Origin of the sequence: uncultured Pseudophaeobacter sp. (assembly GCA_905479575.1) — a bacterium.
Classification (GTDB): domain Bacteria; phylum Pseudomonadota; class Alphaproteobacteria; order Rhodobacterales; family Rhodobacteraceae; genus Pseudophaeobacter.
On the sequence record CAJQNB010000068.1, the window covers coordinates 1 to 55,916 of the forward strand.

Genomic DNA, 55,916 nt, shown 5'->3' on the forward strand with positions numbered 1-55,916 from the left:
AACCGCCCGGCGGCGGCGGCGGCGCCAAAAGCGCCTGCGGTGGCGGTCTGGTGAAAGCCGACCTGATAATGCCCACGCCCAAGCCACAGGCCGGTGCGGATCGACAGTTCCATCCCGATCAGGGCCGCGATCTTCATTGCATTGCGCCCGGCCCCGACCTGTTCGGCGACGGCCAACGCGGCGGGAATGACAGCGACCGACGGGTGCCCGATATGGGCAAAATGGGTGTCGTCATAGTCCAGCGCGTGGGAGATGGTGCCATTGGCCAGCGCTGCCATCCGCGCGGGCACCTGGGAGCTGCCAAACAGGGTGGCCTGCGGCGCGCCTGCTTCGGACAGGGCCTGATCGCGCAGCAGCCGCGACACTGGTTCCTCGGTTCCGGCAATGCCACAGGCCAGCCAGTCCAGCGCCGAGAGCCGCGCCATCTGGCGGGCCAACCCGGTGGGCTGTAGGTCTGAAGTGGCAAACTCAGCCAGCTGGCCAGTCAAGGTCGTATTCATCGCTTAGGCTTCCTGTGTTCAGGGCAGCCTAGCCATATAGCTCAGCCGCGCGGCGCTCAAATGCCTTCACAATACGCTGCATCGCTTCGTTGAAGACAACCCCGATGATGCCCTGCAACACCGCATTTTTGAACTCAAAATCAACAAAGAAGGTCACATCACAGGTGCCATCCTCGCGCGCAGCAAAGCTCCAGTTTGATTTCATGTAGCGAAAGGGGCCGTCCAGATACTCGGTATCGATCTTCATATCATCGGCAAACAGCGTCACCCGGCTACCAAAACGTTCGCGGAACACCTTGAAAGAGATCACCAGATCCGCCTCCATCACCTCGGCCGGGCCTTGTTGCTTGCGGCTGCGAATGCGGGCGGCGGCGCACCAGGGCAGGAACTTTGGATATTGTGCCACATCCGCTACAAGCCCGTACATCTGCTGTGCGGTATAGGGCATCTGGCGGTTTTCTGAGTGAACTGGCATGGGCGACATCAATTTTCTTGCTATGATCGTGTCGCGTCATGTCCTATGAACGCGCGGAAATTTCAAGGGGTCAGCCATGCCACAGCGTCCATATGTCATCGATGTGATGATTTCAGCCAAAACCATTGCAGCCCGCATCGAGGAGCTGTGTGACGAAATCACCCAGGAATTTGGCGACACGGACAAGCTGGTTGTTGTTGGCCTGCTGCGCGGCAGCTTTGTGTTTATTGCCGATCTAGTGCGCGAGTTGGACCTGCCGATTGAGGTCGATTTTCTCGAGGCGTCTTCCTATGGGGACGGCATGGAGAGCAGTCGGGAAGTGCGCATTCTCAAAGACTTGCGCGGCGCTATTGAAGGGCGCGACGTGCTGGTGGTGGAAGATATCGTTGATACCGGCCACACCCTGAACCATGTCACGCATCTGCTGGCGAGCCGCAAACCGGCACGGCTGAAATCCATTGCCCTGCTGGACAAGCCGTCGCGCCGCGAGGTGGATTTCCGCTCGGATTGGATTGGCTTTGAAATTCCCGATGAATTTGTTGTGGGCTATGGCATCGACTTTGCACAGCGCAATCGAAACCTGCCCTATATCGGCAAGGTGCGTTTCACCGACGAGAGCTGACTTTCACAGGCGCCACACTGAAAAAGGGACAGAGCCATGACAGAACTCTGTGGAGGCTGCTTGTGTGGCGACGTCCGGATTACCGCCACAGGCCAGCCTTACCGGGTGGGTCTTTGTCACTGTATGGACTGCCGCAAACACCACGGGGCGCTGTTTCACGCCTCCGCCATCTTCCCACAAGATGCAGTGACCATCACCGGCACACCCCACAGCTATGCGGGGCGTTTCTTTTGCCCAAAATGTGGCTCTTCGGTATTTTCCCGCAGCGAGGATGAGATCGAAGTTCACCTCGGGATCCTGGACCAGCCAAACCAGCTTTCCCCGACATATGAGCTGTGGTGCATCCGCCGCGAATCCTGGCTGCCTGATTTTTCAAACAGCAAGCAATACCCGCAAGACAGGGAAAGTGACCACCGGAGCGAAAACAGCTGCGAGGGGGAGAAGTGACAGGCATCACATCTTTGCAGCGCTCCGCCAGATGTGATGCCTGTCGCCTGGAAAGTCGTGACTAGGCCAGCCCGAGTTTGGCGTTGCGGGCGGCGCGCAGGCGGGCAAAATCATCGCCCGCGTGATAAGAAGAGCGTGTCAGCGGCGTCGCCGATACCATATGGAATCCCTTGCCATAGGCGGCTTTCTCGTAGGATTTGAACTCATCCGGCGTTACAAAACGATCCACTGCGTGGTGTTTTGGTGTTGGCTGCAGGTACTGGCCAATGGTGAGAAAATCAATATCGGCGGCCCGCATGTCGTCCATCACCTGACGCACAGCTTGTTCATCCTCGCCCAGACCAACCATGATGCCCGATTTGGTGAACATCGACGGATCCAGCTCTTTCACCCGCTGCAACAGGCGCAGAGAGTGGAAATAGCGCGCGCCGGGGCGCACCTCGGGGTAGAGGCCAGGCACTGTTTCCAGGTTGTGGTTGAACACATCGGGACGCGCCTCGATGATCTGTTCAATCACCGCCATGTCACATTTGATGAAATCAGGCGTCAGGATCTCGATGGTGGTCGAGGGGCTGCGGTGGCGCACGGCGCGGATGGTCTGGGCAAAATGCTCTGCCCCGCCATCGGTGATATCGTCGCGATCCACCGAGGTGATGACCACGTGGTTCAAACCCAGTTTCTGCACCGCATGGGCCACGCGGCCCGGCTCAAACGCGTCCAGATCTTCGGGGGGTTTGCCGGTGGCAATATTGCAGAAGGTACAGGCACGGGTGCAGACCTCGCCCATGATCATCATGGTGGCGTGACCCTGGCTCCAGCACTCGCCGACATTCGGACAACCGGCCTCTTCGCAGACCGTAACCAGCCCGTTATCGCGCATGATCTTATGGGTTTCCGCATAGCCCTTGCCGCCGGGGGCTTTGACCCGGATCCAGCTGGGTTTCTTTGGCTGGGCATTATCCGGGCGATTTGCCTTTTCGGGATGCCGTTGCTCGGGAATTTTGAGATCACGCATGGTGGGTCCGCTTCTGGCCTGTGTTCCTAGGTGACTTAGCACGTTCATTCCTTGGCGTCACCGCGACAATGAAATATCGGCAATGCAAGTGATGCATAGCACCACCGTCTAGCGTTGTTTGCCTAACATTATTTGGTTCAAAAACCCTTTCACAATTTTGCGACCCTGGCGCTGCAAAAGCGGCAAAAATTTAGACATTTGTGCCTATTTTCAACGCAGTCGGTCGCCTTTGCATGACTGTTTTGCGACAGTAGCCAGAGATGGTTGCACTGAATTTAGAACTATTATAAACGCCTGCCAAACTGGTTCATCATCAACGGAGTTGTAATATGAAAGCTGGCGTAAAACTGCCCGACGTGACATTCAAAACCCGCGTACGCGACGAAGCTGTAGGCGGTCCCAACCCGTTCCGCTGGGAAGACAAAACCACCGCGGATTACTTTGCAGGCAAGCGGGTTGTGCTGTTCTCCCTGCCCGGCGCCTTTACGCCCACATGCTCCACCTACCAGCTGCCCGGCTTTGAAAAAGGTTTTGCCGATTTTCAGGCCGAAGGCATCGATGCCATCTACTGCATGTCGGTCAACGACAGCTTTGTGATGAACAAATGGGCCGAATCGCAAAACCTGGAAAACGTCAATGTCATCCCTGATGGCTCTGGTGAGTTCACCCGCAAAATGGGCATGCTCGTCGCCAAGGACAACCTGGGCTTTGGCGCACGTTCCTGGCGCTATGCGGCCATCGTCAACGATGGCGTTGTCGAAGCCTGGTTCGAAGAGCCTGGCCTGTGCGACAACCACGGCGAAGACCCCTATGGCGTCTCCTCCCCAGAAAACCTGATGAAGCACCTGCAGGCGGCAAAAGAAACTGCGGCGGCCTAAGCCACCCGGTTCTGCAAAACCTGTTTAAGGCTCGGGCTCGCCAGTGGCGGGCCCGTAGTCTTTTTGCGCTTGCTGCAAAATGGCCTGACCCGTCTGCCGCGCCACTTGGGCCAGATCCTGAAACCATACTGATTCTGCGGTACTGGCGCGGCGGATCAAGCCAATCCTGCGCTTTGGTTGCGGCGCGCCAAAGCGTTGAACACACAGCCCCTGTGCCGCGTTACATTCTGCAGCCAATGCAAGTTCGGGCATCAAGGTCAGGCCAAAACCAGCGGCAACCAGGCGGGACAGAGTCGCCAGCGACCCTGCCCCCATGTTGATCCCCGAGGCAGAGCGGGCAACGCCACAAACCTCCAGCGTCTGATCCGTCAGGCAATGGCCATCCTCAAGCAGCATCAACTGGTTGGCCTTCAGATCCGAGGGTTCAACCCTTGGGTGCCCGGCATTGACCTGCGCCAGACGATTGGCCGAGCCTGCCAGCAAAAAGTGATCTTCGAACAGCTCTTCCTCTACCAGTCCCGCGCCACCACTGGGCAAGGCCATAATGGCCACATCCAATGCGCCATTATGCAAAGCCTCCAACAGGCGCTCAGTTCTGGCCTCACGCACCTGAATATTCAGGTGTAGATCATGGGCCCGCAGATCAGCCAGAAACCCGGGGAGCAAATAGGGCGCTATGGTAGGAATCACCCCCAAGGACAGGCTGCGACGCCCGCTGCTTTGATCCTGTGCCAGACGTTCCAGCCGACCAGCAGACAGCAGGATTTCTTCACTTTGCGCCAGCACCTCGCGCCCCAAAGGCGTCAGCACCACATCCCGCGCTCGACGTTCGACCAGAATTCCCCCCATCAGGTCTTCCAAGGCTTTGATCTGTACAGACAAAGCAGGCTGAGACACATGGCAGGCCTGAGCGGCGCGGCCAAAATTGCGATGCTCACACAGCGCCTTGAAATAACCAATTTGTCGAAGGGTAAATCTCATAGGAGCACCCTATCAAATACGCCACTCGCGACAATAACTGATTATCGCAGCAAGTAGCAAATACCTGCCAAATTTGCACCTTCCGCATTGCCGCGCACGGTTCGCCCAGCTGCGCCGTAACGGCCGAAGGCCCGCCCGTTCAGCCAATCAGCTGATTGCCATGGGTGTCACCGAGGCGCTCGTCCGTTTCATCGTAGAAGGCTTTTAACTGGGCCAGGGCAATCCGCAGGACGATTTTTCCAGACCGTGCCGACCATCCCAGATGGCGCTCGGCCGCTTCCAGCCCCTCCAGGTGACAACAGCACCGCAGCGCAATATCATTCAGACCGGACCCCATGGCCGCCATGGCTGCTGCGGCCCGCTTTTTGGCAGCCTTAGAGGCAGCGCTCCGCTTTGGCGGCTTGGATCTCCCACATCCCTCTGACGCGGCAAAATAGGCCCTGCTCTGCGCCAGATGATCGCCGACCTGGGCCAATTCAAAATCCTCCCGCAGGCGTTTTCCCGCATCGACCAGCTCACGCGGCAAAAACGGTTCGCCGCTTTTGTCCTGCAACCGCGCCAGCATATCCAGCGGCGTTTCCCCCAGCCCATAGCGCGTGCGACGTTCTTTGGGTCTGTCGCCCCGTCCCGGCAGAAACCTGTGCTGGGTTTCGCTGAACCCCTGCTCCAGATTGGCCCGCGCCCGGTTCTCGCGGTCTGCCATCAAGCGACTGTACACCGTACGCCCCATTGGGGTGATATGATAGCGGCGCAGGCGGCCAGGCCGGGTGCAACTGATCCACCCCAAAAGCGCCATGTTCCCCGCCAGCCCCTGCTCCACCGCAAGCTTGCTCATGGCACTGTCACCTTCGCGCACGACAACGGCCTTTTCCATGCCGTCCGCCACAGCCAAAATCGCGCCACTTTGACAGAGCCTTGCCAAGACTTCCAAAGCGGCGGTTCTGAGCGTCGCGGAATCAGCAAAATGTTGGAATTTTGGCGCCGCCAGCCGATCAAAATGAGCCGCCGCCAATTCACCCAATGCGCAGTCAATCAAAGGATCATCGCGGCGATTCTCGACCCGGCGTATCTGACGCAACACGGTCGAGGGATGGCATTTCAGCTCCCTGGCCAACTGACGGATCGAACAGCCGCCTTCGGTGTGGTCCAGATATCTCTGCACCTCAGGGGGGACCCATTCTGGGAGTGATTGTGCTGACTGTCTTTGCATGAATACTGATCTCCGGTCGTCAGTCAGGCAAATAGTCCACATTCCGCCCCCAAGGTTCCCCACAGAGACAGAGAGTTTACCCGATTGATTTTGAACAGAACTTCGAGTTATCCATCATTGTTTCCAAAAACTCATCAATCAACAAACAATAGACCGCGCGGTAAACCTCTCCCTGCGGCAACACCCGCATTGGTTGTGTTACGATTCCGATCACTCGCACAGCAAAAGGGACATCAAAATGCAGGACCTTCTGAGCCGCCTAAAAACTCTTCATCGCCCCAGGCTTCTGGTTAGAACCGCCCGTATTGGCGCCAGCAGCTATAGCCGGGAGCGGGATTTGCGCCGAATTCTTGGCACTGAAAAACCTGCAAGACCCGCAGCCGCGCTCATGCGCTTATTGGACCTTGAACATGAGGTGAATCAACAGCGCCTGAGTGGGGATGCAGGCTATGCCATCACCCGCCATGTGGAGGTGCTGATCGCCATGCTGGGGGAATCCGCCTATCTTTCCCCGCCGAACTCTCAGGACAGGCCCGACGAAGCGACCGCCCAAAACACTCCCCCAGTGCCAAACGAAAACAGGCAGCGGCCATTATAGCCCCTGCCTGAAACATTTTCGCCTTATGCGGGAAAAAATTGCCCCGCCTGGGCACCATCAAATCTACATGAAAGCATCCGGCGACTCTGCTTTTTTCTCAGCAACAAAGGCCTCCAATGCCTCCCTGATTGCCGGATCCAGCGCCGGAGCCTGATAGTTTGACAGAAGATAATCCACCCGGCTTGTGGCCAGGGAATAGGTATCGCGCGCGCCCTCTTCTTCCCAGGTTTCAAAGGGTTTGTAGTCCAGCAGATCAGACTTCCAGAAAGCGGTTTTGAAGTTCGCCTGGGTATGCGCACAGCCCAGGTAGTGGCCGCCGGGGCCAACTTCGCGGATCGCATCCATCGCCTGATCGTCTTCGGAAACTGGCACACCTTTGGCGAGCCCATGCAAAGTGCCCAGTTGATCGGCATCCATGACAAACTTTTCAAAGTCAGCCACCAGCCCACCTTCGAGCCAGCCACAAGAGTGCAGCATGAAGTTCACCCCTGACAACAGCCCCATGTTGAGCGAGTTTGCGGTCTCATAGGCGGCCTGCGCGTCGGGCAGTTTGGAGCCGCAGAAGGACCCGGCAGAGCGGAACGGCAGGTTCAAACGGCGTGCCAGCTGACCGGCGCCATAGGTGACAAGCGAGGCCTCGGGCGTGCCAAAGGTTGGCGCACCAGAGTTCATGTCGATCGAGGAAACAAAGGCGCCAAAGATCGCCGGGGCACCGGGACGGACCAGCTGGCTATAGGCAACACCGGCCATGACTTCGGCCAGAACCTGCGTCAGGGTGCCTGCCACAGAAACCGGTGCCATGGCACCGCCGACGATAAAGGGAGAGATGATGCAGGCCTGGTTATTGGCGGCATAGACCTCCAGCGAGCCCATCATTACATCGTCAAATGTCATCGGCGAGTTGATATTGGTCAGCGAGGTCATCACGGTGTTGTTCTGTACGAACTCCTTGCCAAACAGAATCCCGCACATATCAACCGAATCCTGCGCCCGGCTTGGCTCGGTCACCGAGCCCATAAAGGGCTTGTCGGACAGGGTCATATGGGCCAGCAGCATGTCCAGGTGACGTTTGTTCACCGGGATATCCGTGGGCTCACAAACGGTCCCGCCCGAATGGTGCAACCACTTGGACATGTAGGCGAGTTTCACGAACTTGTTGAAGTCTTCCATGGTCGCATAACGACGGCCACCTTTGGCATCGCGCACAAATGGGGGGCCATAAACCGGTGCCAAAACCATGTTGTTGCCGCCGATGACCACAGATTTTTCCGGGTTACGGGCGTGCTGTGTGAACTCGGCAGGGGCTGTGGCGCAGAGTTTGCGGGCCAGGCCACGGGGGATGCGCACCCGTTCGCCCTGAACGTCAGCACCAGCATCGCGCCAACGCTGCAGCGCTGCCGGATTGTCCACAAAGTTTACGCCAACCTCTTCGAGGATGATATCCGCATTGGCTTCAATGGTCTCCAGCGCCTCTTGGGTCAGAACCTCGAAGTTGGGGATATTGCGCTGAATGTACTTTGCGGTTTCAATCTTGATGCTAGTACGTTCTGCGCGGCGGGCGGCGCCGCCGCCACCTCTGCTCCGACGACGTGGTGCTTCTTCAGCCATGGTCAGCCCTCTTGAAGGAATTTCATTGAAAGACATTTAGCCCGCCACGTGCCGCCACCGCCGAAGGATAACGGCCTATCCGGTTGGAAAGCGACATCTAACGAGCATTTTTCACCTTAACCCCGCCGACTTCCCCCATCGACGTGCGTGACGATGCCCCAGGGGATGCCACAGGGGCAGGCAAGATTGGCAAAGTTTTTCACTTCCCAGCCGCTCGTGGCATAACTGTGCTCTTGCCAGACAGAGACGCAGGGCCTATGAGCCAAACATGAGCCAGACATCCCATGACCGCCTTCTTATCATAGACTTTGGCAGCCAGGTTACGCAGCTTATTGCGCGCCGCCTGCGTGAGCTGAATGTCTATTGCGAAATTCACCCCTACCAGAACGTCACAATGGATTTTGTGCGCCAATTGGCGCCCAAGGCCGTGATCTTTTCCGGTGGCCCAGACAGCGTGACCCGCGAGGGTAGCCCCCGCGTGCCGCAAGAGATCTTTGAAATCGGTGTGCCGATTCTCGGGATCTGCTATGGCCAGCAAGTGATGATGCATCAGCTCGGAGGCATGGTCGAAAGCGGCCATGGCACCGCCGAGTTTGGCCGCGCCTATGTAAAGCCCACCATTGCCTCGCCGGCGCTGCTGGAAGGCTGGTTTCAGGACGACGCAGACCGCGAGCAGGTCTGGATGTCCCATGGTGACCATGTAAGCAAACTAGCGCCAGGGTTTGAGGTCTACGGCACCTCGCCCAATGCGCCCTTTGCCATCACCGCGGATATCAGCCGCAATTTCTACGCGGTGCAGTTCCACCCCGAAGTGCACCACACCCCCAATGGCGCCAAGCTTTATGAAAACTTTGTGCGACTCGCGGGCTTTAGCGGCGACTGGACCATGGGCCTGTACCGCGAGCAGGCAATTGCCGCGATCCGCGAACAGGTTGGCGACAAAAAGGTGATCTGCGGTCTGTCCGGCGGCGTTGACAGCTCGGTTACCGCCGTTTTGCTGCACGAAGCCATTGGCGATCAGCTTACTTGCGTCTTTGTTGACCACGGGCTGTTGCGCAAGGGGGAGGCCGATGAGGTCGTCTCCATGTTCCGCGACAACTACAACATGCAGTTCATCCACGCAGACGAGCAGGACCTGTTCCTGGGCGAGCTGGAAGGCCAATCTGACCCCGAAACCAAGCGCAAGATCATCGGCAAGCTGTTTATTGATGTGTTCCAGAAACACGCCAATACCATTGAGGGCGCCGAGTTCCTGGCACAGGGGACGCTTTACCCTGATGTCATTGAATCCGTTAGCTTCTCTGGTGGTCCTTCGGTCACCATCAAAAGCCACCACAACGTTGGCGGGCTGCCGGAAAAGATGGGCCTGAAACTGGTTGAGCCGCTGCGCGAATTGTTCAAGGATGAAGTTCGCGCATTGGGCCGTGAACTGGGTCTGCCTGCCAGCTTTATTGGCCGCCACCCCTTCCCCGGACCCGGTCTTGCCATCCGTTGCCCCGGTGAGATCACCCGCGAAAAGCTGGAAATCCTGCGCGAAGCCGATGCCGTCTATATCGACCAAATCCGCAAACATGGTCTCTATGATGAGATCTGGCAGGCCTTTGTCGCCATTCTGCCAGTGCGCACCGTAGGGGTGATGGGCGATGGGCGGACCTATGATTTTGCCTGTGCCCTGCGCGCGGTCACATCCGTTGATGGCATGACGGCGGATTATTATCCGTTCAGCCATGAATTCCTCGGCGAGACCTCCACCCGGATCATCAACGAGGTAAAGGGCATCAACCGCTGTACCTATGACATCACCTCGAAACCTCCGGGCACCATCGAGTGGGAATAAGCCCCCCTTCGCGATGACAAGTGATCCGCCCCGGCCCCCGTGCCGGGGCTTTCTTTTGCACTCTCTCGTTTCGCCGCCCATTGACGCGACCGGCAATACGGGGTCCTGTGAGGCCGAGCGCGAAATCCAAAGGAATCCACCAATGACTGCTGAAATCAAAATACTGCCAGCGGCGTTGTGGATGTTGGGTGCTATCGGCTCCTTTTCGGCCATGGCCATTGCAGGGCGCGAAGCGGGTCAGACGCTCGATACCTTTGAAATCATGAGCTATCGCAGCTTGGTTGGGGTGATCATCGTAGCAGTTTTGATCACGGTGAAAGGCAACTGGGGCAGCGTCAAGACAGACCGCCTGAGCAGCCATCTGGTGCGAAACCTGGCCCATTTCACCGGTCAGAACCTGTGGTTCTTTGCGGTCACGCTGATCCCCCTGGCCCAGGTTTTTGCGCTGGAATTCACCTCGCCGCTTTGGGTCGTGGTGCTCTCCCCGCTGCTGCTGGGGGAGCGGTTGACGCTGATCCGCGGGCTTTCGGTTATGCTCGGGTTCATGGGCATCCTGATTGTTGCCCGCCCCTCTCCTGAAACGCTCAACGCTGGGGTGGTTGCCGCCGCAAGCTGTGCAATCTTTTTTGCACTGACGGTTATTTTCACCAAACGCCTGACCCGCAATGAAGGCATTGCATCGATCCTGTTTTGGCTCACCTCCATGCAGTTGGTCATGGGGCTGATCATGGCAGGATGGGATGGGGACATCACCCTGCCCAGCCTCGAAATCCTGCCCTTGGTCCTGCTCATCGGGATGGCTGGTCTGGCGGCCCATTTCTGCTTTACCAATGCGCTGTCGATCGCGCCTGCAACGGTGGTGGTGCCCTTTGACTTTGCCCGCCTGCCAGTGATCGCTGTGCTGGCCATGGTGATCTACGGCGAGGCCGTGGTGGTTTGGACATTTGTCGGCGCCGGCCTGATTTTTGTGGCCAATTACCTCAACATCCTTGAAGCGGCGGGGCGGATCCGCCTCCCCAAACCCCGTCCCTCCTGAGGGCTGCGGCGTCACAGCAGAATTGACCAAGCCGCCAGAGCCGACTAGCAAGGCCGGACGACAATAGGAAAGACGGGTCAATGCTATATAAGAGTGCACAAGACTGGCGCGCCGCGCCGCAAAAACGCATTTTGTTCTTTGGGATGTCCGGGCTTGGCAAGACCTATATCAGCAATATCCTGCGCAATGCAGGCAGCTGGTTTCACTACTCGATAGATTACCGTATCGGCACCCGCTACATGGGCGAATTTATCGCCGACAATGCCAAGTCCGAAGCGATGAAAAACCCATTTCTGCGGGACCTGCTGCTGTCAGACTCGATCTACATTGGCTCCAATATCACCTTTGAGAACCTGAACCCGGTTTCCTCCTATCTGGGCAAACCCGGCGACCCTGCCAAGGGCGGCTTGGCTATGGCTGAATATCGGCGCCGTCAGGATCAGTTCCGCAAGGCCGAAATCAACGCCCTGCTGGACACCCAGTATTTTGCCGACCGCGCGACCCGGCTGTATGGCTACCCCAATTTCATCTGCGACACCGGCGGGTCGATCTGCGAATGGGTAGATGCGGATGATCCCAAGGATCCTGTGCTGACTGCGCTTTCCCAACAGTGCCTTTTGGTCTGGATCAAAGGCGATGACGCCCATACCGAAGAGCTGATCCGCCGTTTTGACCGCGCCCCAAAACCGATGTCCTATCAACCGGAGTTCCTGCAACGGACCTGGGAAGACTATCTCAACCAAATGGGCCTATCAGAAGGGGATGTCGATCCTGACGCCTTTATTCGCTGGACCTACGCCCAGGCCTTGGCCCATCGCCAGCCGCGCTATGCGGCGATGGCAAAAAACTGGGGCGTTACCGTCACCGCGGATCAAATCTCTGCGATCAAAACCGAAGCTGATTTCAATGAGTTGATCGCCCAAACACTTGAGCCCTAAGCCAAACCTGCCTATCTACCTGTACTCTGGACCACTGCCCCCAAAACCGAGGACCTGACATGCCTATCAAGATCCCTTCTGACCTGCCCGCCTTTGACGTTCTGACGAACGAAGGCGTCATGGTCATGTCGCCGGATCAAGCGGCACGTCAGGATATTCGCCCCCTGCGCATTGGTCTGCTGAATTTGATGCCAAAAAAGATTCAGACCGAAAACCAGTTTGCCCGTCTGATTGGTGCCACCCCCTTGCAAATCGACCTCACCTTGATCCGCATGACCGAGCATCAGGCGCGCAACACAGCGGCCGAACACATGGAGGAGTTTTACCGCTCCTTCCAGGAGGTGAAGGACCAAAGGTTTGACGGGGTGCTGATCACCGGCGCGCCGATTGAACATCTGCCGTTCCAAGATGTCACCTACTGGGACGAGCTCTGCGAGGTTTTTGACTGGACGCAAACAAACGTGCACTCGACCTTTGGCGTCTGCTGGGGCGGCATGGCGATGATCAACTATTTCCACGGCGTCAAAAAGCACATCTTGGATCACAAGGCCTTTGGCTGCTTTCGCCATCAGAACCTTGCGGCCTCCTCGCCCTATCTGCGTGGGTTTTCGGATGACTGTGTGATCCCGGTTTCCCGCTGGACAGAAATTCGCCAGGATGAAATCGACGCGGCCCCCGGCCTGACAACCCTGCTGGGCAGCGAAGAGGCTGGCCCCTGTCTGGTGCAGGACCCGGCGCATCGGGCGCTGTATATTTTCAACCATTTTGAATATGACAGCGACACCCTGAAACAGGAATATGACCGCGACATCGCCACTGGAACGGCAATCAACGTGCCGCAAAACTACTACCCTAATGATGACCCCAGCCAGCCGCCGCAGAACCGCTGGCGCAGCCATGCGCATCTGCTTTATGGCAACTGGATCAACGAGATCTACCAGTCCACGCCCTTTGACATGGCGCATATCGGACGCTAGGGGTCAGCCACATACATGAGGGGCAGCCCGCGAAAATGGCCTGTGCGGCGCTCCGTTTGTACGTGCAGACCTATCGCCTTTCCCCTCCTTGGGGCTGGATATTGCCTGCGCGGAGCTTTGATCGGAGTGAAAGCGATTCACATCCCCCCCGGTTTTGCCCTATAAAGGCCTGACCAAAGAGGAGTTTTCCAATGAAACTGCCATTTGACGGCGCCATCAGCAGCTACTTCAAAAGCAAAGCTCCCAAAGCCCTGGCCAACTGTATCAAAGACAGTGACAAAAGCGACATTCTGGCGCCGAACTTCCCCTATTCCGAGCGCATGCGGCGCAAGGATTATGAGAAAGAAATCAAATCCTTGCAGGTCGAACTGGTCAAGTTGCAGGCCTGGGTCAAAGACAGCGGTGCGCGGATCGCCATTGTTTTTGAGGGCCGCGATGCGGCTGGCAAAGGGGGCACGATCAAACGGTTTCGCGAGAACCTCAACCCAAGGGGCGCCCGCGTTGTCGCCCTGTCCAAACCCAGCGAGCCAGAACAAACCCAGTGGTATTTCCAGCGCTACGTCGATCACCTGCCCTCTGGCGGTGAAATCACGTTTTTTGACCGCAGCTGGTACAATCGCGGCGTTGTCGAACATGTGTTTGGCTTTTGCACCCCAGAGCAGCGCGAGCGGTTCTTTCGTCAGGTAGGCGGTTTTGAAGAGGCCCTGGTTGATGACGGGATTATCCTGTTCAAATTCTGGCTGAACGTCAGCCGCCCCGAACAGTTGCGTCGCTTTCTGGCCCGCGAAAGCGATCCGTTGAAGCAATGGAAGCTGAGCCCGATTGATGTGAAAGGGCTAGAGAAATGGGACGACTATTCCGCAGCCATCGAAGAGACCCTCAGCAAAAGCCATAGCGCCCATGCTCCCTGGTGTGTGATCCGCTCTGATGACAAACGTCGCGCCCGTCTTTCGGCCATTCGTACCGTATTGCATGCCATTGATTATAAGAACAAAGATGAAAAAGCCATCGGAGCGGTGAACAAAGACATCTGCATCGGACCGGAAAACTGGGATGTCTAAACGCGGCTATCATCACGGCAATCTACGGCAAGCTCTGGTTGAGGCAGCCCTGCGTCTGATCGAGATGAAAGGCCCTACCGGCTTTACGCTCTCCGAGGCTGCAAAACAGGCTGGGGTGACCCCTGCCGCCGTTTACCGCCACTTTGAAGGCCGCGAAGATCTGATTGCAGAGGCTGCGCGTCAGGGTTTTTTGATGTTTGCCGACCTGATGCAGCATGCCTATGATAAATATCAGCCCTCACCTCTGGCCGCCTTTGAGGCCACAGGACGTGCCTATCTCGCCTTTGCGCGCAAACACCCCGGCCATTACATCGCCATGTTCGAAAGCGGCATCGCCAGCAACCGCACTCCGGAACTGGCCGAGGCGGCCCATCGCGCCCGTCAAATTCTGGAACGCGCCGCAGATGATCTGAGCCAACAAATTCCGGCGGACAAACGTCCCCCTGCCTCGATGTTTTCCGCCCATATCCTGGCAATGAGCCACGGTGTGGTCGAGCTCTATGCCCGCAACACTCCGGGCGCGACCTCACCCTTTCCGCCAGAAGATCTGCTGGAAACCGGCATCGGTATCTATCTGCGTGGCCTGGGTCTGATCGAGCCGGACAGCTAACGCTGCAAAAGGCGTCGCCGCACAGAAAAAGGCCTCAAAGAATTCGGGGCGCTTGTCGATCGTCTTTCAGAGATTTCGCTGCTCAGGCGGCGGCTTCATCCCCTTCAAAGACAACCAAGTCCCTGACGATCGTTTTCAGCTCAGCAACCAGCTCTAGCGTCGGCACAGTCGACAAAAGCGGCGCCATACCCTCGATGAGTTCCTCTGGCAGGTTCCACCAGGCAAGATCCTGAAGCGCCGCAATCATGTCATCGTCAAAACGTTTGCGCTGGAAAGTCGCCGGATTGCCGCCCCAGATCTCAAAGGGACCAATATCCTTAAAAACAGTGGCGTTGGCCGCAATGACCGCACCGTCAGCGATCTTCACTCCCGGCATGATGGTCGCGCCGTGGCCGATCCAGACATCATTGCCGATGATGACATCCATGTCCCTCTGATTGTCCTCAGGGACATGCTCATCCTGAAAAATCTGTTCCACAGGGAAGCTGGCAATGCGGTTAATCTTGTGCCGCCCCCCAAGGATGATTTTCACCTCTTCCGCAATGGAGCAAAAGGAACCGATCGCAACATTGGTCCCTTCCCCTGTATTATGGAAAGTGATGTCGTCGCAGCCCAGGGTGAAACGCCCAATGACTGCTTTGCCGTTGCCAATCGGCGTTTCGGTGATCATTGATTCATTCAATGCTGGTTTCTCCCCTAATTGTACCCGTTCTGGGCATGGCTCACATTAGCGGCAAAATGTTTGAAAACTGTTTAAGTCGCTTATCGCCAACCCCACCGACGAGACGCGGGCGCGCGGCTGGCGCAAGACCTTGGCCTGGCTAAACAGCGACCTGGATGAACAGCTTTTGCAAAACCGCCCCAAACAGGTTGAGTCCCATGGGGTAAACAATTCACAAAAGAAAAAGGGCCGCCCGAAGGCAGCCCCCAAAACCACATATGTGGTGAATTTAACGCTTGGAGAACTGGAAGGAACGACGCGCTTTGCGGCGGCCAAACTTCTTACGTTCAACAACACGGCTGTCGCGTGTCAGGAAGCCAGCGGCTTTCAGAGCGCCGCGCAGGGCGGGATCATAAAGCTGCAGCGCCTTGGAAACACCGTGCTTAACCGCACCGGCCTGACCGGAAAGACCGCCACCTTTGACCGTCGCGTAGACGTCAAACTGGTCTTCGACACCGGCAACCGTGAACGGCTGGCGCAGGATCATCTGCAGAACCGGGCGGGCGAAGTAGGCTTTCATTTCCTTGCCGTTCACCACAACCTTGCCGGAGCCAGGCTTGATCCAGACGCGGGCAACCGCATCTTTACGCTTACCAGTGGCATAGGCACGGCCCAGTTCGTCACGAACGGGTTCACGGGCGATGATGTCTTCGGCGACAACCTCAACGCCAGCAACGGCGCTCAGCTCTTCGAGAGTGTTGATCTGATCAGTCATCGATATCAGCTCCGCGTGTTTTTCTTGTTCATGGACTTCACGTCCAGAACTTCAGGCGCCTGGGCTTCATGCCCATGTTCGGTGCCAGCATAGATGCGCAGGTTGGTCATCTGCTGACGCGACAGGCGGTTGCCTGGCAGCATGCGTTTGACCGCCTGATAGACAACACGCTCGGGGTGCTTGCCTTCCAGGATTTCCTGCTTGGTGCGGGATTTGATGCCACCGGGGTGACCGGTGTGCCAGTAGAAGTGCTCGTCGCGCTTCTTGCCGGTCATCTGGATTTTCTCGGCATTGATCACGATGACGTTGTCACCCATGTCCATATGCGGAGTGAAGGTTGCTTTGTGCTTACCACGCAGGCGCATGGCAATGATCGATGCGAGACGGCCCAGCACGACGCCTTCGGCGTCAATGATGATCCATTTCTTGTCGATATCTGCCGGTGTAGCAGAGAAGGTTTTCATGGCAGGTCAATCCTGTTTGTCGTGACGACGCAGAACAAAGGTCCAGCGCCCGATTTGATGGACAGGGTTTACGGAGTTCCCCGACCCACGTCAATGCCAGCAAACATGTTTAAAGTGTTTGTTTTCAATATCTTAAAAAATAGGTATAATAATACCCCAAAACATAAGACTGAACTTTCCGGCTGATCAGTCCCCCCGTGACATTTGCACACCATCGCCCCCCTATGTCCCCAAGAAGTGTTCTTCCGCCCTCAAAAGAGATTACACAAGACCAACTCAACTCAAAGGTTACACATGAGACTTTCAACACTCCTGATTTTCCCACTCGCCTTTATTGTCACTGCTTGCACGCAGGGCGTTCCGGTTAAACAGCCCCCTATCACCGTCTCGCTCAAAAATAACACAGCTGCTGATCGAGTCGTTGGCTACACCAAACCGGTAATCCGGACATTTGTTCCAGCAGAGACCTCGCAAGAACTTCAAAACCAATACGAATCCAACCCCAACTCCAGACCCGGCGGTGTGCAACGCACGGAAATTACTGGCGCCACCTGTACTATTGATACCGCAGAATTCTCGGCGCAGTTTCAAACCCCGGCTATTGTTCATCTACCTAAATTCCACGGCAAACCTTCCCAGCTCAGAATGACCTGTAAAACACCGGAACTTTCGACACATTATACCCACGACCCAACGCTTGATGGGGTTGTTGTTGTGGAGACCTCAGTTGCCGGGCTTATCGCCGCAGCGGTCATGACTGGCATTCTCGCAAGCAAGGACAATTGGTCCTATAGCACCGGCGAATCCAACGTTTGGATCGATCTCGCAGAGAAGTAATACATAGCCCCGCCCGACAGATTATCACACGCTGATCTGCTCGGGCGGGTTGTCCAACAAGGTGCGCAGCCGCTGCATGGCCTCTTCAAACCGCTTAAGACTGACATGACCATTGACGCAGATGCGCACCGCGTTGGGCGCGCGTCCATCACGCAGGGCAAATTCATCTGCCGACCGGATTTGAACCCCCTTGGCCTCGGCTGCGCGGGTAAAGGCGGCTGAACGCCAGCCTGCCGGGAGTTTCAGCCACAAAAACGGCACCTCATCGTTCCAGACCAGTTCAAAACCGCCCAGTGCATTCACTGCAACCCGGACATATTTGGCCATCTCCCGGCGCACCTCGCGCGCCAGCTCCTTGGTGCGGGGGTCTGACAGCAGGATCCGGGTGACTTCCGCCAGTGGCTGGGCCAGACCAAAATAGCTGTACTCCGCAGCCCGGCGCAGATCCTGCGACCGCCCCGTGGGGGCCAGCGCAAAGCCAACCCGCAGCGCCGGTGTCAGGTTCTTGGATATCGAAAACACATGCCAGGTCATATCCGGTGCCAGTGCGCGGTAACTTGGCGCCTTGGCCTCTCCCATCCGGTAGCAATCATCCTCGACGATCTGCACCCCATGGCGCCGCGCGACTTCGACGATTTCTTGCCGCCGTTTCAGGGGGGTGAACAGGCCAGTCGGATTGTGCACTTCTGGACTGGTACAAAGTACCTGCGCGCCAGATTTGCGAATCGCTAGCTCTAACGAGTCTGGTACAATTCCCTGTTCATCCATGGCGACACCCAGGACTTTGGCCCGCAACAGCTCTGCGGCCCGGCGGAATCCTGCATAGGACAGATCCTCCACCAGGATCACCGGCTGCGGGTCCCGCAGCACTGTCTGCAACACTGTCAGGATACCATTTTGCCCCCCATGGGTCAGAACCACATCCGCCTCCCCCAATGGCCCCAGTGCCTGGCCCTCCAGCCAATGCACCACGGCCTGTCGCACCGGCAGATAGGCATCCCGTGTGGGATAGTTCAAGAACAGCAAAGGGTCGCCTCTGGAGACTTGCTCCATCGCCTGGCGCAGGGCAGAAACCTGCCCAACATCCACCATGCGTGGGCTAAACAGACTGACGTGATGGGGATCTCTGGCTTCTTGCAGGTGCAGCTCGCGGGACCAGACATCGTCCAGAACGCGGCTTTGCTTTTCCGCAACAAAGGTGCCGCGCCCAACCTCCGCCTGCAACAACCCCTCATCCGTCAAGAGCGTATAGGCCCGCGCAACAGTGCCGGGTGTGATCCTCAGCTGGTAGGCCAATTCCCGCACCGGTGGCAGCTTTGTGCCGCATTGCAAAACGCCATCATCAACCGCCGTGCGGATGGTATCCGCGACCCGCTGGTATTTCGGCCCGGATTTACCTTCGAGGTCCGGCGACCAAATTGTACCCATTACAATCCATCCTTAGACAGCCAGTTTTATTCATTGTATCAAATTTATATAACAGACAATTGGGATTGTATCAACACAATAAAGGAACCGACCATGACAACTTCTGCAACCCAGACCCCATCGCACACCTCCTACCTGAACAGCCGCCCTGCCCTGCCAGTGCTGGCACAGGCGGCCGTTGCTTTTGCAGTCCTCGTCACCAAATGGTCGATCCGTCACACCACGCGAAAAGAGCTGCGCCATCTTAGCGCAGAGCAACTGAATGACATTGGGATTTCCCGCGAGGAAGCTCATTATCAAGGAACTCTTCCGTTCTGGCGCCCTTGATCCCCTGGGCAAAGGAACCAACTGATGGCCGGGGCTTGTCCCCGGCCCTTTTTATTTATTACCCCTCTAAATCTTACCTCCGCCCCCCTTTTTAGCCCGCGCCCTGCACGCCACTTTAGCCGCCTTTCGAGCAAGCGTGCCAACTGCGGTTGGCTTGCAGCCTGCCTGTGGCCCATGCTAGGGAGAGCCACGTTTTGTTGGGGACAGCCCCAACCCTATTCCCGATCTTGTTGCACTGGCGGTCCGCCTTCCCAACAAGACGCCGGTCAAGACCAGAGGTGCACTTTGGATCACTCGGATTGCTCTGCACGGCCGCCCAGCACCCTCTGGGTGCTAACGTGAGTGACACCACGGACCACCTGCCCGCAGTGTCAAAGCCAGCCCCGTCGCATTGCCCCACGGTCAGCGCTGATCGCCCGCGCAAAGCCACTGCTGCAAGCCTGGACGCCCTGACGCGGGCTGATCGCACAGATCACTTTATCCGCCGGGACAATAGGATCTTTGCCGGCACCCATCTCATCATCGAGGTGATGGAAGCGACCGGGCTGGACTGCGAACAGCGCATTCAAGACGCCTTTCGCCGGGCGGCCACCCTATGTGGCGCAACCCTGCTGCATATCCATACTCACAAATTCTCTCCCCAGGGCGTTTCTGGCGTCGCGGTGCTCGGAGAAAGTCACATCACCGTCCACACCTGGCCAGAGATCGGCTACGGCGCCTTCGATGTGTTCATGTGCGGCGATGCCGAGCCATGGAAGGCGGTTGAGGTGTTCAAAGACGCCTTTGACACCGATGAGGTCGCAGTGCGGGAGCTGCTGCGCGGCGCCGAACTGCTGTCAGATCCGGGCGCTTAATACGCCCAGGTGTTTGCCACCAGCACCACCTGCTGCCGCGCGCCGCAGGCCCTAGGCATGCAAGGCAATTCGATTACAGATAATACGTGGATTGCGGCGTCCCCAATCGGTAAAGAGATCGGCCATGATGGTGCCGCTGAGCTGCTCAAGCATCTGGGATCCGATCTCTCGCCCGCCCTGTTGACCAAAGGCAACCACCTCATCACTGATTGCAACCTCGGGCAGCTCCGTCACATCTGCCACGATGGTATTCATCGAAATTGCCCCCATCACCGGGCAGCTCTGCCCCCGGATCAGCACTTCGGCACCCTGAGCCCCCTGGGCGCTTTGGGCAAACCGACGGCTGTAGCCATTTGCATATCCCAAAGCAACGCTGGCAAGGCGCCTGTCACGGTGCAGAACTGCGGTTCGATCATAGCCGATTGTGCTGCCCTTGGGATAGGATCCAACGCTGATCACCTGAGATTTCAGCGTCAATGCGGGATGGAACGCCGGGCTGGGACCGGCGATGCCAAACAGGATGGCACCACAACGCATCATATCCACCTGCGGATCCAATCCGGAAACCAGGGTCAACGTGCTGCCGGCGTGGATCATAACGTCCTGACGCCGCAGATCACTGTTGGCAAAGATCCAGGCGACATCCCGTTGAAACCTTGCGATATTTTCCACCAGCTCATCACTGTGATTAGACGGAAAATGGGTGCAAAGCCCGACGATCTTCCCCGCTCCCAGTTTCAAAATATTGCCACAGGCTCGCCGTCCCTGCGGTGTCGACAGCTCTACGCCATCGCGCGACATCCCATTGGCATTCAGTGAGATATGCAGCTTTGGCAGCGGCTTCTCTCCCAGCCTGTCCCGAATTGCCAGTAGCCCCTCCTCTGAACCCACCAGCTCCTGGACATCCTCTCCCAAGGCGCTTTTGACCTCATCCGGTGTGGCTGTGCGCAGACGCAGGATCGCCCCGGTGAAACCAGCCGCCCGCACCGCGCGGGCCTCGCCGTTGGAGGAAATCCCGATACGGCTCACCCCCTGGGCCATCAACACAGGCACCACGTTTTCAATGCCATGCCCATAGGCATCCGCTTTGATTACGGCACAAAGCCGGGTCTGCGCAGGCAGCCGATCCAGGGTATGGCGCAGGTTCTGCGAAATCTGCGCCGGGGAAATCTCGCACCAGGCGCTTTCGTTTGGGTGATCCGTCATGGGGGTCAGTTGCCAGAGATGTTTGGCTGGGCATGTGCGTCGCCCTGCCTGCCCAACAGCTGGTCGATAATTTCAACCAACAGGGCCACGCCGGTAGGGGTTAAGCCATCTGGATAGTCATAGTTGGGATTGTGCAACTGTGGCTGGGATTCGCCCGATCCGATGAACACCATCGCCGCCTTGGCGCCATCCAGACCAAAACGGCCAAAGTCTTCCGACCAACGCATCGGCTGGCCCATGGAATGTGTTGACAGGCCAAGGGTGGAGGCGGCGGTGCTGGCGATAGTGAGTGCCCTGTCGTCATTTACGGTGGCCAAAAACACATCGTGCCAAGTCACAGTGGCGGACACAGTGGCGGACACATGTTCGGCCCGCCGCCCGGCCTGCTGCGCAGCCTTTGCCAGGGCGCGCTCCAGCTGCGCCTCAGCCTCCTGGACCAGACGGTCCATGCGCGCATCGGTCTGGCTGCGCAGGGTCATGCGCAGCTCTCCGGCCCCCGGTGCAATGCCAAAACTGGCCTCGCCAAGCTGCGCATGGGTCAAGGTGGCAAGGGCAAAGTCAGCCCCCATATCGCCACCCGGGCCCAGCACTGGCAGGCTCTGCATCAGATCTGCGATCACCCCTGCGGGCGAGACCCCGTCTTCGGGCGCGGCCGCATGGGAGGTTTTGCCGCCAAAGCGGATCTTCATCCCACGGGAGGCACAGTTACTTACTCCCGAACACAGGCCAATTTCGCCCAAAGGACGACCCGGAACATTATGATAAGCAAAGGCAAAGTCAGGTCGCAACTCAGGCCAGCGCGGATCATTGATCACCGCGGCAGCCCCGGCGCCGGTTTCTTCTGCGGGTTGGAATAACAGGATCACCCGGCCCGTGGCAGGACGTGTTTTTAGCGCCAGCGCCACCCCCAGCACCATCACCATGTGGCCGTCGTGGCCGCACAGATGCCCCTTGCCCTCGATCTGCGAGCGATAGGGGGCCTGCGAGATTTCAGGGATCGGCAAAGCGTCCAGCTCGCAGCGGATCAGGACTGTCGGCCCGTCCTGCTGCCCGCAAAATTCAGCCGCAACGCCATGACCGCCAAGCCCGGTCCAGACCCGGTCCGCCCCGGCGCGCGTCAGCTCCTGGGTGATACGCGCCGCAGTTTCCACCTCCTCGCCCGAGATCTCGGGGCTTTGGTGCAGCGCCTGGCGCAGGGATTGCAGATAGGCCAACTGGGTGTTGGTGAGTACGGCTGTCATATCGGCTTCTTTCCTTTTCGCCCCCCCGTGGGGGAGGCGTTTTCGTCAGGTGGCGGTTTGATAGCCTGTCAGGCAGCGGGTCAGGTTTTCCCCCAGACTATCGCTCAGGTATCCGCCCTCCTGGACAAACAGCACCGGCAGGCCCAGCTTTGCAAAGGCCGCACCGATACGAGAGAACCCTTCTTTGGTCACCGCAAGCCCCTGAAACGGATCATCAATCGAGGCATCAAGCCCCAGGGCCACGACGACAACGTCGGCGCCAAACAGGGTCACCCGTTCCAGCGCCACATCAAGCGCCTTGAGAAAGCCCGCGTCATCGGTGCCGCGCGCCAGGGGCAGGTTCAGGTTATAGCCCAACCCTGCGCCTTCACCGCGTTCCTGGGCGTGGCCCCAGAAAAACGGGTAAAACCGCTCGGGGTCGGCATGAAGGGAGACGGTCAACACATCGTCGCGATTGTAGAATATGCCTTGGGTGCCATTGCCGTGATGCACATCCACATCAACAATCGCCGGACGTAGCCCGGCTGCGGCCAGCCGTTGGGCGGCAATGCCGGAGTTGTTCAGAAAACAAAAGCCCCCGGCCATATCGGCAAAGGCGTGATGCCCAGGGGGACGCGCCAGTACATAGGCGGACTGGCCGCCCTCACGCAGGTAATCAGCGCCTGAAATCGCCGACTGCGCCGACCAGTAGGAGGCTTCCCAGGTGCCTTCGGCGATTGGACAGGCGGTATCTGCCTGATGGTAGCCCGACTGGCCGGTGGCCGATTTGGGGTAGCTGTCGCTGCGGTTGGCGGGATGAATATTGGGGATCACCTCTTCGCCTGCGTCTTTGATATATTGCCAACGGCGATAGATATTCTTGAGAAAGGTCAGATATTCCGCCGTATGCACCGCAGCGATCGGGCCAAGCCCCGCGTCCTGTGGCTCTGAAAATGTGCAGCCCGCCGCCAAAGCGCCGTTTTGCAGAACCTCAATGCGTTTGGGCTGCTCCGGGTTTGGCTGTGCCTTACCGTTGGCCATAAAATGCTTGGGGTCGTGGTGCCATTGGCGTGCGTCAAAGATCGCTTTCATCTGCCTGTCCTGCCTTTTTGAGTCACTTTAGATCGCGGTGCGGTCAGCACCTTTGAGCCCCAGCATGCTGCGGGCCTCATCTGGGCTTGCCACCTCACGGCCAAGGTCTTCGACGATGCGGCGAATTTTGCGCACCTGTTCTGCGTTGTCCTTGGCCAGAACCCCGCGCGAGATCATCAGACTGTCCTCCAGCCCAACCCGCACATGCCCGCCCATGGCGGCCGCCATGGTGATCAGCGGCATCTGTTGACGCCCCGCTGCCAGCACCGAGAACATGTAATCATCGCCAAACAGCTTGTCGGCGATCACCTTCATATGCATCAGGTTTTCCGGGTCCGTCCCCATGCCGCCCAAAACCCCAAAGACAAACTGAATGAACAGGGGTTTCTGCACCAAACCACGATCGACAAAATGTTTGAGCATATAGAGATGCCCGACGTCGTAGCATTCAAATTCAAACCGGGCGCCGCGCTCGACCCCCAGCTCGGTCAGGATACGGGCAATGTCGCGCGGGGTGTTTTTGAACACCAGATCATCCGAGTTCTCCAGAAAGGGCTGTTCCCAATCGTGTTTCCAGTCGGAAATCCGCGCCGCCGCCGGGTAAAGCGCAAAGTTCATGCTGCCCATATTGAGGCTGCACATCTCCGGTTCGACCCGTTTGGGGGCGGCCAGGCGGTCATCCAGGGTCATCACCGCGCTGCCGCCGGTTGAAAGGTTCAACACCGCATCGCAGGACTGTTTCAACTGCGGCAGGAAGCTCATAAAATCCTCTGCGCGAGCCGAGGGTTGGCCGGTCTGCGGGTTCCGCGCGTGCAGATGCAGGATTGCCGCGCCTGCCTCGGCGGCGCCCTGGGCCTGATCGGAAATTTCCGCAGGGGTCACGGGCAGATAGGGCGACATTGACGGTGTGTGAATAGAGCCGGTGACGGCGCAGGTAATCAATATTTTGCTCATGGGTCAGCCTGCCTTTAGTTCGGAATGGATGTCTTGGCTGAACTGCACCAGGCTGGCATCAAGGCCCTCGATGATCTCGTCGATATGCTCTGCGTTCACGATCAGCGGCGGGCAAACCAGAATGTGATCCCCCTCGGTGCCGTCACGCGTGCGCCGCGAATAGATGATCAGACCCTTAGCATAGGCCAGATCGACAAAGCGCTGATGAGCATTCAACCGCGCCGGAAGCGGCGCCTTGCTGTCCCGGTCAGCCATGAATTCAAAGGCCGTAAGCAGCCCCTTGCCGCGCACATCGCCAATCAATTCATGCTTTTGCATCAATCCGTTGAGCCGCGCCAAAAGGGTCTCTCCCATTTTGGCAGCATTGTCGCACAACCCATTCATTTCAAGGGTATTTACCACCGCCAGCCCGGCGGCGCAGGCCAGGGGGTTGCCGGCATAGGTAAAGCCATGGGCAAAACCGCCCTGCGCCAGGATCGGCGCTACCAGGCGCTCATCGGCGATCACCGCGCCCAGGGGCATGTATCCCGCGCCCAGACCTTTGGACATCACCACAATATCCGGCTGCGCCTGCCAATGATCCGAGCCCAGAAAGCTGCCCGTGCGTCCGGCACCGGTCATTACTTCATCCATGATCAAAAGCACACCATAGCGGGTGCAGATCTCGCGGATCCGCTCCATATAGCCATTTGGCGGCACCAGCGCACCGGTGGAGGCCCCACCAACAGGCTCAACGATAAAGGCAAGCACGCTTTCGGGGCCTTCGGCGAGGATCTTTGCCTCCAGCATATCGGCATAGTGGTGGCCGGTGGCGGGGTCCTCGGCGTCCAGCCCGTCCAGATAGGCACGGGGCGCGGGAATTTTGGGCATGTCCTGCATCATCGGCGCAAAGGGCGCGGTCAGCGGGGTATAGCCGGTCAGGGCCAAAGCCCCCAATGTGCAGCCATGATAGCTGGGCGCGCGCGAGATGACCTTCCAGCGGCTGCCCTGTTCACTGGCCAGGGCATATTGCCGGGCCAGCTTGGTGGCGCTTTCCACCGCTTCAGAACCGCCGGACACAAAGAACACCCGGTTCAGATCCCCCGGCATCAGCCCGGCCAGCTTCTGCGCCAAACGCTCGGAGGCCTCTGTTTCAAAATGCAGCCGATAACCAAAGGTGGATTTTTCCATCTGGCGGCGCATCGCGGTCAGCACCTCCGGGTTGGAGTGGCCGATATTGCAAACCATCGCCCCAGACGAGCCATCCAGATAGCGTTTGCCATCCTTGTCCCACATGTAAACGCCGCGCGCCTGTTCCAGAACCGGCCTGCGCCCCTGCGCCTGATAAAATAGATTGCTCATTCTTTGCTTTCCAACTCCCTACCGCCTTGTTGCTGAACCCAAACGCCATGGCGCAACAGGACTGCGCCGAAGATGCCGATGGCCGCAAAGCGGGCTTGATAGAACCATGCGAGAGCCACTAGTATAGATCAAATAGATAATTGGAATTCTTGATATAGAGAAGAGCTATGCGGAAAGACGACCCTCACTACGAACCGGAACGGATCGCCCGCGAGCTGGACTGGAACCTGTTGCGCACCTTTGTTGTCCTGGCGGAAAGCCACTCGGTCACCGATGCAGCGAGCCAACTGCGTCTCAAGCAACCATCTGTTTCCACTGCCTTAAAACGGTTAGAAGACCGGGTTGGGCGCAAGTTGATCAACCGTTCTCCTGGCTATTATGCCCTCACCGAAGCGGGACGTTTACTGTACCGTGAGGCGGTGGAAATCAATGGATCGGTGCTGCGGTTATCGACCCTGATGCGCGAAATGACCGATGATGTCCGTGGCCATGTGCGCATTGCCGTGGCCAGTCATGTGGTGAGCCCTTTGATCAATCAGGCCCTCACCGGGTTTCATCGCGACCACCCAAAGGCCAGCCTAAAAATCGAGGTTCTGTCCAGTTCCAAAGCCATCGCAGAGGTCGCCGCAAAACGCGCCTCTTTTGCCATCTGTCTGGTGGGGGACCACAACCCTAATCTGGAATACAGGCGCATGTTCCGCGAATATTTTGGCCTGTTCTGCGGCCCGCCGCATCCGCTTTTTGGCCGCAAGGATCTCACGTCGGCAGATTTGGAAGGCCATTCCTCGGTCAGTTTTGAAACCGATCGGTTGCAGGATGTCTTGAAACCCATCACCGTGATGCGGGCCCAGGCCGCCCTGGGCCAGAAAATCACCGGCGTTTCAAGCCACCTGGAGGAGGTACGGCGCATGATCGTATCTGGGCTTGGTGTAGGCCCCTTGCCGATCCATGTGGCCGAACGCGACGTGCAGGACGGGCAGCTGTGGCAGGTACCCCCCTATGAGGATCTGCCGCCGATCGACGTCTATCTGGTCTGGAGCGAAGGGGCGACCAAGAACCGGGCCGAGCAAATCCTGCTCGACCGGCTGATCGCGGCAATCGACGAGACCCCGATAGAACAGCGCAGCTATCGCTAGGGTGGCTTAGGCGTGCTGCCCTGCCAGGTGCTTGCGCAGGAAGTTCTGGGTCCGCTCGCTCTTGGGATTGCGGAAAATCACCTCTGGCGGACCTTCTTCGACCACAACGCCCTGATCCATAAACAAAACGCGATCACACACGCTTTCGGCAAAGCCCATCTCATGGGTAACAATGATCATGGTCATGTGCTCCTCTGCGAGCTGCTTCATCACCAGGTTCACCTCTTCCACCAGCTCAGGGTCCAAGGCCGATGTGGCCTCGTCAAACAGCATGACCTTGGGCTTCATCGCCAGGGCACGGGCAATGGCCACCCGCTGTTTCTGGCCGCCTGACAACTGCGAGGGGTAATAGTCGATGCGTTCAATCATGCCGACCTTGGTCAGCTGCTCCTCGGCCAGGGCGTTGGCCTCAGCGTCGGACAGTCCTTTGAGCATCTTCGGCGCCAGGGTCACATTTTCGCGCACCTTCAGATGCGGAAACAGGTTGAAGTGCTGGAAAACCATGCCGATTTCCTGGCGCACCTTATTGATATGGCGTTCGTACTGACCATGGGGCAGATCCATATTGATCTGCTTGTCCTCCAGCCAGATCTCCCCGCCGGTCAGGGGGTCCAGGTCATTGATCGCCCTCAGCAGGGTGCTTTTGCCAGAGCCTGAGGGGCCAATGATGGCAACGATCTGCCCCCGGTCTACCTGCAGGTTGATGTCTTTCAGCACTTCCAATGTGCCAAAGCTTTTTTTGGCGTGACGAATGTCGATGAAAGGTTTCTGCTCGCTCATGTCTTTCTCCTGCCGGTTCATTTCGAGGCCTGAATGCGGCGTTCAACGCGGCGCAAGACGGCCTCCATGCCGAGGTTGATAATGTAGTAGATTGCCGCCACCAGAACGTAGAACTCAAAGGGCCGGTATGTGCTGCCAATGGCGCGTTGGGCAGACAGGGTCAGTTCAGAAACACCAATCACCGAGACCAGGGCTGAATCCTTCAGAAGTGCGATCATATTGTTGCCAATCGGCGGGATCACATCGCGCACCGCCTGTGGCACCACCACTTTGCGCAGGGCCTGCATCCGCGACAGGCCCAGGGTCCGGGCGGCTTCGATCTGGCCCTTGTCAACGGCCAGAATACTGGCCTGAAACAGTTCTGAGTTATAGACGGCAAAGTGCAGCCCCAGACCGATCACCCCAGCCACAAATGCAGGCACATCCACGCCGATCTGCACCAGACCAAAGTAGATCAGGAACAGCTGCAACAACAGCGGCGTGCCCAGAAACAGGAAGGAGAACACCCGAAAGGGCCAACGCACCACGGCAGGGGCATAGAGCGCAATGATCGCAAGCAGAATGCCCCCGAAAAAGCTGACAACTGCAGCGCCAACGGTAATGGCAATGGTCCAGAGCGCCCCCAGCAGGACGATATCGAGGTATTTTGGAATGACGCTAAAATCGAGTCCCATGCGGTATCCTTTCCCCGATCAATTCAGGCGAGCTTTGCGGTCGGCCCAGGTCACGGCCAGCCCGACAACATAAATGATGATCATGTACAAAAGGCCTGCAATCAGGAACATCTCGAAGGGTTTGTAGGTAGAGCCAATATAGCGCTGCGCTGTATAGGTCAGCTCGACCACTGAAATGGCCGCGACCAGCGCGGTGCTTTTGATCAGGGTGTTAAGGTTCACCCCCAGCGGCCGGATCATCAGGCGCATGGCTTGCGGCAGGACCACATTGCGCATCGCTTGCCACTTGCTCATGCCGAGGGTTCGGGCGGCCTCGCCCTGCCCTTTGTCAACCGAGATAATGGCACCGCGCATGGTTTCGGTCATATAGGCGCCGACATTGACGCCGAGGCCGATGACACCCGCCTCAAATGCATCCAGCTGGATACCGATCTGCGGGCCGCCAAAATATAGGATAAACAGCTGGATCAGCGCCGGAGTGCCGCGAAACAGGCTAACATAGGCGGCGCCCAGAAACCGCAACAGCGGGAACCGCGACAGTCGGGCGGCAGTGCCGAGTATGGCGCAGGTCACCCCCAACAGAGCTGTCAACACCGACAGCAATATGGTTATCCAGGCCGCATCCAGAAAGAAGGGAAAGACCCGTTGCATCAAGGCATAATCCACTGGCGTCTGTCTCCTTGAGCCGTGCTTTTCTGTGCCGGCCTCTCCAGGGAAAGGCAACGGCATCTAAAACGGCCCCATTCATTGTTCTAATAGAAACCTGAACGGGGCCGCATCTTAGCTGGTTTAGCGAATGTCGCCGCCAACCCATTTGTTCGCAATCTCAAGATAGGTGCCATCTTCCATCATCGCGTCCAGCGCGCCTTGCATGGCAGCCGCCAGCTCTGGGCTGCCCTTGCGGATGGCGATACCGGCGCCGAATTCTTCGGTCTCGAAATCGGTAATCATGACATAGTCTTGACCGGTCTCTTTCATCGCCAGAATAGCGGCGATCGAGTCATTGACGATGACATCAACGCGGCCATGTTCAAGCTCCAGGAGCAGCTCGGGCAGACCCTTGTAAGTGCGCACGTCATAGCCCATTTCACGGGCCCAGGCCTCATGGGTTTCGCCCAGGGTCAGGCCAACTTTGGCCTCGCTCAGTTCCGCAGCCGAGCTGATGCCGCCGGGCTTGGCAAAGATCGCGCGTTTGGTTGTGTAGTAAGGGCCTACAAAATCAACCACCTGCTGACGTTCTTCGGTGATCGACATGGAGCCAACAATCGCGTCATATTTATTGGCCAGCAAACCGCCGATGATACCATCCCAAGCAGTGGTGACGATTTCAACTTCAACGCCCATACGTTTGGCGATCTCAGCCCCAACAGCCGGGTCAAAGCCAACAACCTCGTTGCTGTCATTGACAAAGTTGAAGGGAGGGTAAGCGCCGCTCATTGCGATGCGGATGACGCCCGCTTCCTTAATTTTTCCAAGCTCTTCTGCCATTGCAAAGCTGGCAGTGGTGAGGCTGGTGGCCAGGGCTAAACCTGCGGCCAATGTGGTTTTCAAAAGCGTTCTACGCGATGTCATGGGTCTCTCCTATGTCGGTTCCCGATTGCTCTCTAGGGGGTCCGCTGCGCGTGCCTTGCCCCTTGGCATCTGTCAGGAGAGGCTTGCACAGCTTGCCCCATTGGACAAACAGATAACGGGAATGATTATTATTGTTAAAAACTATACTCAATCCGCCTCTCCTGCTTTCTGCAGCCGCTCCGCTCTGCCCCTTGGCCCCTCCGCCTGGTTCTGCTAGGCCGCACAGACGGAAGTAACGCAAGGCTGATCACATGCAGAACACCCCAATTCAAGTGGTCGACCGGGACAATGGCAGGGTATTTGACGAAGTCATCCTGGGCGAAAAATGGATCCGCTGGGCTTATCAGGATGCCGGTTCCAGCCTGATAGAGCGGCTGTTGTTTCGCTCCTCCCTGATCAGCCGGATGTTTGGACTGTGGTATGACAGCCCCCTGTCGCGCGGCAAGATCAACGCGGTGATTGATGAGCTGTCCATCGACATGGCAGAGGCCGTCAGACCTGCCGACGACTACACTTCCTTTAATGACTTTTTTGCCCGCCACCTTCGGCCTGAGGCGCGCCCCTATTCAGATGACCCTAGCGAGATTGTTGCCCCAGCCGATGGTCGGGTTCTGGTTTTTCCTAAGCTGGACAAGGATGTCTTTGTCCCGGTCAAAGGCCACCCGATGTCGATCACATCCATGCTGCCCGGCCTGTCAGAGCCATTTCTGGGCGGGGCGCTGGCCATCGTGCGTCTTTGTCCGGCGGATTACCACCGCTATCATTTCCCAGCCTCTGGCCAGATTGAAACCACCCAAGAGCTTGCCGGCGCGCTGCATTCGGTTAACCCCATTGCCCTGGGGGCCGGGCCGGATGTTTTTGGTGAAAACAAGCGCTGCAACACTTTGATCAAAAACGATAAGATCGGCACCTATTGCTTTAGCGAAATTGGCGCCTTTGGGGTCGGCTCGATCATCAACACCACCTCCTCTGGCCCCGTGCGCAAGATGCAAGAAAAGGGCTATTTCAAGTTTGGCGGCTCTACCGTTGTGGTGGTCTTTCAGCCCGGTCAGGTCACCTTTAGCCCAGATCTGGTAGAAAACAGCGCCAAAGGCCTGGAAACCCTGGTCAAGGTCGGCCAGCCCTTAGCAACAGCGACCCTGTAACAGCAAGCATCTAAAAGCCCGCGCACTGCTCTCTGTACCAGGCCTCTGCTCTCTGGCTTCAGCGCTCTGGCGGGATCGAATAGGTCATGGTGGAACGCGCCACCAGCTTGTCTGACCCCTCAGAGAACATATGCACATCCCCGACTGCCAGGCTTCGGCCCAGTTTCAGCAACTGACCTTTGGCTATGATGTCGCGGCCGGCTTCTGGTTTACGCATAAAATCAAGTGAGCAATTGGTGGTCACTGCCAGCGCCTTGGCGCCCAGACGCGACAGCACCAGCCCATAGACCGTGACATCGGCCAAGGCAAACATCGACGGTCCAGAAACCGTACCGCCAGGGCGCAGATGGCGCTCTGCCACCTTCAAGCGCATGGTAATGCCCTCCATCGACAGCGCATCAACTGCAAAATCATCGGCCACTTGCGGAAAAATTTCATCCATATAGGCCTCAAGCCCTGCGACATCGAATGCCAAACCCATGCTTTTCCTCTCCCTCATTGCGCCCTAGTGTTCACCCGGAACCTAGGAGGAGAGCAAGATGGCAATTCTGGAACGTCACGACAAAAACGCAGTGGCTCATCTACAAATGAATGCACCCGAGCGGCTGAATGCCCTCTCGGATGAGATGTTGCAGGCGCTGCAGGCGCAGATTGATGTCCTGAAAGACGATACCAGCATCAAGGCGGTGATTCTGTCGGGCATAGGCAAAGCCTTTTGTGCTGGCCACGACATTCGCCAGATGACCGCTGGGCGCGCGACAGCGGATAAGGGACAGTCCTATTTTGAGGGGCTTTTTGCCCGCTGCACCTCGGTCATGTTGGGGCTGCAACAGCTGCCGCAGCCGGTCATTGCCCAGGTCCATGGCATTGCCACCGCTGCGGGCTGTCAGCTGGTTGCCTCTTGCGATCTCGCGATAGCCAGTGATGACTGCCGCTTTGGCGTCAATGGCGTCAACATCGGCTTGTTCTGCTCAACGCCTATGGTGGCCCTCTCCCGCAACATCCCCCGCAAACACGCCTTTGAACTGCTCACCACTGGCGAGTTCATGTCCGCCCCCCGCGCCGCTGAGCTGGGGCTGATCAACCGCGCCGTCCCCGCCGCGCAGCTGGAGGCAGAGACCCGCGCACTGGCGGATAAGATCGCCTCCAAACTTGGTGCCGCCGTCAAGGTGGGCAAAGAAGCCTATTACCAGCAGCTAGAGATGCCCATTGAGGAGGCCTATGCCTATACCAGCGAGGTCATTGTCACCAACCTGATGCAGCCCGACACCGTCGAGGGCATGCAGGCCTTTATCGAAAAACGCAGCCCTGACTGGAAATAGAGACAATTTTTTCGAAAATTTTAGGCTTTGTTTACCATTCAGGATTTATTGTTTCTATATCGGGCCTTTTAATCGGGGCAAGATAATGGCAAAGATTGGGCACGGGTTACGACACAGGTCCTGACCCGGACACAATTTGGGCCGCTGAAGCGGAAGGTCCCTCCAACCGGGAATCTCTCTCCCCGGGCGACATTCCCGCTCAGCGGCCCCAAATTCTCCTCATCCAAAGAAAAACCGCCCATACTTTGGGCTATGCCGTCCTAACCTTTGGTGGGTTGTGCAAGGGATGGAAACAATGCTGTGCCTTCGGGGCAGTTGTTTCCCCCGCTAAAAAATCATGCATTCGGCCCCGGCCAGCGCGCTGAGAATATGCCGCGCGCGTCTTTGCCCTATTCTGCCCCTTTGCTGCCACATTTGAGCCTGCGCAATATTGCTTAAGGGCGCGCACTGCCCTATTTGCCCCCTATGACAGAGACATTACATATCGTGGGCGGCGGCATGGCCGGGTCCGAAGCAGCCTGGCAGGCAGCGAACATGGGCGTCAAAGTGGTGATCCACGAGATGCGGCCCAAAGTGGAAACCTTTGCCCATCAGACGGGCAATCTGGGCGAAATGGTCTGTTCCAATTCCTTCCGCTCTGATGACGATGAGCAAAACGCCGTTGGCCTGCTGCATTGGGAAATGCGCGCGGCAAATGGCGTGATCATGGCCACAGCCGAAGAACACCGCCTGCCTGCTGGTGGTGCCTTGGCGGTCGACCGCGAGCCCTTTGCCGAAACGGTGACAGCCAAGCTGAAAGCCCATCCCAATATCGAGATCTCCTACGAGGAAATCAGCGTCCTGCCAACGGACGGCCATTGGATCTTTGCCACCGGTCCCTTGACCTCTGCCCCTCTCGGCCAGGCCATCCAGGCTGAGACCGGCGCCGAGGCACTTGCCTTCTTTGATGCAATCGCGCCAATCATCTATGCCGAAAGCATCGACATGTCGAAAGCCTGGATGCAGTCGCGCTATGACAAGGGCGAAACCGAGGAAGAGCGCACCGCCTATCTCAACTGCCCAATGAGCAAAGACCAGTATGAGGCCTTTATCGACGCGCTGCTGGCCGCCGATAAGACCGAATTCCATGAAGGCGAAACCGCCGGTTATTTTGACGGCTGCCTGCCGATCGAGGTCATGGCCGAACGTGGCCGCGAGACCCTGCGCTTTGGTCCAATGAAACCCGTTGGCCTGACCAATCCACATCAGCCCGATGTCAAAGCCCACGCCGTGGTGCAGCTGCGCCGCGACAACGCGCTTGGCACCCTGTTCAATATCGTCGGCTTCCAGACCAAGATGAAATACGGCGCCCAAACAGAGGTGCTGCGGATGATCCCAGGGCTGGAAAACGCCAGCTTTGCCCGTCTTGGCGGGATCCATCGCAACACCTTCCTCAACTCCCCCACCCTGCTTGACGCCCAAATGCGGTTGAAATCAAAACCCCACCTGCGCTTTGCCGGACAGATCACCGGCGTCGAGGGCTATGTGGAAAGTGCAGCCATGGGGCTGCTGGCCGGTCGCATGGCCGCCGCCGAAATCCTCGGCCTTGAGCTGCCAGAAGTACCACAAGACAGCGCCATGGGTGCGCTGATCCATCACATCACCGGCGGAGCCGAGGCCAAGACCTTCCAGCCGATGAACGTGAACTTTGGCCTGTTCCAACCGGTTGAGGGCCTAAAAGGCGGCCGTCGCGGCCGCAAGGATCGCTACAAGGCCTATACGGATCGCGCCAAAACGGCCTGGACCAGCTGGCTGGATAACTTCGCCTGAACATCCTGAACACCAAGGGGGCAGATCCCGTGACCTTCATCACCCGCTTTGCCCCCTCTCCTACAGGCCCCTTGCACCTGGGCCATGCCTATTCCGCCCTACTGGCCCATGACATGGCCATGGCTGAGGGGGGCAAATTTCTGCTACGGATCGAAGACATTGACCAATCTCGTGCCCGCCCCCAGTGGGAAACACAGATCTATGAAGATCTGGAATGGCTTGGTTTGTGGTGGCCCAAACCGGTAATGCGCCAGTCAGAGCGCCAGTCAGTCTACGATGAGGCTCTGGATCGTCTGTGGCAGTTGGGTCTCCTCTACCCCTGCACCTGCAATCGTAAAGACATCGCCGCCGCGGCTGCCGCCCCGCAGGAAGGTTCGCCTCTGCTGGGGCCAGACGGGGTAATCTACCCCGGAACATGCCGGGGGCCGTGGGAACAGGTCTTTTCTGATCAGCACCAACGCCCTCAAAATGTTCCCCTTAGGCTCGATATGGAAAAAGCGGTCGGCATGGTGCCCGGCCTGTTTCAGAATAGCAGAGTGCCCGGAAAATCTTTTGCTAGCTTTGGCAGTTTTCTGGAGACCGGAAACGGACCAAATGGCGAACGGGGGCTCGTTGAATTCACCCCAGACAACATGGTTAAGACCATCGGCGACGTTGTTCTTTCCAGGCGCGGCATGGGAACCTCATACCATCTATCAGTGGTGCTGGACGATGCGGCGCAGGGCGTGAACCACGTCATTCGGGGTCAGGATCTTTTTGAAGCAACGCGGATACATATATTGCTTCAGGCCCTGTTGAACCTTCCCCATCCAACCTATCACCACCACAGCCTGATCCGCGACGAGGCGGGCAAACGCCTCGCCAAACGGGACGATGCCCGCGCCATTGCCACATACCGCCAGGATGGCGCCAACCCGCAAGACATCCGCGAACTTGTCGGCCTGGGCTAACCTCCCCCTGTTTCATCTTTCTCCAAATACCTCCGCCGGAGGCAGCGGCGCGCCAGCGCCGCCCTTTTCTGCTGCGAGAGCCAGGGGACTGCCCCTAGTCCATGGGCTTCATCAGCTCCACCTCTTCCCCGTCACGAACAGCCGTATAAAAACAGCTGCGCCGATTGGTGTGACAGGCGGGGCCGACCTGATGAACCAGCGCCAACAGACAATCCCGGTCACAATCAAGCCGCAGATCCACCAGGCTCTGAACATGACCCGAGCTTTCTCCCTTGACCCAAAATGCCTGGCGAGACCGGGACCAATAGGTCACTTTTCCGGTTTCCAGCGTTCTGGCGACGCTTTGCGCATTCATCCAGGCCATCATCAAAACTTCGCCGCTCGCCTCATCCTGGGCAATACAGGGGATCAGACCCGCAGCGTCATACTTCAAATTATTGGGATCAAAGGACATCGTAAAAACCTTTTGCATCTTGCATTTGTCTGCCTATGTATGAGGAAGAAACCCCAAGGGAAAGCCCAAGGCCGCCAATGTCTAGCGAAACCGATCTGATCAAACTCTACTCGTCCCGCATTCTGGCGCTCGCCGCCGATATTCCCTTTCTGGACAGGCTGGAACACCCGGATGCGACGGCAAAAAAGCGCGCCCCCCTGTGTGGGTCAACCGTTACAGTTGATCTCAATATCAAAGACGGGCGCATCACTGCATTTGGCCAGGATGTCAAAGCCTGCGCTCTGGGTCAGGCCTCTGCTTCGGTTGTTGGACGCAACATAATTGGACGCTCCCTTGCCGAGGTGGAAACCGCACGCGATGAACTGAAAGCCATGCTGAAGGATGACCAACCTGCGCCCAATTCCCCGTTTTCGGATTTGGAAGTTCTTGTTCCCGCACGCGAATTCAAAAACCGTCACGCCTCAATCCTGCTCTGTCTCGAAGCCAGCCTGGAAGCCTTCAAGGCGGCCTTGCAGAAAAACTGCGCTTAGGGCCGGGATCCTAACTACAGATCGCTTTTTTGTTAAAATACAATCGGTCTGTTGATCTAACACAGGCCACAAACAATCAGTCTAGCGACCCACAAGAGACAGCATTAGCCAATGCCTGCGCGCCAATTCCAGGTGCTGGCATTAGCGCCGGCCAAAGACGCCATGGGGATTTTGTGAGGATGAAGGATCTGTCAGCGCCCGTTTTGCCAGTCACTGTTTTTTGTCGGTGCCTGGTTTTGCCAGTTCCCGTTTTTGTCGGTGCCTGCCATTGAGGCGGCATCCCCATGAGAACTAGAACTTAGCCCCGCGAGGCAAAAAAAAGCCGCCACACATCCGGGCAGATGGTGGCGGCAGGAAATGCGTCTTCATGCGGGGTTCAAGTGCGCGAACCGGCTGTTAGGCGCAACCGGTCATAGATCAGGCGGGGATCAAAAGGCACCGGGATGGATGCCAGCGCACATGACATAAAGACAGCAGGCAGTAATAAGATAGGGGTTCAGGGTTAGCGAAAAAGGGGAGGCTCAGTCACGACAGCGCGACTACATAAACCCCGGCAGGTGAAGGGCAACAACCAGCATTACAACTAGGGCAACAGCGCCGATAGCATCCTGCAACAGGGTTGATTGGGCATTGTGCAGGGTTGTCTTCAGTTGGGTCATCATCAGAATTGTCTCCACTACTCTCTGTCGGGGTTCAGGTTTTCACCGCGCCGCTCCCTGTCGGCCTTGTTGCCCTTTTGTTCTCATTTTACGCCTGCCCTGTAAAGAACTTTTTGAGAACATTTGCGAACTTTTTCGGAACCTCGGCCTGAAAAAGTGGACCAAATACCCCTAACCAACTGAAATTAAACGAATAGCCTGATCCTGTTTCATCAACCAAAGGAGAACACGCGCGGCACGGCCACGCGGGCTGGTCAGGCCGGGGTCCATCGCCAACAAAGACCGGGCATCGCTCTGGGCGACGGCCATCAAGGGGGCTTGGCGTTCAAGGTCGGCGATATGAAAGCGGGGCAATCCAGACTGTGCAGTGCCAATGACATCGCCTGCCCCACGCATTTGCAGATCCGTTTCCGATATTTTGAATCCATCTTCGCTTTCGCGCAGAACCTCCAACCGACGCCGCCCGCCTTCGGACAGCGGCGGTTGATACATCAACAGACAGGTCGACGCCGCACTCCCGCGTCCAACCCGCCCGCGCAGCTGGTGCAACTGCGCAAGTCCAAAGATTTCGGCGCGCTCAATCACCATGATCGAGGCGTTGGGCACGTTCACCCCCACCTCGATCACCGTGGTTGCCACCAGAACCTTGGTCTCGCCCTGTTGAAACGCCGCCATGGCCGCGTCTTTTTCGGCAGGCGGCATCTGGCCATGCACCAGACCAACCACGCCCTCGCCCAGAATGGCACGCAGGTGTTTAAAGCGTTCTTCGGCGGCGATCAGGTCCATCACCTCAGATTCGCCAACCAGCGGACAGACCCAATAGCACTGACGGCCTTCGTCTATGGCACGCCGCAGGTGGTTTACCACCTCCTCCATACGCTCCGTGCTCAGCACTGCGGTCTTTACCGGTTTACGCCCGGGCGGTTTCTCATCCAGCACCGAGACATCCATATCGCCATATTGCGCCAAGGCCAGCGAACGCGGGATGGGCGTAGCCGTCATCACCAGGACGTCAGCCCCTTTGCCCTTTTCCGCCAGCTCCATCCGCTGCCGCACACCAAACCGGTGCTGTTCATCCACAATGGCCAGATGCAGCCGCCGAAACACCACATCCTGTTGAAACACCGCATGGGTACCAACCAGGATCTGGATATCGCCTGCTTCCAACGCCGCCAGCTTGGCACGCCGTTCAGCGCCCTTGTCCCGCCCCGTCAGCAGCTCAAGCACCACCCCGGCCTGTTCCGCAAGCGGTCGCAGCCCTTCATAGTGCTGTTGCGCCAGGATGCCGGTTGGCGCCATCATTACGCCCTGCCCGCCGGCCTCCACCGCGACCAATAGCGCCATAAAGGCAACCAGGGTTTTTCCTGATCCAACATCACCTTGCAGCAATCTGTTCATCCGGCGATCGCTGGTCATATCCGCCGAGATTTCTGCAATAGCTCGGGTCTGCGCCGTGGTTGGGCGATAGGGCAGCGACGCCAGCACCGGCCCCCGCAAACGCCCTGTGGCCTGGCTGACAATGCCATGGGATTTACGTTCCGCCTGCCGCGCCAGGGCCAGGGTCAATTGATGGGCAAACAGCTCATCATAGGCAAGCCGGGTCCGGATCGGTGCATCTGGCGACAGATCTTCCAGCCCCTGCGGATGGTGGCCTGCAATCAGCGCCTCTTTCCAGGTGGGCCAGGCCTCGCGTTTGACCTGCTCAGCATCGATCCATTCGGCAAGCTCCGGCAGGCGCTCCAAAGCGCTGAGCGCCGCCTTGGTCATGGTTTTCTGGGTCACCCCATGGGTTAGCGGATAGACTGGCTCAAACTCTGGAATATCTTCCGCCTCGGCCAGGGGAACCATGTGATCCGGGTGCACCATCTGGGCAACACCGTCAAACAGTTCAACCTTACCCGATACCAAACGCCGCGAGCCTTCGGGGCATTGCGCCTCGAGGTATCGGCTGCGTCCGTGAAAGAATACCAGTTGAAATTCAACCCCTTGGTCGCTCACGTTAATCCTGTAAGCGCCACCACGATTGCGCGCGGCCTGGTGGCTTCCCACCTCCACCTCCACCGTTGCAATGGCAGGTAGATCCAGCCCCTTGATGCTGTCGCGCCGGCGCCGGTCCAGTATCGAATGCGGCAGTGTAAAAGCCAGATCCCGTGGCGTTTGCAACCCGATCTGAGCCAGGCTCTGTGCCGTTTTCGGACCAACTCCTTTGAGGGTTTCGGCCCCGGAAAAAAGCGGGAACAGGATTTCGGGGCGGCCGCTCATGTGGCTGCAATCTCCGCCAACCAGCCGTCCTCATCCAAGATACGAATACCCAGCTCCTGCGCCTTTTTCTCCTTTGATCCAGCCCCCGGGCCGGCCACCAGGATATCGGTTTTCTTTGACACCGAGCCAGAGACCTTGGCCCCCAGAGATTCTGCCCGCGCCTTGGCCTCGTCGCGGGTCATCTTTTCCAGCTTGCCGGTAAAGACCACTGTCAGTCCCGCAACCGGGCTGGCCTGCGATGGGGCTGCCGGAGCCGCGATATTCAGATGCGCCACCAAATCATTGATTACCGCCCGCTCCTGGCTATTGGCCAACGCGTCGGACAGAGACAGGCCAACAGTTGCGCCGATCCCGTCAATGCCGGTCAAATCCTCCCATGCCTCCTGCGCTGGCTGCGGCACTTGAAAATCTGCAACTGCCGCCTCGCGGGTTTCCTTGATCTTGGCGCGGCGGCCTTCGCTGCTGGCCTGCTCCCGCTCCTGATCCTCTGCCTGATCCGCCGCACGATGGGCCAGCGCAGCGGCGCGGGCCTGATCCACCGCCTTTGCAAGCTCCTGCCAGCTGCCAAAATGCAGCGCCAGATCCTTGGCGGCTACCTCACCCACGTGGCGGATGCCAAGCGCAAAGATCATCCGACCAAGCGGGATATTGCGTTTTTCATTGATCGCAGCAAAGAGATTGGCGGCACTTTGATCGCCCCAACCTGGCCGGTTCTTCAGCTTTGCCAATTGGCCCGCATCCCGGTCTGCCAGGGTATAGATGTCAACTGGAGTGCGGATCGGCAGATCTGAATCCTTGTAGAACGCCTCCAGCTGTTTTGCCCCCAAACCTTCGATATCAAAGGCCTTACGAGAGACAAAGTGTTTTAGCTTTTCAATGGCTTGCGCGGGACAGATAATCCCACCGGTGCAGCGCCTGACCGCATCACCTTCCTCGCGCACGGCCTCGGATCCGCATTCAGGGCAGCGGTCGGGAAAGGTAAATTCAACGGCCTCTGCCGGACGTTTGGTAAGATCCACATCGGCCACCTTGGGGATCACATCCCCGGCCCGGTAGATCTGCACCCAATCGCCAATGCGGATATCCTTGCCGCCCCGGATCACCGCACCTTTGGAATCGCGCCCCCGGATATAGTCCTCATTGTGCAGGGTGGCATTGGAGACAACAACGCCGCCCACAGTGACCGGAGCAAGACGGGCAACCGGGCTGAGCGCGCCGGTGCGCCCCACCTGAATGTCGATTGCCTCAAGCCAGGTCCAGGCCAGCTCAGCCGGGAATTTATGCGCGATTGCCCACCGCGGGGTGGTTGAGCGAAAGCCAAGCCGATCCTGCAGCGCCAGCGCGTCCACCTTGTAGACAACCCCGTCGATGTCATAGCCCAGTGTGGCGCGTTGTTCTTCGATCAGGCGGTACTGCGCGATCAGATCTGCAACCGTATTGCAGGTCTTGGTCAGTGGGTTGGTCTGAAACCCAAGCTCGGCAAGCCGCGCAATAGCGCTGGTTTGCGTATCCCCAAGCGGGGCAGAGAGTTCGCCCCAACTATAGGCAAAGAAACGCAAAGGTCGCGCGCGGGTGATTTCAGCGTCCAACTGCCGCAAAGACCCCGCCGCCGCATTGCGCGGATTGGCAAAGACCTTGCCGCCGCGCTCCCCATGGCGGGCGTTCAGAGCGGCAAAATCCTCATGGCTCATATAGACTTCGCCGCGCACCTCCAGCACATCCGGCGCGCCGGTCAGCTGTTGCGGGATATCCGCAATGGTGCGGGCATTGGCGGTGACATTTTCCCCCGTGGCGCCATCGCCCCGGGTCGCGGCCTGAATCAAAACGCCGTTTTCATAGCGAAGCGACAGGGATAGCCCATCGATCTTGGGTTCAGCCGTAAAAGCCAGCGGCGCAGTGGCCTCTAGCCCCAGATAGCTGCGGATGCTGCGCTCAAAATCTGTGACATCCGCGTCTTCAAAGGCATTGCCCAACGAGAGCATCCGCACAACATGTTGAATTTTGCCAAAGCCAGAGGTAACCGGCGCACCAACGGTCTCAAGCTGCGTTGCGCTGTCTGCCAGATCTGGAAAGGCCTCGGCCAAGGCCTGATAACGTCTTTTGGCAGCGTCATACGCGGCATCACTCAGAAAGGGGGCGTCGTCTTGATGGTAGGCTTGATCAGCTGCGGCCAGCTGGCTCTGCAACTCCAAAAACTCCGCCTGAGCTTGGTCCTGAGAAAGCCCCGAGGGATCTAATGCTTCGATCTGTTTCACGCGCGGTCCCCATCGTCCAAGTTTGCCCTGAGTGATAAAACGCGTTTCTCGCCGCGTCCAGTGATCCCAGCGCAAGAAAATACACCACGAGACACATAGGGGCGCAGCCAGTCCCCCCAGTGCAAACGACAAAAAACCCGCCAAGGCGGGTTCTTGTTCGCAGCACTACAAGGACTGCGTTAACCTGAATATCACTAACCGGACATTCCAAAATGTCGGCAAACCCTGTTAGGATTCGCCACATGCCATTTCCGGACTGTAACCGCCGCGATCAGAAATTGTCGCCTCAGGCCCCTACAGCCATGCGGTGACCACCGGACATCTGATCATCCTGCGGGTCCCGCAGAACATAGCCCCGGCCCCAAACTGTTTCGATATAATTGTCACCACCTGTGGCCGTGCTGAGCTTTTTGCGCAGTTTGCAAATGAAAACGTCGATGATTTTCAGCTCTGGTTCGTCCATGCCGCCATAAAGATGGTTAAGGAACATTTCTTTGGTCAGGGTGGTTCCCTTACGCAGGCTGAGCAGTTCCAGCATTTGGTATTCCTTGCCGGTCAGATGCACGGTCTTGCTGTCCACCTCTACGGTTTTGGCATCCAGGTTCACCGCAATCTTGCCGGTTTTGATGATGGACTGGGAGTGACCTTTGGAACGGCGAATAATCGCGTGGATCCGGGCCACCAGCTCTTCGCGGTGGAATGGCTTGGTCAGATAGTCATCCGCGCCAAAGCCGAAGCCTTTGATTTTATTGTCGGTATCATCGGCACCAGACAAGATCAGGATTGGTGTTTCGATACGGGCCATGCGCAGCTGACGCAGAACTTCGTGGCCATTCATATCCGGCAAGCCAAGGTCCAGCAGGATCAGGTCGTAGTCATAAAGCTTGGCCAGATCGATCCCTTCCTCACCTAGGTCCGTCGAATAGACATTAAGGTTGGCATGGGTCAGCATCAATTCGATGCTCTTTGCTGTCGTTGGATCGTCTTCGACCAGTAGAATGCGCATGTTGAAAGTCTCCGCCTGTGACTGTTTCCCTTAGGTTGCGTTAACCCTGATCGAAAAAGGTTAATGGCCCGTTACCATAATCGTTAATTATCAACTTTGACTCAAGTCTTCACTTAAAAAAGGCTTTAGTGTTTACGGTAGTCTTTTAGTCGAGTGGTCTTGAGCGCCTCTTCCCCGTGGTCTGCAACGGCGGAAATCCAGCTGCGAAACTCTTCCTCACTCAGCCCATATCGACGCAGGGCTTCGGTCTGGGGCAGCAGCCCATACAGCACGCCGCGCACCACTGCGGCCTTGCGGGAGGCCACCCAGCGTCTGGTATTTTCCGGCGGCAAATCAGCACGAGTCATCGTGCTGCCATCAGGCAACGTAACAGCGCGCGGACCCTCAACTTTCTTCAGAAACATGCCTCTACCCTTGTTCGGTACATCAGTCTTTCGTTCGCCAGTAGCTTTTGCTCAGTCTACTTAAGGAGCAATGAACCTACCCCCTTGAGAGTCTGTAGGATTTTCATATATTCTTCGATGCTTGCCCCCTTGATCTAAGGATTTGCCTGATGGCACTGGATACCGATACCCCGCTGAACTCACTTGGCTTTGCCAAACCGCCCTCAGAAACCCGTGTGGTGGTGGCCATGTCCGGCGGGGTCGACAGCTCGGTTGTTGCCGCCTACCTCTCCGAGCAGGGCTACGATGTGATTGGGGTGACCTTGCAGCTCTATGACCATGGTGCGGCATTGGCCAAAAAAGGCGCCTGCTGCGCTGGCATTGATATTCATGATGCACGCCGGGTCGCTGAAGAGCGCGGCTTCCCCCATTATGTGCTTGATTATGAAAACATCTTCAAAGATGCCGTGATCGACGAATTTGCCGACAGCTATCTGGCCGGGGCAACGCCTGTGCCCTGTATTCGCTGCAATGAGCGGGTGAAATTCAAGGATCTGCTGGAAACCGCCCGCGATCTAGAGGCGGACTGCATGGCGACCGGGCATTACATTCAGCGCAAGATGGGCGACAAAGGTGCCGAGTTGCACAGCGCAGAAGATGCGAATCGCGATCAGAGCTATTTCCTGTTCTCCACCACGCCTGAGCAGCTGGACTATCTACGGTTTCCCTTGGGGCATCTGCCCTCAAAGGACGCAACCCGCGAGATGGCGGCACAATACGGCCTAGCGGTGGCGGATAAGCCGGACAGCCAGGACATTTGTTTTGTACCAGATGGAAACTATACCTCCGTCATCGAGAAATTGCGTCCCGGCGCGGCAGAGCCGGGCGAAATCGTCCATGCGGATGGTCGCGTCCTGGGCAGCCATACCGGCGTTATCCACTACACAATCGGCCAGCGGCGCGGGCTGGGCATTGGCGGGTTGACAGAGCCGCTCTATGTGGTGCGGCTGGATGTGGACAAAAAGCAGGTGATTGTCGGCCCCAAAGAGCTGTTGGCGACCCGCACCATTCCGGTGCGCGAAATCAACTGGCTCGGGGATGAGCCCTTTGACAGCCGCAAGGAATGGCAGGTCATGGTCAAGGTCCGTTCAACCCGGCCGCCGCGCGAAGCAATCATTCGCCCGCTCAGCGCCACCACCGCCGAGGTCGAACTGCTGACCCCAGAGGAAGGTGTCTCTCCGGGGCAGGCCTGTGTGTTTTACGACTCCGACAGCAGCCGTATCTTTGGCGGCGGTTGGATCTGGCGCGGCTACTAAGCTTTTCATAGCCAGGTGTGAGGCCCAGCTGTGCTTTCTCAGCACTGTAGAGAGTAGAAAAATGACCGTACCGCCGCAGGACAGCGCGCTTTTAGACGCGGGCCTGCGGCGACAACATCAGGTCAGCGCGCGCCGCTTTAGGGGAGACGTTGGAGCACCGCCCTGGCCGCCCGCAAGCCCGGTTCCTCACCGCCCTGCCCCAAACGCTGCATGGTCACCGCCATCGCCGCCTTTTGCAGCTCAGGCGCCTGTGCCAGCGCGTCCAATTGCCTCGCAATGTTTTCGGCTGTGCACTCAGGGCCCAGGCATTCTGGCACCACGCGGGTTTCACTTACCAGATTGACCAAGGTCACCGTATCCACCAGCGCCATGCGTTTCATCACCTGCCAGGTGAGCCACTGAAACCGATAGGCAATCACCATGGGCGTTGCATTGGCGGCCAGCTCCAAAGAGACCGTCCCCGAGGCCGCAAGCGCCAGATCTGACGTTGCAAAGGCAGCGCGCTTGATCGCGGCATAGGCCTGGGCATCATGGCTGTTGGGATCCAGAAAAAGGGTGTTTTTGGGCCAATCCTCGGCCTGGGCGCGCACCAGATCAGCCACCGGCGCAGCACAGGGAACCACCGCCCTGTAGCCTGGATGAAGATGCGCAAAGGCCTGCAAGGCTTCGCCAAAAACAGGCCCCAACCGGGTGACCTCTGACCGTCTGGAGCCGGGCAAAGCCAGCACCAACGGCGCCTCACCGAGATCAAATTTGGCGCGAAACTCTGCTATTTCAGGGTCTGTTGCCAGTGGCTCTGCCACAACCGGATGGCCGACAAAGTCGCAGTCCATTCCTGCCGCTTGCATCAAGGGCGGCTCAAACGGCAGCAGCGCGAGAACCTGATCAATGCTCTGCGCCATTTTTACCGCCCGTTTGGGGCGCCAGGCCCAAACCGAAGGGGCAACATAATGCACGGTGCGAATATCACTGCCAGCCTTGACCAGGCTGGCAACCCGCAGGGAAAAATCCGGGCTGTCGATGGTGATCAGAACATCAGGGTTCTGGGCAATCACTGCCTCTGCCGTCTCGCGGATACGCCGTTTGAGATGACGGTACTTGGGCAGTACCTCTGCCAGCCCCATGACCGACAGCTCCGCCATAGCAAATCGAGAGTGCAGCCCCTGTTCGGCCATCAATGTGCCACCGATCCCCTCAAAACTGACATCCGGGCGCAGGGTCTTGAGCCCCGCCATCAAGGCGCCCCCCAGCCTGTCGCCCGAGGGCTCCCCCGCCAGGATAAAGACCTTAAGGCTCACGAGGCGCGTAACCAGAGAAACAGCCCTAGGCGATCACAAGCAGCAATCACCGCGTCCTGCTCCAGCACGATAACGCCGCCGGCCTCCAGCACGATCCCCGACAATCCGGCCTTGGCCGCCAGCTCAACCGTCTGCGGCCCGATAGCAGGCAGGTCAGCGCGGCGATCCTGGCCAGGTTTGGGCGCCTTGAACAAGATCCCTCCCTGGCCATCCGGGCGATTTACCAGGCTTTGCAGCATCCAGTTGGTGCCAAAGGCATTTTCCACGGCGATTGCCTGACGTGCCCGAATGGCGCAGCACTGGCCAATATCCGCTGCGGACATAGCCGCAACCACCTCGGCGCCGCGCTCGGCATCCGCTTTGTCGATTGCGCCGGGCTGCACCTGACTGGCAACACCCTCTGCCATCAACAGTTCTGGTGCGACCTCATGTGCCGCTCGCAGGGTAAAGCCCGCAGCCTCGATCAGCCCCATCACCGCGCGCAGGGCCCCGTCGTCGCCGGCTCCCAAAGCCGCCTGGATAACCGGCACCATCGGCAGGGTGGCGGCATCAATGGCGGTCGGATCAATGGGCGGGCGGCTGACCGCGCCGGCCAGACAGACCTCGGTCACGCCTGCGGATTTCAGCCGCGCAAAAAAACTGCCGAGATGTTCAATGCGAAAGGAAATCTCGGCATCGACGCAGTCCGGCTCAGAGCCCTCCATGGCGCAGATCAGCGCGCGCCGGGTCTGGCGGTCGCATATTTCCTTGGGCAAAAGCCCGGTTCCGGCAATGACAGCAAGCATCGGGTCAGCCTCCGGGCGTCAGGAAAGAGCGATCGGTCTGCCCGGTGATAAAGGCAACGATTTCTTCAACATAGGCGCTTTCGGTCTCGTCCCCCAAACGCCGGGCGCGTTCCTGAAAGGTGCCCTCGCCCTGGGCCAACATCTGAAATGCCGCCCGCAGAGCCGTGATGTCAGAGCGGGTCACGCCGCGCCGTTTCAGACCAACAAGGTTGAGCCCATCCAGCCCGCCGCGCGGCGCCTGAACCAGGCCATAGGGGATCACATCATTGGTCACCATTGTCACAGCACCAATAATGGCACCGCGACCAATACGAACCCATTGGTGAATGCCGGAAAGCCCGCCAATGATCACATCGTCCTCGAGCACACAGTGCCCGGCAACCGCCGCGGAATTCACTACAATCACCCTGTCGCCCACAATGGCATCATGGGCAATATGGCAGCCGGCCATAAACAGCCCGTCATCGCCAATTCGGGTCACGCCGCCGCCGCCTTCAGTGCCGGCATTGACCGTGACGTGTTCACGAATGCGGTTGCGCTTGCCAATGACTGTGCGACTTTTCTCGCCCTGGAACTTGAGATCCTGTGGGATCTCACCAAGCACCGCAAAAGAGAACACCTCGGTGTCATCACCAATCTCGCAATCCCCGGTGATCACTACATGGGATTTCAGCGTCACCCGCGCACCCAGAACCACCTCGGGGCCGATATGGCAAAAGGGCCCAATCTGGCAGCCCTCACCAATCCTGGCGCCCTCTTCGATCACCGCACTGGGGTGAATTTGGCTCATCCTATTCAATCCTTTTGAATATCCACCATTGCGGTGAACTCTGCCTCTGCGGCAGTTTCCCCCTCAACAGTGGCAAGGCCCTTGAATTTAAAGATTTTGCCGCCAGCCTTGCCGCGCAAGATCTCAACCTTCATTTCCAGCACGTCACCTGGAATGACTTTGCGGCGGAATTTGCACTTGTCGATATTCATGAAGTAGATCAACAGATCGCGGTCGACCATGTCCAAAGCGACCCCCAGCATAACACCAGCGGTCTGCGCCATTGCCTCAACAATTGTGACCCCTGGCATGATCGGTGTGCCCGGAAAATGGCCCTGAAAATGCGGCTCGTTCATGGTGACGTTCTTGATGCCACGCGCCGAGCTAATTCCGTCGATGTCGACTACCTTATCGACCAGCAGGAATGGGTAACGATGCGGCAGGATCCGCTGAATAAGGTGAATGTCGGCGCTCTGTAGCTCAGCGGTCATGGCAAGTATCCTGTCTTTGGTATGTTTTAAAGTCCCTATCAACTAGGTCCATTTTGAGCAAGCTTCCCGGGCCTATTGATCCTGAGCCCCGTCGGGCTGATCCACACCATCGCCCAGGACCTTGTCGATCCGCGTGATCGCCAGATCGGTGATATCCACCACATCTGCGCTGAGAAAGACGGTGGAATGGTCGAGAATCACCCCGGCCCCGGTTTCGCGCATGATCCCTTCCAGCACGGGAAGAGAGGCGGCAAAAAACTCGCGCCGGGCGGTCTCTCCGAGCTGACTGATTTCACGAAGTTTTTGGTCCTGCGTGCTGCGGGTTTCTTGCACCTTGCGGTCAAAGGCATCGGCGAGGGTGCGAAAGGCTTCTGCCTCCATTGCACTGCGTCGGGCGGTCAATTCCTGTTCTTCGGCCCGCAAATCAGCCTCGATGTTGCGATTTTCCGCCGTTAAAACAGCGCCTTCGGCCTCGATCTCCTGCGCCACGCGCTTGCCAAACAGGCTTTCTGAAAACAGCCGGTCCGGCTGAATGGTCAGCAAGCCACTTTGAGGCGTACCCAGCTGCACGTTCTGCCCCAGCTCGAACCCACCCAGTGGCAGGCCCTGCTGCGCCGCTGCGGGCGCTGCTGCTGTTCTCAGGGCAACAAGCGCCGACCCTAGGGCCAGCGCTTGTTGAAATCGAAAAAGCACAGTTGACACCAAAGGCTTGATCCCCCGTTAGAACCGCGCCTGTAGGGTCAGATCGAAGCTTTGTTCCTGGTCAAAGTCTTCTTTCTTGAGCGCCTTGGAAAAGTTGAACCGCAGCGGACCAAGTCCCGTTGTCCAAAGCACCGAAAAGCCAACCACATGACGGAAAGACCCGTCGCGACCGACGATGTTTGTGCTGCCGGAGGTATCAACATCGTTCAACCCCCAGAGGTTGCCAACGTCATAGAACAACGCCCCACGAAGCCCCAGCTCATCGGGCAGCCCCAGCGGAAATTCAGCATCAAATCGCGCTACAGCAAATATATTGCCGCCAAGGAAGTCATCATAAGTAGTGCCATCGGGCCGCGCAGAACGATCCCGTGGACCAATACCACCTGGTTCAAACCCCCGCATGATGGACGGGGAAAGAACATACCGATCCAAGGACCGGCTATTGTTGTTCCCCATCCAATGCAGAGCACCAGTTTCCAACGTCGCGCGCAGAGTTACCTCTTCGTTGAAGATCGTTTTTTGAGCCACAAATTTTGTGCTTGTCTTCAGGAACTCATTGTCACCACCAAGACCAGCATAATCCGCGCCGACTTCAAAAAGAAATCCTGCATTGGGGTCCAGACCATTCAACCGGCTATCATAGGTGTATTTCAGACCGAAAACGCTGCTGGAACGTTCCCCTTGGGCGATTTCATTTACAATTGTCGGCGCCGCAGACGGGTAAGTGCCGCCGATGTAGCTCCTATCAGCCCGCGCAATCATCTCGGCGGTATTCCAAGAGTAGCTCACCCGCAAAGCTGAGCTCTCGCTCAGCTTGAAGGAAAGCGCCGGGGACAGAAAAGCACGTTTGGTATCATACTCAGAGAAACTCGAGTCTGATTCAGAAAGCCCAAGGTCAAAACTGAAGCGTAGATCGCGGCCCAACAGATGCGGCTCAACAAACCCTAGAACATATTCGTCCGCTTCAGTCGCTGTTGCAATAGCGAAGGAAAGACGCTGCCCACGGCCCAGGAAATTGTTTTCGCTTAACCCGAGCGAAATGCCAAAGCCATCGTTTACCGAATAGGAGCCACCAAGGCTCAGCGAGCCGGTGGGCTGTTCGGCAACATTCACATCCAACACGACCTGGCTGGGTGAGCTACCCTCGCGCACATCGACGTCCGATTCAGAGAAAAAACCAAGGGCGCGAATACGTTCCGCCGTGCGCCGGATCTCACGCGGGTTGAAGGGATCGCCCTCAACCGTGCGGAATTTCTGGCGGATCACCCGGTCCAGCGTCGTTGTGTTGCCCTCGATATCGATACGCTCAACAAAAACACGAGGCCCACGGGTGAGAACATATTCGACATCAAGGGTCAGATCGCGATCATTGCGCGTCACCCGAGGTTCAATCCGCAGGAAATCGATGCCCAAGCGCAGGGCCAGGTTTTCCATGCGTTCGATCTCTGTTTCAACCACGGTCGGGGAATAGGTAATACCCGGTTTGGATTTGAGCACCCTGCGGAACACATCCGCGTCGGCTTCAGACACCTCGCTGGTGACCGTAATATCGCCAAAGGAGAACTGCTGTCCCTCGGAGACATCAACCACCAAGAAGACCGCGTCACGCTCGCGGGTGACCTCGGCATTGGCGCTGTTGACCCGGAAATCGACATAGCCGCGGGACAGGTAAAAATCGCGCAGGATCTGTTTGTCAAAGTCGATACGGTCTTCGATCAAAGTGTCTTTGTTGATAAAGGCACGCAGGAAACCAGCCTGTTTGGTTTCCAGAACCCGACGCAGCCTGCGGTCCGAATAGACCTGGTTGCCAAGAAAGGACACGCGTTCAACTTCGGTGGTGTCGCCTTCGGAGATTTCAAACACCAAATCAACACGGTTGTCGCTGCGGCGAATGATCCGTGGGGTTACCCGCGATGCCAGCCGCCCCTGCACGCCGTAGGCTTCAGCGATGGCTGCCGCATCCTGTTCTGCGACGGCCGGATTAAACACCCGGCGCGGTGACGATTCGATAACTTCGGAGAGATTCTCATCTTTGATACGGCGATTGCCTTCAAAGTTGATTTTATTGATGGTCGGGAATTCTGTCACCTTGATGACCAGGGTGTTCCCTCTTGGAACCAGTTCGACGCTTTCAAACACACCACTGTCGACGATGTTCTGATAGGCATCGTTCAGCTTGCCGGCAGAAACGGTCTTCCCCCGTTCGATGCCCGTATAGGCAACAATAGTTGAGGTTTGGATACGCTGGTTACCCTCAACTTGCACTTGGTTGAACCGGTAGTTCTGTGCCTCGGCAAAATTGGGTGACAGCCCAAGCCCGAAGGTAACAGTTAAGGCGATCACAGATACGCCACGATACAAAATATTGGTACGCTTTACGCGCTTACCGCAGGATATGCCCACGTTCTTGCCCCAGACCATCAGTATTTACCCGAAATTAATAGCAGCTTAACACTGTGCGTACCGGGTTTGTGAGCGGTTGTCAAAACCAACAAAAAAACACGCGGGCAGGAACCCGCGCGTCTACTTGAACTGTAAATTCAGACTTATGAGGCGGTTACATAGACGCCAGCCAGCTTCCGAGGCAAAGCGACAGCACGATAAACGTTGCCGAAAGCGCTCGATCCCAATTCAGGCGCAACAAAAGAGCAAATCCGTTTTCAGTTTCAGCAGGTATCATCATCTGGCTTTGCATGACTTTATCCCCCAGGAAAGACGCAGGATCTGGCACCTTACAGAGCCCCTCTTTGGCCCCTGACATCAGGTGTTGTCCGCCAAATCTTGCGCGTTAATGCAGATTACCAAAGCCTTAACCGCAGAATGTGGCATGAGTTTGGCACATTCTGAATTCGCAAAGGGCGGCCCTCAGGCCACCCCACCATTGATATATGAAGATCCCAGACAGGCACCGGCAAAGAGTGTCAGCAGGGATACAGTATTAGCAGAAAATGTCGTTACTCAGCGCAAAGACCATCAACGACAGGATCATGGCGATGCCCGCAGTCATGAGAATCTGCATTGCGCGATCGCTGGGCGGACGTCCAACCACCGCCTCATAGGCATAAAATACCAGATGGCCGCCATCCAGCGCCGGGATTGGAAACAGGTTCAACAGGCCAACAGCAGTCGACAGAACCGCGATAAAGCGAATGAAGCTGGCCGTCCCCTGGCTCGCGGTGTCGCTGGACGCCTTGGCAATGCCAATCGGTCCCGACAGGTTACAGCTGCTGATTGCCCCGGTGATAATATGACCAAGCCCGGAAATCGAAGAGCTGACAACCGTCCACACCTGCGCGACCCCACTTGAGAGTGCATGCCCAACTGTGGTCGGCTCGGTCTCATACTCGATCAGGTTGCCACCACTCACGCCAATCAGCCAGCGACTGGCGAAGCCGCCATCCGCTGTGGGCAGGTCCATTTGGCGCGGCGACAGGGACATCTGAATCGTTGTGCCATCGCGCAATATATCAAGCGAAAGCTCCGCCCCCTTGGTCTGTGCAACCTTGTCCACCAGCTGCCCAAAGGCAAAAACCGGATCCCCGTCCACTGCAGTGATAAAGTCGCCAGGTTGCAACCCCGCATCAGCAGCCGCGCTACGCGGCGACACAGAAGAAACATAGGCCGGGGCAAAATGGGTATCCGTAACCCGCAGTTTTGCACCATCGCGGCGCACCAAATATTCCAGGCTGGGCGTCACCGGCAGCGCGTCACGGAATTCCGTCCAGGCCATTGAATCACTTAGGGCTGGAACCGGAAGACCGGCAACCTCCAACAGCTCATCCCCGGAGCGCAGGGTGTTTTCAACACCCGGAACAGGCACCAATGACCCAACGGTCAACGGGTCACGCACCATGCCAAAATAGAGCGCAAGCGAAGCAAAGACGGCAATCGACATGACAAAGTTGAACACTGGCCCTGCCACAACCGTGGCAGCACGCGCCCAGAGCGGCGCGCCGTGCATGGTGCGCCGCAGCTGCACCGGATCTGCCGCCGCCGCTTCGATGACATCCGTGTCCTTGCCCGAGGCTGCATCCGCATCGCCCAGGAACTTTACATAGCCGCCAAACGGCAGGGCCGCGATCTGCCACTTGGTGCCGCGCTTGTCATGGCGGCTCCACAGCACCGGGCCAAACCCCAGCGAGAAAACCTCAGCATGGATACCGGACCAACGTCCGACAATGTAATGGCCGTATTCATGTACCGCCACGATCACCGAGAGCGCCACGACAAAACTGACAACCGTATAAACGAGCCCGCTAAGCTGCGGGAGAAGTGCGAGTAGGTCCAAAACTTTACCCTATGCTTTGAGCTGCAGCCACATCGGCTGCCTTGCGGGCGATGTGGTCAATCTGTGTGACGTTATCAAGGGTCATTGCGGACTCAATGAGGCCGCTTTGCGTCTCAATTTGATCCAGCACCCTGGCGGTGATCTCGGCCATATCGGTAAACCGGATGGCGCCGGCGATAAAATGGTCCAGCGCGCGTTCCTTGGCGGCATTGAACACAGCGCCCATCAACCCGCGTCGCTGCATGACATCACGCGCCTGCGCCAGCGCCGGATAGCGGGCAAGATCGGGCTGGTGAAAGTTGAGCTGGCCGATACTGGCCAGATCCAGCCGCGCAACAGGCAGGTCGCGCCGCTCGGGCCAGTGCAGAGCATAGCCAATGGCATGGCGCATATCTGGCGCCCCGAGATGGGCCATCAAGGCTCCATCGCGAAACCCAACCAGCGCATGCACCAGGGATTCAGGATGTACCAGCACCTCGATCTGATCTGGCTCCACCCCAAAATATTCACGGGTTTCAATGACTTCCAGCGCCTTATTGAACATAGACGCGCTGTCAATGGTGATCCGCTGGCCCATGTCCCAATTGGGATGCGACGAGGCCTGAGCCAGCGTTGCCTGTTGCAGGTCTGCCAAAGGCCAGTCGCGAAATGCGCCGCCAGAGGCCGTGATGACAATGCGCTCCACCGCAGAAATCTCTTCGCCCACCAACCCCTGAAACACCGCCGAATGTTCACTATCCACCGGCAGCAGGCGTGCGCCATGCCGTTTGGCGGTGTCCAGCAGCAGCGCTCCGGCGCAGACTAGGGATTCCTTGTTGGCCAGCGCCAGCGTGGTGCCCTGTTCCAACGCCTTGAGCCCCGGCGCCAGACCCGCAACTCCAACGATGGCCGACATGATCCAGTCCGCGGGCCGCGTTGCCGCCTCAATCAGGGCCGCCTGCCCCGCTGCGGCCTCGACTTCGCTGCCAGCAAGCGCCGCGCGCAGGGCGGGGAGCTGGTCCTCAAAGGCGGTAACCGCAAGATCCGCACGCAGGTCGATGGCGTCGCGCGCCAACTGGGCAATATTGCGCCCGCCGGTCAGCGCCACCACCTCATAGGCCTGTGGCGCGCGTTTGATGAGATCAATGGTGCTTTGCCCGATAGAGCCCGTGGCCCCAAAAATTGAGATTTTCCGCATCTATTTCCCTCTCGGCCTATCCCAGAAAGGGGTAGAGAAGCAGGAACATGGCCGCAGCGCCCAGCATTCCATCAAAGCGATCAAGCAGGCCCCCGTGGCCCGGAATAAGCCCGCTGGAATCCTTGACGCCGGTCTGACGTTTCAAGGCGCTTTCGGCGACGTCTCCGGCCTGACTGGCCATCGCAACCAGCACCGAGGCCAAAACCAAGGCAAAGCCCATGTCAAACACAGGCGCAGCCCCTAGGCCCACCAGTGCCGCGGCGACCCAGCCAGCCGAAGTCCCCGACCAAGTCTTTTTCGGGCTGATACGCGGCCAGAATTTTGGCCCGCCAATTGTCTTGCCTGCAAAATACCCGGCAACATCCGTTGCAATCACCACCAGCGCCAGCCAGATCAACCAATCCGCGCCCAAAGAGATCCGCATCCAGATAAAGCTATAGCCCGCCAGAACAATCCAAAGCGCAAAGATCGCAAATCGCGCCTTTGCGACTTCAGCAACCTGCAACCAGCCCAGAACAACGGGCAGCAGCAAGAGCCCCGCCCCCAAGGCCGCAGGCAGAATTCCAGCAAGGAGCACCGCGCCAAAGCTCGCGCCCCCCAGCAGCAGCGCAGTGTCGGCCCGACGGGGGGCCAACATCTGGCTCAGCTCCCAAACCATGCCGCCACAGCAGGCTGCAATCACCAGGGTGAAAACCAGCCCCCCGGCCCAGATTGCCCCCAGAGCCACCACAACCATCACCAGCGCCGAGATGATCCGTGGTATCAGATCGCCCCAGCGACCGGTGCCGCCAGCGCCATTTGGAATGGGTGGTTTCATGAGGGAACCGCGCCAAACCGGCGATCCCGCGCGCCAAATTTGCGGCACAAACGCCCCAGTTCGTCGGCGGAGAAATCCGGCCAGAGCGTGTCAATAAATTCATATTCCGCATAGGCAGACTGCCACAGCAGGAAGTTGGAAATCCGCGCTTCGCCGCTGGTACGGATCACCAGATCCGGGTCGGGTAAAACATGGGTGTCCAGATAGCGCGGCAGTGTTTCTTCGTTGACATCCTCAGGCAGCAGCCGCCCGTCCGCAACATCCTGCGCCAGCCGTTTGGTGGCGCGGGCGACTTCATCCCTGCCACCATAGTTCAGGGCGATGGTGAGGTGGATGCCGTCATTGGTCTCGGTTTCATGCTCCAGATCGTCCATCAGCTGCACCAGCTTGGCGTCCAGACGCAGACGATCACCAATGAACCGCACCCGCACGTTTTGCGCAGCGAGCGCCTTCATTTCTTTAGATATGTAGCGGCGAAACAGGCTCATCAATCCGGAAATCTCAACCTGGGTCCGCTTCCAGTTCTCAGTAGAGAAGGCAAAGATGGTGAGATATTTGACCCCAAAGCGCGGGCAGCATTCAACAATCTCGCGAACACGGCGTGCGCCCGCGTGATGACCAAACAGGCGGGGTCGCCCCCGTGCCTGCGCCCACCGGCCATTGCCATCCATGATAATTGCAACATGACGCGGGCCAGAGGATCTGTGTCCCTCTGACGCCGCGCTTTTCATACTCGTATTGGGATCACTGGGCATGTAGCGGGTCAGACCTGCATGATTTCTGCCTGCTTGTGCTCAAGCGCATCATCCACAGCTTTGATCATCGCATCGGTCAAATCCTGCACTTCGGATTCCCAGAATTTCTGGTCATCCTCAGACAAGCCATCGGACTTGGCCTTTTTGATCTGGTCCATGCCATCACGGCGCACATTGCGGATGGAAACCCGGCAATGTTCAGCATATTGGCCGGCAACCTTGCCAAGCTCGCGGCGGCGTTCTTCGTTCAGCTCTGGGATCGGCAGCATGATGATGGTGCCGTTAAGCTGAGGGTTGATCCCCAGGCCAGAATTGCGGATCGCTTTTTCCACCGGCCCCACCAGGCCCTTATCCCAGACGTTGATGGTCACCATGCGCGGCTCTGGTACGTTGACCGTGCCAACCTGGTTGATCGGTGTCATTGAGCCATAGGCCTCGACCATGACCGGCTCCAGCATGGAGCCAGAGGCACGTCCGGTGCGCAAAGAGGCAAATTCGGTTTTCAGATTCGCCATCGCGCCGTCCATACGGCGTTTCAGATCGTCGGTATCCAGTTCGAAATCGTCAGACATCTCTTCTCTCCCCTGACTTGAGGCAGTCTTTGTTCCGCTCATAAGCCATTGGTCCGT

Annotated in this window: 58 protein-coding genes; 20 read left to right on the top strand and 38 right to left on the bottom strand. The window is 57.9% G+C overall.

The window, feature by feature from the left end:
- Positions 1 to 500, bottom strand: a 500-nt coding sequence (locus QZ268_RS16310) for an MmgE/PrpD family protein (RefSeq protein ID WP_295454696.1), incomplete at its 3' end; no start/stop codon positions are given.
- A gap of 28 nt (positions 501 to 528) precedes the next feature.
- Positions 529 to 975 (bottom strand): type II toxin-antitoxin system RatA family toxin, encoded by a 447-nt coding sequence (locus tag QZ268_RS16315; protein WP_295454698.1) that lies wholly within the window; start codon positions 973 to 975, stop codon positions 529 to 531.
- A 76-nt stretch (positions 976 to 1,051) separates the two neighbouring features.
- Between QZ268_RS16315 and hpt the strand changes: the two genes are divergently transcribed.
- The gene (hpt, locus tag QZ268_RS16320; protein ID WP_295454699.1) at positions 1,052 to 1,597 is read left to right on the top strand and encodes a hypoxanthine phosphoribosyltransferase; all 546 of its coding nucleotides are present in this window, start codon (positions 1,052 to 1,054) and stop codon (positions 1,595 to 1,597) included.
- Positions 1,598 to 1,633: 36 nt separating this feature from the next.
- Positions 1,634 to 2,044 carry a GFA family protein gene (locus QZ268_RS16325; protein WP_295454701.1) on the top strand — a complete coding sequence of 137 codons (411 nt, stop codon included), beginning with the start codon at positions 1,634 to 1,636 and terminating at the stop codon, positions 2,042 to 2,044.
- 61 nt (positions 2,045 to 2,105) lie between these two features.
- Here the strand turns inward: QZ268_RS16325 and lipA are convergent, their stop codons facing one another.
- Positions 2,106 to 3,059: a lipoyl synthase gene (gene lipA, locus QZ268_RS16330; RefSeq protein WP_295454702.1), complete on the bottom strand. Its 954-nt coding sequence runs from the start codon at positions 3,057 to 3,059 to the stop codon at positions 2,106 to 2,108.
- A gap of 329 nt (positions 3,060 to 3,388) precedes the next feature.
- On the opposite strand from lipA, the gene QZ268_RS16335 reads away from it, so the two are divergent.
- Positions 3,389 to 3,937: a peroxiredoxin gene (locus QZ268_RS16335; protein WP_295454704.1), complete on the top strand. Its 549-nt coding sequence runs from the start codon at positions 3,389 to 3,391 to the stop codon at positions 3,935 to 3,937.
- Between the two features lie 24 nt (positions 3,938 to 3,961).
- Here the strand turns inward: QZ268_RS16335 and QZ268_RS16340 are convergent, their stop codons facing one another.
- Both QZ268_RS16340 and QZ268_RS16345 read right to left on the bottom strand, forming a co-directional pair.
- Positions 3,962 to 4,918 carry a hydrogen peroxide-inducible genes activator gene (locus QZ268_RS16340; RefSeq protein ID WP_295454705.1) on the bottom strand — a complete coding sequence of 319 codons (957 nt, stop codon included), beginning with the start codon at positions 4,916 to 4,918 and terminating at the stop codon, positions 3,962 to 3,964.
- A 139-nt stretch (positions 4,919 to 5,057) separates the two neighbouring features.
- Complete coding sequence (locus QZ268_RS16345) at positions 5,058 to 6,128, bottom strand: DUF6456 domain-containing protein (protein WP_295454707.1); 1,071 nt, start codon at positions 6,126 to 6,128, stop codon at positions 5,058 to 5,060.
- Positions 6,129 to 6,366: 238 nt separating this feature from the next.
- Here QZ268_RS16345 and QZ268_RS16350 point away from each other — a divergent pair, with 238 nt between their 5' ends.
- Positions 6,367 to 6,726, top strand: a complete 360-nt coding sequence (locus QZ268_RS16350; protein WP_295454708.1) for a DUF6477 family protein — start codon at positions 6,367 to 6,369, stop codon at positions 6,724 to 6,726.
- A gap of 63 nt (positions 6,727 to 6,789) precedes the next feature.
- Here QZ268_RS16350 and QZ268_RS16355 read toward each other — a convergent pair whose 3' ends face one another.
- Positions 6,790 to 8,334 carry a trimethylamine methyltransferase family protein gene (locus QZ268_RS16355; RefSeq protein WP_295454710.1) on the bottom strand — a complete coding sequence of 515 codons (1,545 nt, stop codon included), beginning with the start codon at positions 8,332 to 8,334 and terminating at the stop codon, positions 6,790 to 6,792.
- Positions 8,335 to 8,602: 268 nt separating this feature from the next.
- Here QZ268_RS16355 and guaA point away from each other — a divergent pair, with 268 nt between their 5' ends.
- The 6 genes from guaA to QZ268_RS16385 all read left to right on the top strand — a co-directional run bounded on the left by guaA (position 8,603) and on the right by QZ268_RS16385 (position 14,793).
- Positions 8,603 to 10,171, top strand: a complete 1,569-nt coding sequence (gene guaA / locus QZ268_RS16360; protein WP_295454711.1) for a glutamine-hydrolyzing GMP synthase — start codon at positions 8,603 to 8,605, stop codon at positions 10,169 to 10,171.
- A gap of 142 nt (positions 10,172 to 10,313) precedes the next feature.
- A complete protein-coding gene (locus QZ268_RS16365) occupies positions 10,314 to 11,207 on the top strand; it encodes a DMT family transporter (RefSeq protein ID WP_295454713.1) in 894 nt (297 codons plus the stop codon).
- An 80-nt stretch (positions 11,208 to 11,287) separates the two neighbouring features.
- Positions 11,288 to 12,145 (top strand): ATPase, encoded by an 858-nt coding sequence (locus tag QZ268_RS16370; protein ID WP_295454715.1) that lies wholly within the window; start codon positions 11,288 to 11,290, stop codon positions 12,143 to 12,145.
- A gap of 59 nt (positions 12,146 to 12,204) precedes the next feature.
- Complete coding sequence (metA, locus tag QZ268_RS16375) at positions 12,205 to 13,122, top strand: homoserine O-succinyltransferase (RefSeq protein ID WP_295454716.1); 918 nt, start codon at positions 12,205 to 12,207, stop codon at positions 13,120 to 13,122.
- Between the two features lie 191 nt (positions 13,123 to 13,313).
- Positions 13,314 to 14,183: a polyphosphate kinase 2 gene (ppk2, locus tag QZ268_RS16380; RefSeq protein WP_295454718.1), complete on the top strand. Its 870-nt coding sequence runs from the start codon at positions 13,314 to 13,316 to the stop codon at positions 14,181 to 14,183.
- Positions 14,176 to 14,793, top strand: coding sequence for a TetR/AcrR family transcriptional regulator (locus QZ268_RS16385; protein ID WP_295454720.1), 618 nt, complete (start codon positions 14,176 to 14,178; stop codon positions 14,791 to 14,793). Before ppk2 ends, QZ268_RS16385 begins: the two co-directional genes overlap by 8 nt.
- 82 nt (positions 14,794 to 14,875) lie before the next feature.
- Here QZ268_RS16385 and QZ268_RS16390 read toward each other — a convergent pair whose 3' ends face one another.
- From QZ268_RS16390 to rplM, 3 genes are all read right to left on the bottom strand, one after another.
- Entirely contained in the window at positions 14,876 to 15,475 is a 600-nt protein-coding gene (locus QZ268_RS16390) for a CatB-related O-acetyltransferase (RefSeq protein ID WP_295454722.1), read from the bottom strand.
- 268 nt (positions 15,476 to 15,743) lie between these two features.
- Positions 15,744 to 16,229, bottom strand: coding sequence for a 30S ribosomal protein S9 (gene rpsI / locus QZ268_RS16395; protein WP_295454723.1), 486 nt, complete (start codon positions 16,227 to 16,229; stop codon positions 15,744 to 15,746).
- Positions 16,230 to 16,234: 5 nt separating this feature from the next.
- Entirely contained in the window at positions 16,235 to 16,693 is a 459-nt protein-coding gene (gene rplM, locus QZ268_RS16400; protein WP_122073589.1) for a 50S ribosomal protein L13, read from the bottom strand.
- Between the two features lie 294 nt (positions 16,694 to 16,987).
- Here rplM and QZ268_RS16405 point away from each other — a divergent pair, with 294 nt between their 5' ends.
- A complete protein-coding gene (locus tag QZ268_RS16405; RefSeq protein WP_295454726.1) occupies positions 16,988 to 17,530 on the top strand; it encodes a hypothetical protein in 543 nt (180 codons plus the stop codon).
- A 24-nt stretch (positions 17,531 to 17,554) separates the two neighbouring features.
- Here the strand turns inward: QZ268_RS16405 and QZ268_RS16410 are convergent, their stop codons facing one another.
- The gene (locus QZ268_RS16410; protein ID WP_295454728.1) at positions 17,555 to 18,958 is read right to left on the bottom strand and encodes a PLP-dependent aminotransferase family protein; all 1,404 of its coding nucleotides are present in this window, start codon (positions 18,956 to 18,958) and stop codon (positions 17,555 to 17,557) included.
- 93 nt (positions 18,959 to 19,051) lie between these two features.
- On the opposite strand from QZ268_RS16410, the gene QZ268_RS16415 reads away from it, so the two are divergent.
- Together QZ268_RS16415 and speD are read left to right on the top strand one after the other, a co-directional pair.
- Positions 19,052 to 19,285: a DUF1127 domain-containing protein gene (locus tag QZ268_RS16415; RefSeq protein WP_295454730.1), complete on the top strand. Its 234-nt coding sequence runs from the start codon at positions 19,052 to 19,054 to the stop codon at positions 19,283 to 19,285.
- Positions 19,286 to 19,725: 440 nt separating this feature from the next.
- Positions 19,726 to 20,139 carry an adenosylmethionine decarboxylase gene (gene speD, locus QZ268_RS16420; RefSeq protein ID WP_349376599.1) on the top strand — a complete coding sequence of 138 codons (414 nt, stop codon included), beginning with the start codon at positions 19,726 to 19,728 and terminating at the stop codon, positions 20,137 to 20,139.
- Between the two features lie 51 nt (positions 20,140 to 20,190).
- Here the strand turns inward: speD and alr are convergent, their stop codons facing one another.
- The 5 genes from alr to QZ268_RS16445 are packed head-to-tail and all read right to left on the bottom strand — an operon-like array spanning position 20,191 to position 25,952.
- Complete coding sequence (gene alr / locus QZ268_RS16425; protein ID WP_295454734.1) at positions 20,191 to 21,345, bottom strand: alanine racemase; 1,155 nt, start codon at positions 21,343 to 21,345, stop codon at positions 20,191 to 20,193.
- Positions 21,346 to 21,350: 5 nt separating this feature from the next.
- A complete protein-coding gene (locus QZ268_RS16430; RefSeq protein WP_295454735.1) occupies positions 21,351 to 22,586 on the bottom strand; it encodes an amidohydrolase in 1,236 nt (411 codons plus the stop codon).
- Positions 22,587 to 22,631: 45 nt separating this feature from the next.
- Positions 22,632 to 23,657, bottom strand: a complete 1,026-nt coding sequence (locus tag QZ268_RS16435; protein WP_295454737.1) for a histone deacetylase family protein — start codon at positions 23,655 to 23,657, stop codon at positions 22,632 to 22,634.
- 27 nt (positions 23,658 to 23,684) lie between these two features.
- Positions 23,685 to 24,611 (bottom strand): 3-keto-5-aminohexanoate cleavage protein, encoded by a 927-nt coding sequence (locus QZ268_RS16440; protein WP_295454739.1) that lies wholly within the window; start codon positions 24,609 to 24,611, stop codon positions 23,685 to 23,687.
- Positions 24,612 to 24,614: 3 nt separating this feature from the next.
- The gene (locus QZ268_RS16445; RefSeq protein ID WP_295454741.1) at positions 24,615 to 25,952 is read right to left on the bottom strand and encodes an aspartate aminotransferase family protein; all 1,338 of its coding nucleotides are present in this window, start codon (positions 25,950 to 25,952) and stop codon (positions 24,615 to 24,617) included.
- 167 nt (positions 25,953 to 26,119) lie between these two features.
- Here QZ268_RS16445 and QZ268_RS16450 point away from each other — a divergent pair, with 167 nt between their 5' ends.
- The gene (locus tag QZ268_RS16450; RefSeq protein WP_295454742.1) at positions 26,120 to 27,088 is read left to right on the top strand and encodes a LysR family transcriptional regulator; all 969 of its coding nucleotides are present in this window, start codon (positions 26,120 to 26,122) and stop codon (positions 27,086 to 27,088) included.
- Between the two features lie 6 nt (positions 27,089 to 27,094).
- Here the strand turns inward: QZ268_RS16450 and QZ268_RS16455 are convergent, their stop codons facing one another.
- From QZ268_RS16455 to QZ268_RS16470, 4 genes are all read right to left on the bottom strand, one after another.
- A complete protein-coding gene (locus QZ268_RS16455; protein ID WP_295454744.1) occupies positions 27,095 to 27,868 on the bottom strand; it encodes an amino acid ABC transporter ATP-binding protein in 774 nt (257 codons plus the stop codon).
- Positions 27,869 to 27,885: 17 nt separating this feature from the next.
- Positions 27,886 to 28,542 carry an amino acid ABC transporter permease gene (locus tag QZ268_RS16460; protein WP_295454746.1) on the bottom strand — a complete coding sequence of 219 codons (657 nt, stop codon included), beginning with the start codon at positions 28,540 to 28,542 and terminating at the stop codon, positions 27,886 to 27,888.
- An 18-nt stretch (positions 28,543 to 28,560) separates the two neighbouring features.
- Positions 28,561 to 29,208 (bottom strand): amino acid ABC transporter permease, encoded by a 648-nt coding sequence (locus QZ268_RS16465; RefSeq protein WP_295454747.1) that lies wholly within the window; start codon positions 29,206 to 29,208, stop codon positions 28,561 to 28,563.
- Positions 29,209 to 29,331: 123 nt separating this feature from the next.
- A complete protein-coding gene (locus tag QZ268_RS16470) occupies positions 29,332 to 30,114 on the bottom strand; it encodes a transporter substrate-binding domain-containing protein (protein WP_295454749.1) in 783 nt (260 codons plus the stop codon).
- Between the two features lie 251 nt (positions 30,115 to 30,365).
- Between QZ268_RS16470 and asd the strand changes: the two genes are divergently transcribed.
- Positions 30,366 to 31,259, top strand: a complete 894-nt coding sequence (asd, locus tag QZ268_RS16475) for an archaetidylserine decarboxylase (protein WP_295454751.1) — start codon at positions 30,366 to 30,368, stop codon at positions 31,257 to 31,259.
- A 58-nt stretch (positions 31,260 to 31,317) separates the two neighbouring features.
- Here the strand turns inward: asd and QZ268_RS16480 are convergent, their stop codons facing one another.
- Positions 31,318 to 31,740, bottom strand: coding sequence for a PaaI family thioesterase (locus QZ268_RS16480; RefSeq protein WP_295454752.1), 423 nt, complete (start codon positions 31,738 to 31,740; stop codon positions 31,318 to 31,320).
- Positions 31,741 to 31,798: 58 nt separating this feature from the next.
- On the opposite strand from QZ268_RS16480, the gene QZ268_RS16485 reads away from it, so the two are divergent.
- The 3 genes from QZ268_RS16485 (at position 31,799) to gluQRS (ending at position 35,340) form a co-directional block, all read left to right on the top strand.
- Entirely contained in the window at positions 31,799 to 32,581 is a 783-nt protein-coding gene (locus tag QZ268_RS16485) for an enoyl-CoA hydratase (protein ID WP_295454754.1), read from the top strand.
- Between the two features lie 465 nt (positions 32,582 to 33,046).
- A complete protein-coding gene (gene trmFO, locus QZ268_RS16490) occupies positions 33,047 to 34,390 on the top strand; it encodes a methylenetetrahydrofolate--tRNA-(uracil(54)-C(5))-methyltransferase (FADH(2)-oxidizing) TrmFO (protein ID WP_295454756.1) in 1,344 nt (447 codons plus the stop codon).
- Between the two features lie 29 nt (positions 34,391 to 34,419).
- Positions 34,420 to 35,340 carry a tRNA glutamyl-Q(34) synthetase GluQRS gene (gene gluQRS, locus QZ268_RS16495; protein ID WP_295454758.1) on the top strand — a complete coding sequence of 307 codons (921 nt, stop codon included), beginning with the start codon at positions 34,420 to 34,422 and terminating at the stop codon, positions 35,338 to 35,340.
- Positions 35,341 to 35,434: 94 nt separating this feature from the next.
- On the opposite strand, the gene hisI is transcribed toward gluQRS, so the two are convergent.
- Positions 35,435 to 35,812 (bottom strand): phosphoribosyl-AMP cyclohydrolase, encoded by a 378-nt coding sequence (hisI, locus tag QZ268_RS16500; protein WP_295454760.1) that lies wholly within the window; start codon positions 35,810 to 35,812, stop codon positions 35,435 to 35,437.
- A 59-nt stretch (positions 35,813 to 35,871) separates the two neighbouring features.
- Between hisI and QZ268_RS16505 the strand changes: the two genes are divergently transcribed.
- Positions 35,872 to 36,324: an iron-sulfur cluster assembly scaffold protein gene (locus QZ268_RS16505; protein WP_295454762.1), complete on the top strand. Its 453-nt coding sequence runs from the start codon at positions 35,872 to 35,874 to the stop codon at positions 36,322 to 36,324.
- 539 nt (positions 36,325 to 36,863) lie between these two features.
- On the opposite strand, the gene QZ268_RS16510 is transcribed toward QZ268_RS16505, so the two are convergent.
- The 5 genes from QZ268_RS16510 to QZ268_RS16530 form a co-directional block, all read right to left on the bottom strand.
- Entirely contained in the window at positions 36,864 to 36,986 is a 123-nt protein-coding gene (locus QZ268_RS16510) for a hypothetical protein (RefSeq protein WP_295454764.1), read from the bottom strand.
- 168 nt (positions 36,987 to 37,154) lie between these two features.
- Entirely contained in the window at positions 37,155 to 39,245 is a 2,091-nt protein-coding gene (gene recG, locus QZ268_RS16515; protein ID WP_295454766.1) for an ATP-dependent DNA helicase RecG, read from the bottom strand.
- A complete protein-coding gene (ligA, locus tag QZ268_RS16520; protein WP_295454768.1) occupies positions 39,242 to 41,500 on the bottom strand; it encodes an NAD-dependent DNA ligase LigA in 2,259 nt (752 codons plus the stop codon). The genes recG and ligA overlap by 4 nt, the downstream gene beginning before the upstream one ends.
- A 286-nt stretch (positions 41,501 to 41,786) precedes the next feature.
- Complete coding sequence (ctrA, locus tag QZ268_RS16525) at positions 41,787 to 42,506, bottom strand: response regulator transcription factor CtrA (RefSeq protein ID WP_027240116.1); 720 nt, start codon at positions 42,504 to 42,506, stop codon at positions 41,787 to 41,789.
- A gap of 125 nt (positions 42,507 to 42,631) precedes the next feature.
- Positions 42,632 to 42,910, bottom strand: a complete 279-nt coding sequence (locus QZ268_RS16530) for a DUF1153 domain-containing protein (RefSeq protein WP_295454770.1) — start codon at positions 42,908 to 42,910, stop codon at positions 42,632 to 42,634.
- 149 nt (positions 42,911 to 43,059) lie between these two features.
- Between QZ268_RS16530 and mnmA the strand changes: the two genes are divergently transcribed.
- On the top strand, positions 43,060 to 44,205 hold the full coding sequence (gene mnmA / locus QZ268_RS16535; RefSeq protein WP_295454772.1) for a tRNA 2-thiouridine(34) synthase MnmA: 1,146 nt from the start codon (positions 43,060 to 43,062) through the stop codon (positions 44,203 to 44,205).
- Positions 44,206 to 44,342: 137 nt separating this feature from the next.
- Here the strand turns inward: mnmA and lpxB are convergent, their stop codons facing one another.
- The 12 genes from lpxB to frr all read right to left on the bottom strand — a co-directional run bounded on the left by lpxB (position 44,343) and on the right by frr (position 55,859).
- Positions 44,343 to 45,503 carry a lipid-A-disaccharide synthase gene (gene lpxB / locus QZ268_RS16540; protein ID WP_295454774.1) on the bottom strand — a complete coding sequence of 387 codons (1,161 nt, stop codon included), beginning with the start codon at positions 45,501 to 45,503 and terminating at the stop codon, positions 44,343 to 44,345.
- Positions 45,500 to 46,288, bottom strand: coding sequence for a UDP-2,3-diacylglucosamine diphosphatase LpxI (gene lpxI / locus QZ268_RS16545; RefSeq protein WP_295454776.1), 789 nt, complete (start codon positions 46,286 to 46,288; stop codon positions 45,500 to 45,502). The genes lpxB and lpxI overlap by 4 nt, the downstream gene beginning before the upstream one ends.
- A gap of 4 nt (positions 46,289 to 46,292) precedes the next feature.
- A complete protein-coding gene (gene lpxA / locus QZ268_RS16550) occupies positions 46,293 to 47,078 on the bottom strand; it encodes an acyl-ACP--UDP-N-acetylglucosamine O-acyltransferase (RefSeq protein ID WP_295454777.1) in 786 nt (261 codons plus the stop codon).
- A 5-nt stretch (positions 47,079 to 47,083) separates the two neighbouring features.
- Positions 47,084 to 47,548 (bottom strand): 3-hydroxyacyl-ACP dehydratase FabZ, encoded by a 465-nt coding sequence (gene fabZ, locus QZ268_RS16555; RefSeq protein ID WP_295454779.1) that lies wholly within the window; start codon positions 47,546 to 47,548, stop codon positions 47,084 to 47,086.
- A 72-nt stretch (positions 47,549 to 47,620) separates the two neighbouring features.
- A complete protein-coding gene (locus tag QZ268_RS16560) occupies positions 47,621 to 48,190 on the bottom strand; it encodes an OmpH family outer membrane protein (protein WP_295454796.1) in 570 nt (189 codons plus the stop codon).
- Positions 48,191 to 48,268: 78 nt separating this feature from the next.
- Positions 48,269 to 50,671, bottom strand: a complete 2,403-nt coding sequence (gene bamA, locus QZ268_RS16565) for an outer membrane protein assembly factor BamA (RefSeq protein WP_295454781.1) — start codon at positions 50,669 to 50,671, stop codon at positions 48,269 to 48,271.
- Between the two features lie 136 nt (positions 50,672 to 50,807).
- Positions 50,808 to 50,945 (bottom strand): hypothetical protein, encoded by a 138-nt coding sequence (locus QZ268_RS16570; protein ID WP_295454782.1) that lies wholly within the window; start codon positions 50,943 to 50,945, stop codon positions 50,808 to 50,810.
- A gap of 243 nt (positions 50,946 to 51,188) precedes the next feature.
- On the bottom strand, positions 51,189 to 52,538 hold the full coding sequence (gene rseP, locus QZ268_RS16575) for an RIP metalloprotease RseP (RefSeq protein ID WP_295454784.1): 1,350 nt from the start codon (positions 52,536 to 52,538) through the stop codon (positions 51,189 to 51,191).
- Positions 52,539 to 52,542: 4 nt separating this feature from the next.
- Positions 52,543 to 53,715, bottom strand: coding sequence for a 1-deoxy-D-xylulose-5-phosphate reductoisomerase (dxr, locus tag QZ268_RS16580; RefSeq protein ID WP_295454786.1), 1,173 nt, complete (start codon positions 53,713 to 53,715; stop codon positions 52,543 to 52,545).
- A gap of 16 nt (positions 53,716 to 53,731) precedes the next feature.
- Positions 53,732 to 54,532, bottom strand: coding sequence for a phosphatidate cytidylyltransferase (locus QZ268_RS16585; RefSeq protein WP_295454788.1), 801 nt, complete (start codon positions 54,530 to 54,532; stop codon positions 53,732 to 53,734).
- Complete coding sequence (locus tag QZ268_RS16590; protein ID WP_295454790.1) at positions 54,529 to 55,287, bottom strand: isoprenyl transferase; 759 nt, start codon at positions 55,285 to 55,287, stop codon at positions 54,529 to 54,531. Before QZ268_RS16590 ends, QZ268_RS16585 begins: the two co-directional genes overlap by 4 nt.
- 8 nt (positions 55,288 to 55,295) lie before the next feature.
- Positions 55,296 to 55,859 carry a ribosome recycling factor gene (frr, locus tag QZ268_RS16595; protein WP_295454791.1) on the bottom strand — a complete coding sequence of 188 codons (564 nt, stop codon included), beginning with the start codon at positions 55,857 to 55,859 and terminating at the stop codon, positions 55,296 to 55,298.
- Positions 55,860 to 55,916: the final 57 nt, after the last annotated feature.

Excerpts from the sequence above, each read along its gene's own strand:
- QZ268_RS16315 (WP_295454698.1), bottom strand. The coding sequence starts at position 975 with ATGCCAGTTCACTCAGAAAACCGCCAGATGCCCTATACCGCACAGCAG.
- hpt (WP_295454699.1), top strand. The coding sequence starts at position 1,052 with ATGCCACAGCGTCCATATGTCATCGATGTGATGATTTCAGCCAAAACC.
- QZ268_RS16325 (WP_295454701.1), top strand. The coding sequence starts at position 1,634 with ATGACAGAACTCTGTGGAGGCTGCTTGTGTGGCGACGTCCGGATTACC.
- lipA (WP_295454702.1), bottom strand. The coding sequence starts at position 3,059 with ATGCGTGATCTCAAAATTCCCGAGCAACGGCATCCCGAAAAGGCAAAT.
- QZ268_RS16335 (WP_295454704.1), top strand. The coding sequence starts at position 3,389 with ATGAAAGCTGGCGTAAAACTGCCCGACGTGACATTCAAAACCCGCGTA.
- QZ268_RS16340 (WP_295454705.1), bottom strand. The coding sequence starts at position 4,918 with ATGAGATTTACCCTTCGACAAATTGGTTATTTCAAGGCGCTGTGTGAG.
- QZ268_RS16345 (WP_295454707.1), bottom strand. The coding sequence starts at position 6,128 with ATGCAAAGACAGTCAGCACAATCACTCCCAGAATGGGTCCCCCCTGAG.
- QZ268_RS16350 (WP_295454708.1), top strand. The coding sequence starts at position 6,367 with ATGCAGGACCTTCTGAGCCGCCTAAAAACTCTTCATCGCCCCAGGCTT.
- QZ268_RS16355 (WP_295454710.1), bottom strand. The coding sequence starts at position 8,334 with ATGGCTGAAGAAGCACCACGTCGTCGGAGCAGAGGTGGCGGCGGCGCC.
- guaA (WP_295454711.1), top strand. The coding sequence starts at position 8,603 with ATGAGCCAGACATCCCATGACCGCCTTCTTATCATAGACTTTGGCAGC.
- QZ268_RS16365 (WP_295454713.1), top strand. The coding sequence starts at position 10,314 with ATGACTGCTGAAATCAAAATACTGCCAGCGGCGTTGTGGATGTTGGGT.
- QZ268_RS16370 (WP_295454715.1), top strand. The coding sequence starts at position 11,288 with ATGCTATATAAGAGTGCACAAGACTGGCGCGCCGCGCCGCAAAAACGC.
- metA (WP_295454716.1), top strand. The coding sequence starts at position 12,205 with ATGCCTATCAAGATCCCTTCTGACCTGCCCGCCTTTGACGTTCTGACG.
- ppk2 (WP_295454718.1), top strand. The coding sequence starts at position 13,314 with ATGAAACTGCCATTTGACGGCGCCATCAGCAGCTACTTCAAAAGCAAA.
- QZ268_RS16385 (WP_295454720.1), top strand. The coding sequence starts at position 14,176 with ATGTCTAAACGCGGCTATCATCACGGCAATCTACGGCAAGCTCTGGTT.
- rpsI (WP_295454723.1), bottom strand. The coding sequence starts at position 16,229 with ATGACTGATCAGATCAACACTCTCGAAGAGCTGAGCGCCGTTGCTGGC.
- rplM (WP_122073589.1), bottom strand. The coding sequence starts at position 16,693 with ATGAAAACCTTCTCTGCTACACCGGCAGATATCGACAAGAAATGGATC.
- QZ268_RS16405 (WP_295454726.1), top strand. The coding sequence starts at position 16,988 with ATGAGACTTTCAACACTCCTGATTTTCCCACTCGCCTTTATTGTCACT.
- QZ268_RS16410 (WP_295454728.1), bottom strand. The coding sequence starts at position 18,958 with ATGGGTACAATTTGGTCGCCGGACCTCGAAGGTAAATCCGGGCCGAAA.
- QZ268_RS16415 (WP_295454730.1), top strand. The coding sequence starts at position 19,052 with ATGACAACTTCTGCAACCCAGACCCCATCGCACACCTCCTACCTGAAC.
- alr (WP_295454734.1), bottom strand. The coding sequence starts at position 21,345 with ATGACGGATCACCCAAACGAAAGCGCCTGGTGCGAGATTTCCCCGGCG.
- QZ268_RS16430 (WP_295454735.1), bottom strand. The coding sequence starts at position 22,586 with ATGACAGCCGTACTCACCAACACCCAGTTGGCCTATCTGCAATCCCTG.
- QZ268_RS16435 (WP_295454737.1), bottom strand. The coding sequence starts at position 23,657 with ATGAAAGCGATCTTTGACGCACGCCAATGGCACCACGACCCCAAGCAT.
- QZ268_RS16440 (WP_295454739.1), bottom strand. The coding sequence starts at position 24,611 with ATGAGCAAAATATTGATTACCTGCGCCGTCACCGGCTCTATTCACACA.
- QZ268_RS16445 (WP_295454741.1), bottom strand. The coding sequence starts at position 25,952 with ATGAGCAATCTATTTTATCAGGCGCAGGGGCGCAGGCCGGTTCTGGAA.
- QZ268_RS16450 (WP_295454742.1), top strand. The coding sequence starts at position 26,120 with ATGCGGAAAGACGACCCTCACTACGAACCGGAACGGATCGCCCGCGAG.
- QZ268_RS16455 (WP_295454744.1), bottom strand. The coding sequence starts at position 27,868 with ATGAGCGAGCAGAAACCTTTCATCGACATTCGTCACGCCAAAAAAAGC.
- QZ268_RS16460 (WP_295454746.1), bottom strand. The coding sequence starts at position 28,542 with ATGGGACTCGATTTTAGCGTCATTCCAAAATACCTCGATATCGTCCTG.
- QZ268_RS16470 (WP_295454749.1), bottom strand. The coding sequence starts at position 30,114 with ATGACATCGCGTAGAACGCTTTTGAAAACCACATTGGCCGCAGGTTTA.
- asd (WP_295454751.1), top strand. The coding sequence starts at position 30,366 with ATGCAGAACACCCCAATTCAAGTGGTCGACCGGGACAATGGCAGGGTA.
- QZ268_RS16480 (WP_295454752.1), bottom strand. The coding sequence starts at position 31,740 with ATGGGTTTGGCATTCGATGTCGCAGGGCTTGAGGCCTATATGGATGAA.
- QZ268_RS16485 (WP_295454754.1), top strand. The coding sequence starts at position 31,799 with ATGGCAATTCTGGAACGTCACGACAAAAACGCAGTGGCTCATCTACAA.
- trmFO (WP_295454756.1), top strand. The coding sequence starts at position 33,047 with ATGACAGAGACATTACATATCGTGGGCGGCGGCATGGCCGGGTCCGAA.
- hisI (WP_295454760.1), bottom strand. The coding sequence starts at position 35,812 with ATGCAAAAGGTTTTTACGATGTCCTTTGATCCCAATAATTTGAAGTAT.
- QZ268_RS16505 (WP_295454762.1), top strand. The coding sequence starts at position 35,872 with ATGTCTAGCGAAACCGATCTGATCAAACTCTACTCGTCCCGCATTCTG.
- QZ268_RS16510 (WP_295454764.1), bottom strand. The coding sequence starts at position 36,986 with ATGATGACCCAACTGAAGACAACCCTGCACAATGCCCAATCAACCCTG.
- recG (WP_295454766.1), bottom strand. The coding sequence starts at position 39,245 with ATGAGCGGCCGCCCCGAAATCCTGTTCCCGCTTTTTTCCGGGGCCGAA.
- ctrA (WP_027240116.1), bottom strand. The coding sequence starts at position 42,506 with ATGCGCATTCTACTGGTCGAAGACGATCCAACGACAGCAAAGAGCATC.
- QZ268_RS16530 (WP_295454770.1), bottom strand. The coding sequence starts at position 42,910 with ATGTTTCTGAAGAAAGTTGAGGGTCCGCGCGCTGTTACGTTGCCTGAT.
- mnmA (WP_295454772.1), top strand. The coding sequence starts at position 43,060 with ATGGCACTGGATACCGATACCCCGCTGAACTCACTTGGCTTTGCCAAA.
- lpxI (WP_295454776.1), bottom strand. The coding sequence starts at position 46,288 with ATGCTTGCTGTCATTGCCGGAACCGGGCTTTTGCCCAAGGAAATATGC.
- lpxA (WP_295454777.1), bottom strand. The coding sequence starts at position 47,078 with ATGAGCCAAATTCACCCCAGTGCGGTGATCGAAGAGGGCGCCAGGATT.
- fabZ (WP_295454779.1), bottom strand. The coding sequence starts at position 47,548 with ATGACCGCTGAGCTACAGAGCGCCGACATTCACCTTATTCAGCGGATC.
- bamA (WP_295454781.1), bottom strand. The coding sequence starts at position 50,671 with ATGGTCTGGGGCAAGAACGTGGGCATATCCTGCGGTAAGCGCGTAAAG.
- QZ268_RS16570 (WP_295454782.1), bottom strand. The coding sequence starts at position 50,945 with ATGCAAAGCCAGATGATGATACCTGCTGAAACTGAAAACGGATTTGCT.
- dxr (WP_295454786.1), bottom strand. The coding sequence starts at position 53,715 with ATGCGGAAAATCTCAATTTTTGGGGCCACGGGCTCTATCGGGCAAAGC.
- QZ268_RS16585 (WP_295454788.1), bottom strand. The coding sequence starts at position 54,532 with ATGAAACCACCCATTCCAAATGGCGCTGGCGGCACCGGTCGCTGGGGC.
- QZ268_RS16590 (WP_295454790.1), bottom strand. The coding sequence starts at position 55,287 with ATGCCCAGTGATCCCAATACGAGTATGAAAAGCGCGGCGTCAGAGGGA.
- frr (WP_295454791.1), bottom strand. The coding sequence starts at position 55,859 with ATGTCTGACGATTTCGAACTGGATACCGACGATCTGAAACGCCGTATG.